The organism is Solihabitans fulvus, from assembly GCF_008386585.1.
GTDB classification, from domain to species: domain Bacteria; phylum Actinomycetota; class Actinomycetes; order Mycobacteriales; family Pseudonocardiaceae; genus Solihabitans; species Solihabitans fulvus.
In genome coordinates this window covers 171,284-228,159 of sequence record NZ_VUOB01000022.1, presented here as the reverse complement: position 1 = coordinate 228,159, position 56,876 = coordinate 171,284, and the positions used below count along the sequence as shown (strand labels likewise).

Sequence of the window (56,876 nt, the reverse complement as noted above, 5' to 3'; positions counted from 1 at the left end):
ATCACGGGGTTCGACGGCATCCACGAGGCCGAGCGCGCCGGGCTGACCACGGTCCGCCAGCCCGTGCTCGAGAAGGGCCGCGCGGCCGGCAAGCTGCTGCTGGACGCGCACGAGCGCACCCGTCCCCGCACCGTCACGCTGGGCACCGAGCTGATCCTCGGCAGCACCGCCGGCCCGCCGCGCGGCGCCGAGGAACGCTGGTTCGGCCCGTAGGCAGTCCGAGGGGCTCCGCCCGACCCTCGGCTCCTAGGTCTCGGCTCTCAGGTCTCAGCTCTCAGTTGAAGCGGAACGCGATCGGCGTGCCGGCCAGCTGTCCGAGCTTCGCGGTGAGCAGGTAGTCGCCCGCCGGCACCCGGTTGTGCTTGTCCCGGCAGCCGGGCGCCGAGGTGAGCCCCGACCAGTCGAGGCCGTAGGCGAACTGCTCGCCGGGATGCAGGATGCGCAGCTCGTCGCCGTCGGTGTTGTAGCAGTCGCTGCTCGACCACAGCCGCGTCGCGCCGTCCGCCGAGCTGACCACCAGCTCGCGCAGGTGCCGCCCGATCTCCCTGGTGCACGCCACCGGTCCCGTGTTGCCGATGACGATCTTGAAACCGGGCCGCTGGCCGACCTGGTACTCGGGATGGTCGGCCTCGGCGGTCACCTTCAGCACCGCGTCGGGGCAGGGCTGCGGCGGGCCGGGCGGCGGGGGCGGGCTCGAAGGCGACTGGCCGGCGGCCGCGTTGGCCGGCGGCGGGACCGAGCTCGACGGCGAAGGCGACGGCGACGGTGTCGAGGTCGGCGAGGCCGAGGCCGCCACGGACAGCTGGTTCGCGACGCCCTGCGGCGAGTAGGACTCGACCTTGCCGATCAAGGCCCCCACCAAGGCGCCGATCAGCCAGGCGAGGCCGACCAGGGCCAGCAGCGAGAGGCCGAACGCCATCGCGCGTCGACGCCAGTACACCGACGGCGGCAGCGAGTCTGAACGCTCGGGCATACGCGGACGGTAGGCCCCGTGTTGCGCCGAGCGGCGTAACCAGGTGTCACCTGATCAGGTCGTGTCCGCACGTGATTTCGGTCAAGCGGCATTGTCTTGCGCGCACTTTCCGGGTTACATCCCCGGAACGGGGACCCAGCACACCGGACCGCCGCATCGCGCGGCTACCACTGGAGAACGAACGCCCGGAGGTGGTCATGACTGCGATCGACATCCTGCTCAAGCGCAACGCCGAACTCGGCGCGCTGATCCACGGAGACCATTCGTCTCCCCGCCCCACCCTGCACGTGGCGATCCTGACCTGCATGGACGCCCGCATCCAGGTGTTCGAGATGTTCGGCCTGGAACACGGCGAGGTGCACGTGCTGCGCAACGCGGGCGGCGTGGTCACCGACGACATGCTCCGGTCGCTCGCGCTGAGCCAGCGCAAGCTCGGCACCCGCGAGGTGCTGGTCGTCCAGCACACCGACTGCGGCCTGTCGATGGTCACCGAGGACGGCTTCAAGGACGAGCTGGAGCGCGACACCGGGCTCCGCCCGACCTGGGCCGTCGAGGCGTTCCGCGATGTCGCCGACAGCGTGCGCGGCTCGGTGAACCGGGTGCGACACAGCCCGTACGTGCCGCACACCGACAGCGTGCGCGGCTTCGTCTACGACGTCTCGAACGGGGACCTGCGCGAGGTCGACTGACCCGCTGGGAGAATGGCGACCACTATGAGCGTGGACGCAGATCTCCTGCTGGACTGGTTCGCCGACACCGCCCGTGACCTGCCGTGGCGCCGACCGGAGTGCACCGCGTGGGGTGTGCTGGTCAGCGAGATCATGTTGCAGCAGACGCCGGTCGCCAGGGTCGAGCCGATCTGGCACGAGTGGCTGGCCAGGTGGCCGCTGCCCTCGGACATGGCGCGCGCCAGCCAGGGCGAGGTGCTGCGCGCCTGGGGCAAGCTCGGCTACCCGAGGCGCGCGCTGCGGCTACACGCCGCGGCAGGCGCGATCGCCGAGCACCACGGCGACGTCGTGCCCGCCGACGTGGACACCCTGCTCGCGCTGCCCGGCATCGGCGCGTACACCGCGCGGGCCGTGGCCGCGTTCGCCTACGGCAGGCGCTGTCCCGTGGTGGACACCAACGTGCGGCGGGTGGTGGCCAGGGCCGTGCACGGTGCCGGCGACGCGGGACCGCCGTCCACCACGAGGGATCTGGCGGACGTCGAGGCGATCCTGCCGGCCGAGCAGTCCGTCGCGGCCAGGTACTCCGCCGCGCTGATGGAGCTGGGCGCGCTGGTCTGCACCGCCCGCTCGCCCCGCTGCGCGGACTGCCCGGTGTTCGCCGACTGCGCGTGGCAGCGCGCGGGCCGACCGGCGTACGCGGGCCCGGCCAAGGCCGTGCAGCGCTTCGCCGGCACCGACCGTCAGGTGCGCGGCCTGCTGCTGGACGTGTTGCGGGACACCAGCGAGCCGGTGTTCAAGGCGAAGCTCGACATCGTCTGGCCCGACGGCGGCCAGCGCGAGCGATGCCTGCACTCGCTGCTGGTGGACGGCCTGGTGGAGCAGACCGGCGACGGCCGGTTCGCGCTGCCCGGCGAGCACTGACCCCTGCCGTCGGCGCAGTTGTCCACAGGCGGCGAGACGTCATCGTACGGTTGTCCACAGGCGGCGATATTTCCTCCGGTGCCCGCCGATGATCACCGATAGGCTCGCCAAGGGCTCGGCCCCCCTTGGGTGGGCGGGGTTTGTTTCCTGGTGGGCGGGTTGTTCCCGGCGGGCGTGGGCCGGGGTGCGGCTTGGCGGGCGGCGTTGGTCCTAGGATCGCGGCGTGGCGCAGGGGCTGGTGGTGTTCTTCGATGAGGCGGCCGACACCGAGGTGCGCGGGCTGTGGCGGCGGCTCGGCGAGGCCGGGGTGCCAGGCCCGCCCGGCGAGTTCGGGCCGCACCTGACGCTCGCGGTGGCCGGCGCGATCCCGGGCGGCGCCAGGAAGGCGCTGCGCGACGATCTCGCCCTGCTGTCGCTGCCCGACCTGTGGCTGCACACCCTGGCCGCCTTCTCCGGCAGCGAGAACGTGCTGATCCTCGCCGCGGTCGTGGACGGCGAACTGCTCGCGGTCCACTCGGCCGTGCACGACGTGTTGGCCGGCAAGGTGAAGAACCCGTCCGCCTACTACCTGCCCGGCTCCTGGGTGCCGCACTGCACGCTGGCAAGCGGAATCGACGACGAGCAGGTCGTCACCGGCTTCCGCACGCTGTACCCGACGCGGCCGATCAAGGCCAAGGCGCGCAGGGTGGCGATCGTGGACACCCGCACCAAGGAGGTCGACGTCCTGCTGGAGCGGTAGCGCTGGACACTAGCGACCCAGCACCTCCGACAGGAACGCCTCGACCGCGCCGCGATAGGTGTCCGGGGCGTCGCGGTGCACGACGTGTCCCGCCCCGGCGACCACCAGGTGCCGGCCGAGGCCGCCGCCCGCCCGCGCGGCCAGTTCGACCAGCTGGCCGGCCGGCATGGCGCTGTGCTCCGGCTCGATCGCCAGCAGCGGGCAGCGGACCCGGTCCACCCCGGCCCAGTAGTCGCGCCCGCCCCACTCCGCCGCGATCTCGTAGAGATCGTCCATGTGGGCCAACAGGTGGTAGCCGTCGGCCCGTTCCCGCACGCACTCGACGAAGTAGTCGCCGAGCGGCTCGAAGAACTCCCGCACGTGCGCCAGCGAGGGAAACGGCACCGGCCACGAGTCGAACCAGCCGCGCCAGTCCTCGACGGTCCTGCCGCGCTGGTCCGGGGCGAAGTCCTCGACCACGACCGCCCGCACCAGCCCGGGATGCGCGGCGGCCAGCTCCCAGGCGTGCAGCCCGCCCATGGAGTGCCCGACGACCACGGCGGGGCCGAGGTCCAGCTCGCGCAGCAAGGCAGCCGCGTCCGCGACGAAGTCCTCGGTGCGCCACGGCCCGCCCCGCCGGGGGTCGAGGCCGTGCCCGCGCGCGTCGAGGCCGACCACCCTGCCGTACTCGCGCAGCCAGCCCGCCACCGGCCACCAGGTGCTCGCCCGGCCCATCAGCCCGTGCAGCAGCAGGATTCCCGGCCCGGAGCCACCGAACTCCACGTACATGACCGCAGGTTACGGCGGCGAATGCGACGATCAACGCTCCGGGGCGACCGCCCGGTCCCGGCGCGTGCGGTAGGAGGAGCAGTCGATGGCCAGACGCAGCGTCCCGCTGTTAATCGCGTTCGCGCTGGTGGCCTCGGCGGCGGTCGGCGGGGCGGCGGCGTCGGGTCTGGCTCAGTCCGGTCAGGCTCAGTCAGGTCTGGCCAAGTCCGGCCGAGCCGAGTCCGGTCAGGCCGGGCGGGCAGGGTCGGACGGCACCAGGTCGGACGCCGTCGGGTCGGACGGCGCGGGCGACAGCTACTACCCGACCGACGGCAACGGCGGCTACGACGTCACCGACTACGACATCGACATCACCTACGACCCCGCCTCGCACCACCTCGACGGCCGCGCGCGCATCGCCGCGCAGGCGACCGCCGAGCTGCGCCGCTTCGACCTCGACCTGTCCGGCCTGACGGTGTCCTCGGTGTCCGTCGGCGGCCGCGCGGCCGCCTTCTCCCGCGCGGGCGACCACGAGCTGGTGATCACCCCGGCGGCGGCGCTGCGCGAGGGCGAGCGGTTCACCGTCGACGTCGCCTACGGCGGCGAGCCGCAGGCCGTCACCAGTGACCAGCTCGGCACGAGCGGCTGGCAGATCTCCGCGTCCGGCGGGGCATACGCGGCCGGCGAGCCGCACTCGGCGACAACCTGGTTCCCCGCCAACGACACCCCGCGCGACAAGGCGCGGTTCCGTTTGACGGTAAGGGTTCCCGACGGCTGGTCGGCGATCGCAAACGGCGTGGCGGACGGCGTCGTCAGCGCGGGCGGCTGGACCACTTTCCTTTGGGTGGAACGGAATCCGATCGCCACCTACCTGACCACCGTGGCGATCGACCGGTGGACGATGGTGCGCTCGCAGCTGCCGGACGGGACTCCGGTGGTGGACGCGTACGCGCCGGGCGCCGAGGACAAGCGGGCGCTGGAGGACCGCCTGCCCGAGATCCTGGCGTTCCTGTCGGAGAAGTTCGGCCCGTACCCGCAGGACGCGGCGGGCGGCATCTTCCTCGCCGAGGACATCGGTTTCTCGCTTGAGACGCAGACCCGGCCGACCTACGCGAGGTGGACGAACCTCGAGACGATCGTGCACGAGAACGCCCACCAGTGGTTCGGCGACTCGGTCTCGGTGCGGAGCTGGGCCGACATCTGCCTGAACGAGTGCTTCGCCTCCTACGCCCAGTGGCTGTGGGAGGAGCGGCAGGGCGTCGACCTCGACGCGAAGTACCGCGCGCAGCTCGACCGGGTGCGCGACAACGCGGCGTTCTGGGCCAGGCCGCTGTACGACATGGGCCAGGGCAACGAGTTCTCGGCCGTGTACGACAAGGGCGCCCTCGCGCTGCACGCGCTGCGGCACCGGATCGGCGAGCAGGCGTTCGCGGCCGTGTTGCGCGGGTGGCCCGCCGCGCACCGCGACGGCAACGCGTCCTGGCCGGACTTCGAGGCGTACGCGCAGCAGGTGGCCGGCCGGCCGCTCGGCGACTTCTTCGCCGCGTGGTTCCGGGGCACCCAGTTCCCCGCTGACTTCCTCTGACCTGTCGGGAACATTCAGGCACGCGTGAAGTCTCGTGGTTGGATCATTTCCCGGATGGTGACCCAATCGCAAACCTCCGGCACCGCCGACGCGAGTCGATACCGGCGCACGCCTCCTGACCTTCAGCTTTCCACCGCCAACGCATGAGTGAATTTGGGCAAGAATGAAGCCGGAAGGTTCAATTTTTCGCTATACAGTAATCGAACTGCACATGTAGATCGAAGGCTGGAAAACCAATAACAACAGCGAGTACCTTCCTCTCGTCGCGGCCGTCGGCCGCACTGGATCCCAGGTCAGAAGGCCTTGGGACACCAAAGAGGGGATCCGTTGTCAACCATGAGTGCCGCAGACAAGGCTGCCTCCAACCGTCCACGGGTCGAGTCGTTAACCGGGCTTCGCTGGTTCGCCGCCTTCGCGGTCTTCCTGTTCCATTCGCCGTACTTCCTGCCGATGCCGGCGCTCAACGGCTATCTCGATCACGGGGCCTGGGTGTCCGGTGTCAACTATTTCGGCTTCGCCGGCGTGACGTTCTTCTTCGTCCTGTCCGGGTTCGTGCTGACCTGGTCGTATTCCCCTTCAGTCGGCCCAGGCCGGTTCTACTGGCGCCGGTTCGCCCGGGTCTGGCCGATGGCCGCCGTCAGCACGCTGCTGTGCTACCCGGTCTTCTTCGCGAACGGCCGATACCCCTGGGAGGGCCTGCGGGACACGCTCACGCTGACCCAGGCGTGGCACCCGTCGACCTTCTACCTGGCCAACGGCGGCACCTGGTCGCTGGCCTGCGAGGCGTTCTTCTACCTGCTCTTCCCGGTGATCATTCGCCCGCTGATGCGCCTGGACCTGAGGATCCTCGGCTGCCTCGGCGTCGTGCTGGTGCTGCTCATCGTGACGATGCCCCCGCCGTTTACCGAGCTCGTGCCACGCGCCGGTTCCCCGCTGTACCGGCTGCCCGAGTTCCTGCTCGGCGTCGTCGCCGGTGTCGCCGTCCGCAGGGGCTGGCGGCCGCCGGTCGGTGCCCGCACCTCGATGGCCGCCATCGGCCTCGCGCTCGCGCTCATGCTGTGGTGGTTCCGCCACCCGACCCTGCTCGGCGGTCCTGCCCCGTTCCCCGTGCTGCGGACCTGGCTCTGGAACCTGGACCTCACACCGTTCCCGGTGTCCAGCCCGATGCACGTGATGGACGAGGTGTTCGCGCCGCTGTTCGCGCTGTGCATCGCGGCCGTGGCCGTCCGCGACCTCGACCAGCGCCCGTCGCTGCTGCGCTCGAAACCGTTGGTGCTGCTCGGCAAGTGGTCGTTCTCGTTCTATCTGACCGAGGGCGTCCTGCTCACCGCCGCCGGCAAGTGGATCGGCGTCCGGCCGGCGCACACGCTGGCCGACCTCCCGTGGTTCATCGCCACCCTGGCGGCCGCCATCGCCGTTGCCGCGGCCTGTTACTACCTGGTCGAGCACCCGGTCGAGCGGTTCCTGCGCGGCCTGGTCGACAGGCGCGTGCGGGCACGGGCGCTGGCGAAAGACGCGGCGGCCGCGGAACTGGCGGCCAGGCAGGTCGAGGACGCACCGCACTAGGGTGGGGTGCATGGCAGTCGTGAAGATCAACGCGATCGAGGTGCCCGAGGGCAGCGGCCCCGAGCTGGAGAAGCGGTTCGCCGCGAGGTTCGAGTCGGTGACCTCCGCCCCCGGTTTCCTCGGCTTCGAGCTGCTGCGCCCGGTGGCCGGGGACAGCCGCTACTTCGTCTACTCGAAGTGGGCGACGGAGGAGGACTTCCAGGCGTGGGCCGCCAAGGGCAGGGAGTCGCACGCGGGCGACCGGCCGAAGCCGGTGGCCACCGGGGCGAGCCTGCTGGAGTTCGAGGTCGTGCTGTCTGCGTAACCGGGCAGGCCGCCGTTCCTACGTCGGCAGTGCCAGCTCGGTGAACACCAGGTAGTGGTCGCTGCCCGGCTGGTCGATGGTCCGGAAGGCCTCGACGGGCGCGCGGCGGTCGACCAGGACGTGGTCGATGGCCACCCTCGGCGGCCAGAGCACGACGCGGGACGGGAACGTCGGCCGGAAGCCCTCGCCGACCTCGGCCGCCGCATCCAGGTAGCCGCCGACGAGCAGGCGCCGCAGGGCGGCGTGGTCGACCGTGGCGTTGAAGTCGCCGGCCAGCACCCGCACCGGGCCGAGCCCGCTGCGCGAGGGCAGCCCGGCCAGGTCCCGCAGCCACGGGTCGGTGCCCGCCTCGTGCACCGGCGCCGCCGCGTGCACGACGACGAACTCGACGAACTGGCCGCCCGGCACGGTAATCTCCGCCGAGGGCTGCTGGAACGTGGACGGCGCGGCCAGCGCGAGTTCCCGCACCGGATACCTGGACGCGAGCCCCGAGCCCTGCGGGCCGCCGTCGGCGTGGAACACCCGATACGGCAGCACATCGGCCAGCCCGGCCGCGTCCAGCGCGGCGACCCCGTCCTGCGTGAGTTCCTGGAGGCTCACCACGTCAACGCGGTAGTCGCGCAGGGTCCGCACGAGGCTCACCGGATCCGCCCTGCCCATGGCGAGGTTCGCCGACAGCACCCGCAGCCGTTGGCCGGTGCTGTTCGGCCTGCCGTTGGGGAATCCGCGCGGCACCACCGCTGAGGCCAGGACCGAGCACAGCACCAGCACGACCGCCCCGATCAGCCAGCGGCGCAGCAGCAGGCAGAGCAGCCCGAGCAGCACCCCGGCGGCGGTGAGGTAGGGGGTGAGGGCGAGCGCGGCGACCATGTACCGGTTGCCGTCCATCCCCATCAGCCGGAACACGGCGGCCGTGCCGAAGGCGACCGCGAGCGCGAGCAGCACGAAGGTCCCGAACCAGCCGCCCCGCACGCGCCTGGGCCAGGCTCCGACCTCGGTGACCCGCTCCTTGAGCATCTCAGTGCTTGTAGTGGCCGGTGGCGCGCGCGAGCAGCTGCTGCGCCTGCTCCTCGTCGGCTCGGTCCAGCCTGCCGATCAGCCGCTCGGCACTGGCGCCGCGCACCGTGGTCACCGTCCGTCCTCGGCGCGAGATCAACACCTGCCGGTCCTGCGTGACGCGCCAGTCGAACGGATCATCGGTGAGTCCCATGCGACCAGTCTGACCGACGACGACCGCGCGAACGCCTGGTTTGTCCACAGCGGGCCGGGCCCGGAGTTCCCCGATCGGCCCAGAGGCAAAATTGACCTCTTGTGGGATTGTTCAACAAACCTCTACTCTCCACCAACCAAGTGCTCCCCGTCACGTCACAGCCTTCCAACGAAGGAGGTCAGGATGCTCGTCCTCCTAGGCGTACTGCTCGTCGTCGTCGGCTTCGCGCTGCGCCTCAACCCGCTGCTGGTCGTCACCGTCGCCGGCATCGCCACCGCCCTGCTCGGCGGCCTGTCGCCGCTGACGATCCTCAACACCTTCGGCACCGGCTTCGCCACCAACCGCACCGTCACGCTGTTCATCCTCACGCTGCCGGTGATCGGCCTCGTCGAGCGGTTCGGCCTCCAGCAGGAGGCCGGCCGCCTGATCGGCAAGCTCCGCGCGCTCACCGTCGGCCGGATGCTCGCCGCGTACCTGCTGGTCAGGCAGCTCACCGCGGCGCTCGGCCTGAAGGACATCGCCGGCCCGGCGCAGACGCTCCGCCCGCTGATCGCGCCGATGGCCCTCGGCGCGGCGGAACGCAAGCACGGCAGGCTCAGCGACGAGGCGGTCGAGCGGGTCAAGGCGTTCTCCGCGAGCGCCGACACGGTCGGCCTCTTCTTCGGCGAGGACGTCTTCCTCGCCGTCGGCTCCGTCCTGCTGATCACCAGCTTCGTGGACAGCACCTACCACCTGAAGCTGGACGCCCTCCAGATCGCCATCTGGGCCATTCCGACCGCGATCTGCGCCTTCGTCATCCACGGCGCGCGGCTGCTCTGGCTGGACCGGCAACTGGCGAGGATGGCCAACCCCACTCCCGCCAAGGAGGTCGTGGCGTGATCACCGCGGACTGGCTCTACTGGCTGTGCGGCGCGATCTTCCTCGGCGCCGCCGTGATCGTCGGACGCGACCGGGAGAACCCCAAGCGGATCGGCAGCGTGGCCTTCTGGGCGCTGCTCGGCCTCTCCTTCTGGTACGGCACCTTCGTGGTCCGCAAGGCCGCGCCGCCGTGGCTGCTCGGCCTCGCGGTCATCGCGATGGCCTGCCTCGCCGGGTTCGGCGCCCTTGGCAAGGGCGGCGGGCTGCGCAGCACCACCGAGAAGCAGCGCGTGGCGCTGGCCGAGCGCTTCGGCGGCCGGGTCTTCGTGCCGGCGCTGATCATCCCGGTGGTCGCGATCCTGTTCGCCACCCTCGTGGTCAAGATCAAAGTGAACGGCCAGCCGCTGCTGCTCAAGGGCAGCGAGACGCTGATCGGCCTCGGCGTTGGCTCCGTGCTCGCCCTGGTCGTCGGGCTGCTTATCCTCCGGCCGACCCCGGCCTCGATCGGCAGCGGCCCGCTCACCCCCGCCGTGCCGCTGCGCGAGGGCACCCGGCTGCTCCAGGCCATCGGCTGGGCCGCCGTGCTGCCGCAGATGCTGGCCACCCTCGGGCTGCTGTTCGACCAGGCCGGCGTCGGCAAGGTGGTGGGCAAGCTCACCAAGGACGTCCTGCCGCAGGGCTCGCTGATCTGGGCCGTCGTGGTCTACTGCCTTGGCATGGCCGTGTTCACCATCGTCATGGGCAACGCCTTCGCGGCGTTCCCGGTGATGACGGCGGCGGTCGGCTGGCCGGTGCTGATCCAGCAGTTCCACGGCAATCCGCCGGTGGTGTTCGCGGTCGGCATGTTGGCCGGCTTCTGCGGCACGCTGTGCACCCCGATGGCGGCGAACTTCAACATCGTCCCCGCCGTCCTGCTGGAGATGAAGAACCAGTACGGGCCGATCAAGGCCCAGCTGCCGACCGCGATCCCGCTGCTCGCCTGCAACGTCGCGATCATGTACTTCTTCGCGTTCTGACCGAAGGCTCGACCGAAGTCCCCACCGAGGGCCGACCGAACACCCGACCGGAGAACAACCGTGCCAACCGTCCTGCTGACCGGCTTCGAGCCCTTCGACGGCGAGAAGGTCAACCCCGCGTGGGAGGCCGTCGCCGCGCTCGCCGCCGAGCGCCCGGCCGGTGTCGAGATCGCCACCGCGCAGCTCCCCTGCGTGTTCGACGGCTCCATCGAGGCGCTGCGCGCGGCGATCGTCGAACACCGCCCCGAGCTCGTGGTGGCGGTCGGGCAGGCGGGCGGACGCGCGGTGGTGACCCCGGAACTGGTCGCGGTGAACGTCCGCGACGCGCGCATCCCGGACAACAGCGGCGCGCAGCCGGTCGACGTGCCGGTGGTCGATGGCGGGCCCGCCGCCTACCTGTCCACGCTGCCGGTGAAGGCGTGCGTTGCGGCCATTCGCGCGGCCGGGGTGCCGGCGGCGCTCTCGCACACGGCCGGCACCTTCGTCTGCAACCACATCTTCTACGGCCTGATGCACCTGCTGGCCACGGAGTTCCCCGGCGTGCGGGGCGGCTTCACGCACGTCCCCTACCTGCCGGAACAGGTGGCCGCGCTCGGGCTGGACCGGCCGAGCATGGCGCTGCGCACGATCACCGACGGCCTGGCCGCCCTGGTCGGCACGGCGCTGGCGACCACCGAGGACCTCGCCGTCACGGGCGGCGCCCTGCACTGAGCGACACCGCGAACGGCGACACCACGAACGGCGACGCCCCCTGGGAGCTGGTTCCCAGGGGGCGTCGCGGTGTCTGACGACGAACTAGCTGGCGTCCGCCTCACCGAGGCTGTCGCCGCCGGCCGCGCTGGCCAGGTTCGCCGGCACGGCGTCCGGCACCCGCAGCGGCTTGGGCTCACCCCGGAAGGTGAACTTGGCCTTGTCGTCCTCGGTCTCGCCGTCCCAGTTCTCGACGTCGACGATGACGATCTGGCCGGCCTGGAGCTCGCCGAACAGGATCTTCTCGGACAGCTGGTCCTCGATCTCGCGCTGGATCGTCCTGCGCAGCGGCCGGGCGCCAAGCACGGGGTCGAAGCCCCGCTTGGCCAGCAGGCTCTTCGCCCGGTCGGTCAGCTCGAGAGCCATGTCCTTGTTCTTGAGCTGCGTCTCCACCCGAGTGCCCATCAAGTCGACCATCTTGATGATCTCGTCCTTGGTGAGCTGGTGGAAGACGATGATGTCGTCGATCCGGTTCAGGAACTCCGGGCGGAAGTGCTTCTTCAGCTCGTCGTTGACGCGCTGCTTCATCCGCTCGTAGTTCGAGCCAGCGTCGGTCCCGCTGGTGAAGCCGAGGCCGACCGCCTTGGAGATGTCGCCGGTGCCCAGGTTGGACGTGAAGATGATGACGGTGTTCTTGAAGTCCACCGTCCGGCCCTGACCGTCGGTCAGGCGGCCGTCCTCCAGCACCTGGAGCAGTGTGTTGTACACCTCCTGGTGCGCCTTCTCGATCTCGTCGAAAAGCACCACGGAGAACGGCTTGCGGCGCACCTTCTCGGTGAGCTGGCCGCCCTCCTCGTAGCCGACGTACCCGGGAGGGGCACCGAACAGCCGCGAGGCGGTGTAGCGGTCGTGGAACTCGCCCATGTCGATCTGGATGAGCGCGTCGTCGTCGCCGAACAGGAAGTTCGCCAGCGCCTTGGACAGCTCGGTCTTACCGACACCGGACGGGCCGGCGAAGATGAACGAGCCGGACGGGCGCTTGGGGTCCTTCAGGCCGGCCCTGGTGCGGCGGATCGCCTTGCTGACCGCCTTGACCGCCTCGACCTGGCCGATGATCCGCTTGTGCAGCTCGTCTTCCATGCGGAGCAGACGGGTGGTCTCCTCCTCGGTGAGCTTGAACACGGGGATGCCGGTCCAGTTCGCCAGCACCTCGGCGATCTGCTCGTCGTCCACCTCGGCGACGACGTCGAGGTCGCCGTCCTTCCACTGCTTCTCCCGCTCGCCCTTCTGGCCGAGCAGCTGCTTCTCCTGGTCCCGCAGCTTCGCGGCGCGCTCGAAGTCCTGCGCGTCGATCGCGGACTCCTTGTCGCGACGCACGTCGGCGATCTTCTCGTCGAACTCGCGCAGGTCCGGCGGCGCGGTCATCCGGCGGATGCGCATCCGCGCGCCCGCCTCGTCGATCAGGTCGATCGCCTTGTCCGGCAGGAACCGGTCGTTGATGTACCTGTCGGCCAGCGTGGCGGCGGCGACCAGCGCGGAGTCGGTGATGGAGACCCGGTGGTGCGCCTCGTACCGGTCGCGCAGCCCCTTGAGGATCTCGATCGTGTGCTCCAGCGACGGCTCGCCGACCTGGATCGGCTGGAACCGGCGCTCCAGCGCGGGGTCCTTCTCGACGTGCTTGCGGTACTCGTCGAGCGTGGTCGCGCCGATGGTCTGGAGCTCGCCTCGGGCCAGCATCGGCTTGAGGATGCTCGCCGCGTCGATCGCGCCCTCGGCGGCGCCCGCGCCGACCAGGGTGTGGATCTCGTCGATGAACAGGATGATGTCGCCCCGGGTGCGGATCTCCTTGAGCACCTTCTTCAGGCGCTCCTCGAAGTCACCGCGGTACCGGGAGCCGGCCACCAGCGAGCCGAGGTCGAGCGTGTAGAGCTGCTTGTCCTTGAGCGTCTCGGGCACCTCGCCCTTGACGACCATCTGGGCAAGGCCCTCGACGACCGCGGTCTTGCCGACGCCGGGCTCGCCGATCAGCACCGGGTTGTTCTTGGTGCGGCGGGACAGCACCTGCATGACCCGCTCGATCTCCTTGGCGCGCCCGATGACCGGGTCGAGCTTGCCCTCCCGCGCGCTGGCGGTGAGGTTGCGCCCGAACTGGTCGAGGACGAGCGAGGAGGACGGGGTGCCCTCGCCCCTGCCGCCGGTCTCGGCCGGCTCCTTGCCCTGGTAACCGGACAGCAGCTGCAACACCTGCTGGCGGACCCGGTTGAGGTCCGCGCCCAGCTTCACGAGGACCTGGGCGGCGACGCCCTCGCCCTCGCGGATCAGGCCGAGCAGGATGTGCTCCGTGCCGATGTAGTTGTGGCCGAGCTGAAGCGCTTCGCGCAGCGACAGCTCAAGCACCTTCTTCGCCCGTGGCGTGAAGGGGATGTGACCGCTGGGCGCCTGCTGTCCCTGGCCGATGATCTCCTCGACCTGTTGACGGACGCCTTCGAGCGCGATCCCCAGGGACTCCAGGGCCTTGGCTGCGACACCCTCACCCTCGTGGATCAACCCCAAGAGGATGTGTTCGGTGCCGATGTAGTTGTGGTTGAGCATCCTGGCCTCTTCTTGGGCCAGGACGACCACCCGCCTCGCGCGGTCGGTGAACCTCTCGAACATTCGCACTCCCTGACTGCTGCGCCGGCGGTCCTCGGACTCGCCCCGGGCGTTCCGTGACGAGCGCGGCACCGTAATACCACTGTAGTCGTCGGCACCGTCGCTCTCAGTTCCCGTTCGCGGCTAGTCGCACTCGGGCTCCCTGACGTCCTGCACAACGCACTGCCTGCCAGGCAGATTCCACGGATCGGACGATGTCCGCTCAGCGCGAACAACCCCGTCCCGGTGAATCTCGCCGTGACCGGCGTCACTCTAGCCAACACGGCAAGGGCGGCCTGGGTAAGGTTAGGCAAGCCTCATACTTCGGAGCGCAGGGAGCCGCCGTGCATCGCCAGGCCGCACCAGGCACCGCCCGATGACCACGGCGGTGCGCCCGACGGCGGCGACGGCCAGGATTCCGGCCGTCGCCGAGTCCGTCACCAGGGCCGACGCGCTGCCGAGCTGGCTGGACCTGCGGTTCGGGCTGCCCGATCCCGCCGAGGGCTGGGTGCGCTGCGCTGAGCTGCTCGACGAGCCGGAGCGGTTCGACGCGTGGCGCAAGATCCTCGGCGAGTGGCTGCTCGAGGAGTACGGCGACGCGCCGGAGCGCACCACGGCCGGCTACGTGATGGGCTGGTACCTGAGCGTGCCGGCGCTGCTGGCCGCGCTGCTGTTCCACACCGAGCGCCGCGTCCCGTCGCTGCGGCCGACCGATCTCGCCTTCCTGCTGCCGACCGAAGGACGCCCGCACCCGGTCGGCGTCGCACTGCTCGCCGACGAGTTCGCGTGCCTGCCGGACGACCCGGCCGGTGACTGTCCGGAGGCGACCGTGGTCGGCTCGGAGGCCGCGCTCGCCGCGCTGCTGCGGGCCCGCTACGCCGCGCACGCCGCCCGGTTCGTCGCCGCCTACGCGCCCGGCGTGCGGCTGGGCAGGCGGATGCTGTGGGCGCAGGCAACCGACTCGCTGGACGGCGCGACCTGGCTGGCCGGCCAGCTGCACGGGGACGAGGGCGCCGGGGTCGCCGACGCGGCGATGCTGCTGCCCGAGCGGCTGGCGCCGTTCACGTCGGCCTCGACGCTGCGGTCCGCCCGCGACGAGGACGGCGGCGCGCGCTGGACCCGGCGCAGGGAGAGCTGCTGCTTCCACTACGCCATCCCCGGCACCACCGCCTGCGTCACCTGCCCCAGGGTGTCTTGAAGAGACCCGTCATGACGTCGGGGCCACCAGGCCCGCCTCATAGGCGGCGATGACGAGCTGCACGCGGTCGCGGGCGTCCAGCTTGGTCAGCAGCCGGGCCACGTGCGTCTTCGCGGTGGCGTGGCCGATGAGCAGGTGCGCGGCGATCTCGCCGTTGGACATGCCGCGCCCGACCAGGGTCAGCACCTCGCGCTCCCGTTCGGTGACGCCGTCGATCCGCCTGCTCCGCCTGGTCGGCGTCGGCCGGCAGGCGAACTCGCCGATCAGGCGGCGCGTGACGCTCGGCGCGATCAGGGCGTCGCCGCCCGCCACCACGCGGATCGCCGCCACCATGTCCGCCACCGCCATGTCCTTCACCAGGAACCCGCTCGCGCCGGCGCGCAGCGACGCGTAGACGTTGGTGTCGTCGTCGAAGGTGGTCAGCATGAGCACCCTCGGCGTCGGGCCGGCCGCGGTGATCGCCCTGGTGGCCTCGATGCCGTCCATGCCCGGCATCCGGATGTCCATCACCACGACGTCGGGCCTGGCGTCCCTGGCCAGCGCGACCGCCTGCGTGCCGGTGCCGGCCTCGCCGACGATCTCGAGGTCGGGGATGTCGGTGATGACCATGCTCAGCCCGGCGCGGACCAGCGGCTGGTCGTCGGCGAGCACGATGCGGATCGTCATGCCGGCAGCCTCGCCTCGACCAGGAAGCCGCCCTCGGCGCGCGACCCCGCGGCGAACCGGCCGCCGAGCAGGGCGACCCGCTCGCGCATCCCGGTGATGCCGTGGCCGGCCCCGACGGACCCACCCGACCGCGCGCCGCCGCCGCGCCCGTCGTCGACGACCTCGATGGCCAGCTCCTCGTCCCGGTACTCGACGGCGACCAGGCAGCGGTCGGCGCCCGAGTGGCGCACCGCGTTGGTGACCGACTCCTGGATGATCCGGAAGGCGGCAAGGTCCACCTCGGGCGACAGCGGGCGCCGCCGCCCCAGCCAGCGCACCTCGACCAGGACGCCAGCCTCCGCCGTCGTCTCGGCCAGCCGGTCGACCGCCTCGAGGCCGACCGTGGGGCCGGCCTCCGCCGAGTCGCCGTCGGCGCGCCGCAGCACGCCGAGCATGCGCCGCAGCCCGGCCAGGGTCTCCCGGCTGGTGGTCTCGATGGTGTGCAGGGCCCGGCGCGCCCCGGCCGGCTGCGAGTCGAGGACCAGGCTCGCCGCGCCCGCCTGGATCGCGATGACGCCGATGCTGTGCGCGATCAGGTCGTGCAGCTCGCGGGCGATCCGCAGCCGCTCCCCGGTCACCGCCTGCTCCCGCAGGGCCTCGCCGTACTCGCGGCGCTGGCGGACCGCGTCGCCGGCCAGCCAGGCGATGACGGTCGCGAACGCGAACGGCGCCCCCCTGACCAGGCCGGGCTGCCACGCGTCGCTGACGAGCTGGAGCGCCGCCAGCTGCGCGAGGACCGTGCCGGCGGCCGCGACGCCGGCCAGCGGGCGGGACCTGGTGGCTGCGAGATAGAGGATCAGCGCGTCCGCGGTCGCCACGAACGGCGGCCAGGGCAGCGGCCGGAGCTGGGCCAGGGTCACGGCGGTCGCCCCGGCCAGCGTCAGGCCGAGGACGGGCAGCGGCCACCTGCGGGCGAAGCCGACCGGCAGCGCCATCGCGGCGGACAGCGCCAGCCACGCCCCGCTCGACGGGTACCGATTGGGATACAGCAGGGCCGCCTGGATGCGGGCCTGCTCGTCGACCACGTCGGCCGGGTTCGGCGCGTCGCGCCGCAGCCGCCAGAGCATCAGCCAGAACGCGACGGCCGCGCCCCAGCTGATCGCGGTCCACGCGGCCGGCGACAGCCGCCGCAGCAGCGGGGGTCGCGGGGCGGCATGATCCACGCGGGGAGCGTAACCAGCGCGATCGCCTCGGGGCGTCCCCCTGCGGGCCTACGCCCCCGGGCTGACCCGCGCCGCCGCCCCAGAGCCGGGGTCAGAGCCGGACGTCAGGAGCGGTGCCGGGAGCCGATCGGCACGACCAGCGGGGTGCCGGCCACCGGGTCGGGCACCACGCGGGCGTCCAGCCCGAACACGTCGAGCAGCAGCTCCTCGGTGAGCACCTCGGCGGGGCTGCCCTCGCGGACGATCCGGCCGTCCCGCATCGCGACCAGCCGGTCCGCGTAGCGGGCGGCCAGGTTCAGATCGTGCAGCACCATCACCACGGTCCTGCCGGCCTCCGCGTGCAGGTGCTGCACCAGGTCGAGCACGTCGATCTGGTGCGCGAGGTCGAGGTAGGTGGTCGGCTCGTCGAGCAGCAGCAGGTCGGTGCCCTGGGCCAGCGCCATCGAGATCCACGCGCGCTGCCGCTGGCCGCCGGACAGCTCGTCGATGGTGCGCTCGGCCAGGTCGGTCATCCTGGTCATCCGCAGCGCCTCGGCGACGGCGGCCTCGTCGTCGGCCGACCACTGCCGGTACCAGGCCTGGTGCGGGTGGCGGCCGCGCGCGACGAGGTCGGCCACGGTCAGCCCCTCGGGGGCCTGCGGGGTCTGCGGCAGCACGCCGACGATCCTGGCCACCTCGCGCGTCGGCATCCGGTCGATGCGCTTGCCGTCCAGCAGCACGCTCCCGCCGCGCGGCTTGAGCAGCCTGCCGAGCGCGCGCAGCAGCGTGGACTTGCCGCAGCCGTTCGGGCCGATCACGGCGGTCACGGTGCCGGGCAGCACGTCGAGGTCGAGGCCGTCGACGACCAGTCGGTCGCCGTACCCGAGCCTGAGCTGGTTCGCCCGCAACCTGGCGGATTCGGCTGCCTGCAAGGACTTCACGCGCGAGCCTCCCGGCGCCTGCGGATGAGCAGATACATCAGGTAGGGCGCGCCGAGCACGGCGGTGACCACCCCGACCGGCAGTTCCACCACGCCGAACGCGGTGCGCGCCACCAGGTCCGCCGTCACGGTGAGGACCGCGCCGAGCAGCGCGGAGGCCACCAGCGGCGGCTGCGCTCCCCCGGTCAGCCGCATCGCGATCTGCGGGGTGGCCAGGGCGACGAACGCGACGGGCCCCGCCGCTGCCGTCGCGACCGCGGCGAGCACCACGGCCATCAGCACCAGCAGGCCGCGCGACCGGTCGACCCGGACGCCGAGGCTCCGCGCCGTGTCGTCGCCGAACTGGAGCGCGCCGAGCACCCGACCGAGGAACAGCGCCAGCGGCACCAGCACGACCAGCGCGAGCGCGACCGGCGTGACGTGCTCCCAACCGCGCCCGTTGAGGCTGCCGGTGATCCACACCATGGCGCGGCCTGCGTCGGTGACGTCCCCGACGGTGAGCAGCCAGTAGGTCAGGTTCGCCATCACCGCGGACACGCCGATGCCGACCAGCACCATCCGGAAGCCGTCGATGCCGCGCCGCCAGGACAGCGCGTAGACGGCGAGGCCGGCGAGCAGCCCGCCGAGCAGGCCGGCGACGGGCAGCCCGACCGAGCCGAGCGGCCCGCTGATGCTGCCGTAGCTGCCGCCGAGCATCAGCACGGTGACCGCGCCCGCCCCGGCGCCCCAGGTGACGCCGAGGATGTCCGGGCTGGCCAACGGGTTGCGCGCGACGGACTGGGTGATCGCGCCGGACAGCCCGAGCGCGGCGCCGACCAGCGCGCCGGTCAGCGATCGCGGCAGCCGCAGGTCGAGCACGATGAACTGCTGCCGCCGCTCCCCGCCGCCGGCCAGCACCCGCAGCACGTCCGCGACGCTGATCGGGAACTCGCCCCTGCCCATGTTCGCGGCCATCACCAGCAGCAGCACGGCGAGCGCGAGCACCGGCACGAGCAGCGCCCTCGGCCGCCACACCGTGGACAGCGGGCCGAGCCGCAGCGCGCGCCGGCCGGGCACGGTGTCTCCGGTCGACTCGGTCGTCGCCGGCGTCCTCGTCGGGTTCACAACCGCACCAGCTTCTTCCTGCGCACCAGGACGACGAAGAAGGGCGCGCCGATCATCGCGAGCATGATGCCGACCTGGAGTTCGCCCTGCCCGGTGACCACGCGCCCGAGCACGTCGGCGACGAGGACCAGCACCGCGCCGAGCAGGCCGGCGTAGGGCAGCAGCCAGCGGTAGTCGGCCCCGGTGATGGCCCTGGCCAGGTGCGGGACGACGAGCCCGACGAAGCCGAGCGGTCCGCAGGCGGCCACCGCGCCGCCGGTGAGCAGCGTGATCGCGAGGACGCCGAGGAGCCGGGTCGCCAGCACGGGCTGGCCGAGCGAGCGGGCCACGTCCTCGCCGAGCGCGAGCGCGTTGAGGCCGGGCGCGTTGACCAGCGCGAGCACGAGCCCGACCAGCAGGAACGGCAGCACCTGGCCGAGGACCGCGGTGTCCCGGCCGGCGATCGCGCCGACCTGCCAGAAGCGGAACGCCTCAAGGCTCTGCTGGTCGAGCAGCACCAGCGCGGAGACCAGGGCGTGCAGCAGGGCGGAGACGGCGGCGCCGGCCAGTGCCAGGGTGACGGGTGTCGGGCCGCCCCGGCCGGCCGAGCCGAGCAGGAACACGGCGACGCTGGCCACCAGCGCGCCAGCGAACGCGAACCAGACGTAGGAGTAGAGGCTGGACACGCCAAGCGTGAAGATCGCGAGGACGACGGCGAACGCGGCGCCGTGGGTCACCCCGAGCAGGCCGGGGTCGGCGAGCGGGTTGCGGGTGTGGCCCTGCATCAGCGCGCCGCCGACGCCGAGCGCGACGCCTGCCGCGATCCCGAGCAGGGTGCGCGGCAGCCGCAGCGAGCGGATGACGATGTCGTTCTCCGTGCCGGAGGGCGCGGCGATGGCGTGCCACACGCCGTCGAGCGGGATCGCCTTGGCGCCGACGGCGATGCTGGCCACGCAGGCCGCGGCGAGCCCGAGCAGCAGCAGCGCGAGCCCGACCAGCCGCCGACGTCGGCGCGCGGCCAACAGCCCAGCGGCGGGCCGCTCCAGCACCGCACTGCGAGTCACACCACACTCCTCGTCGCCGACCTGGTCAGCCTAACGGGTGAAGGTCACCCTATCCTCTGTAAGGCAAGCCTAACCAAACAGAAGGAGCTCTCATGCGCAGCACCCCGCACCCCCGGCGACGAGCAGCCCGCCGAGCCCTGGCCGTGGCGGCCGTCGCCGCGGCCACGCTCGGCCTCGCCGCGTGCGGGCAGTCCGGCTCGGGCAGCGCCCCGGCCCCGACCTCGGCGGGCGGCGCGGCGACCGGCGCGTTCCCGCGCACGATCGAGCACGCCAAGGGCAGCACCACGATCGACAAGGCGCCGCAGCGGGTCGCCGCGCTCGACACCAGCCTCGTCGACGACACGATCGCGCTGGAGACCCCGGTCGTCGCCTTCACCCGCTACCCCGGCTTCGGCGACTCGCTGCCCGACTACCTCGGCGAGGACGGCAAGAAGTACGGCAAGGACGCCAAGCCGGTCGGCGAGCTGGCCAACCCCAAGGTCGAGGAGATCGCCGGCATCGCGCCCGACCTGATCGTCTCCTCCAGCGTCCGGCACGAGGCCATCTACGACCAGCTCCAGAAGGCCGGGCCGACCGTGTTCACCAAGACCGTCGGCGTGACCTGGAAGGAGAACATCCGGCTGCTCGGCAAGGCGCTCGGCAAGGAGGACCTGGCCGAGAAGAAGATCACCGCCTACGAGGCGCGCGCCAAGAAGATCGGCGACGCGATCCGCGCGAAGGCCGGCAAGAACCCGACCGTGTCGCTGGCCAGGTTCGTCGGCGGCGAGCCCAACGTGCGGCTCTACACGGCCAAGTCGTTCCCCGGCATCGTGCTCGACGACACCGGCCTCGCCCGCCCGACCGGCCAGCCGACCTCGGACAAGATCTCGGTAAACCTCAGCCAGGAGCAGATCACCAGCCTGGACGCCGACCGCGTGTTCCTGGCCACCTGGGCCGACGGCAAGGGCGCGTCCCAGCAGGTCAGGGACCAGTTCCAGGCCAACCCGCTGTGGGGCCAGCTCAAGGGTCAGCGCCAGGACGTCAACGACGCGACCTGGATCAGCTCCGGCAGCCTCCAGGGCGCAGGCGCGATGCTGGACGACCTGGCCAAGTCCTTCGGCGTCGACGCCGGGCACTAGCCGCATTCCAGCACGTGAAAAGGGCCGCCGAGCATCACGCTCGGCGGCCCTTTCTCGCTCTGCCGTCTTCCAGCTCAGTCGTCGTCTTCCCCGGCTTTCGCGCCGTGGCGTCGACTCAGCCCTGCTGGTGGTACGCCTCCAGCACCTCGGCCGGGATACGACCGCGGTCGGAGACCTTCATCCCCTGCTTACGGGCCCAGTCGCGAATGGCCTGGTTCTGTTCGCGATCCGCGGAGGCCGGGCGCGCCTTTGCGCCGGCGACGGGACGACCGGCGCCACGCTTACGCCCACCGGCCCGGCGCGCGTTGGCAACGAAGTCGGCGAGCGCGCCACGCAACTTGCCGGCATTGTCGTCGGAAAGGTCGATCTGGTATGCGACGCCGTCCAGGCCGAACTCGACGGTCTCCACAGCCTGAGAACCGTCCAGGTCATCGACCAGGGTCACGGTGACCTTCTGCGCCATGCTAATCCTCCCTGGACCAAATGTGCGGCGGCCACTCCCCGACCCCGACACGGGCAACGAATCTGTGTTCCAGTGCAGGTTAGCGCATATCTCCAGCAATGCACCTCGGCGAGGTCGGAAAGTTACTCATTCCGGTCGAACGAGAGGGAAGAGGATCGTCTCCCGGATACCGAGACCGGTGATAGCCATCAGTAGCCGATCTATACCCATTCCGACCCCACCACTCGGTGGCATTCCGTACTCCAGCGATCGCAGAAAGTCCTCGTCGACCGGCATTGCCTCGTCATCGCCGCCGGCCGCGAGCTTCGCCTGCTCCTCCAACCGCTGCCGCTCCACCACCGGGTCTACCAACTCGGAGTAACCGGTGGCCAGTTCGAAGCCGCGCACGTACAGGTCCCACTTTTCCGCCACACCCAGCTCGCTGCGGTGCGCGCGGGTAAGGGGCGAGGTCTCCAATGGGAAATCGCGGACGAAAGTCGGTGCGTGCAGGTGGTCGCCGATCAGGTGCTCCCACAGTTCCTCCACGAGCTTGCCGTGGCCGTGCTTGGGATCCACCTCGAGGCCGTGCCGGTCGGCCAGCTTGCGCAGGTGCTCGACGGGGGTGTCCGGCGTGACCGCCTCGCCGACCGCCTCCGACAGCGAGCCGTACATGGTCAGCGATGTCCATTCTCCGGACAGGTCGTACTCGGTTCCGTCGGCGAGGGTGACCACCTGCGAACCGGTCACCGCCTGCGCGGCCTCCTGGATGAGTTCGCGGGTGAGGACGGCCATCGAGTCGTAGGTGCCGTAGGCCTCGTAGAACTCGAGCATGGAGAACTCCGGCGAGTGCGACGAGTCGCTGCCCTCGTTGCGGAAGTTCCGGTTGATCTCGAAGACCTTCTCGATCCCGCCGACCACGCATCGCTTCAGGAACAACTCCGGCGCGATGCGCAGGAACAGATCAATGTCCAGCGCGTTGGAGTGCGTCACGAAGGGGCGCGCGGTCGCGCCGCCTTGCAGTGTCTGCAACATCGGGGTCTCGACCTCGATGAATCCGCGCCCGTGGAACGAGTCGCGCAGCGAACGGACCACACTCGCGCGAGTGCGAACGGTCTCCCTGGCCTGCGGGCGCAGGATGAGGTCGACGTAGCGCTGCCGAATACGAGTTTCCTCGGCCAGTTGCTTGTGCGCCACCGGCATCGGCCGAACGGACTTCGACGCCAGCTGCCAGGAGTCCGCCATCACGGACAGTTCACCGCGCCGCGAAGTGATGACCTCTCCGTGCACGAATACGTGGTCGCCGAGGTCGACATCGGTCTTCCACTCGGAAAGGGAGTCCGCGCCGACCGAGTCCAGACTCAGCATCGCCTGAAGTTCGGTGCCATCGCCCTCGCGGAGCGTGGCGAAACACAACTTGCCGGTGTTTCGGATGAACATGACCCGGCCGGTCACGCCAACCAGCACTCCGGTCGCGGTATCCGGGGCGAGGTCGGTGTTCGCCTCGCGAATCTCGCGCAGCGCGTGCGTCCTCGGCACGGCAACGGGATATGGGTCGACGCCGCGTTCGAGCAGTCGCGCCCGCTTCTCGTGGCGCACCCGCATCTGCTCGGGCAGATCGTCGTCGCTGGTCACCGGGGTCGACTTGGGCTCGTCACTCACGACTTGACAGGGTACGGAAACGACCGCCAGTACTTCCAACTGGATACCCGACCGAGGCCGATACCGTGGCCCCATGGGGAACTCCACTGATCAGCCAGTCCACGACGCCGCCCTGCACGCGCGTCGAGCCAGCTCGTTCGGCGCGGCCGCGGCCGCCTACGCCGAGCACCGCCCGGACTATCCGGCGGACGGCATCCGCTGGGCGCTGGAACCGCTCGGCGGCAAGGAGAAGCCGAAGGTCCTCGACCTCGGGGCCGGCACCGGGAAGCTCACCGAGGGCCTGTTGTCCCTTGGTTTCGAGGTGACCGCCGTCGAGCCGGACGAGGCGATGCTCGCCGAACTGGCCGGCCGGTACCCGGCGGCGACAGCGCTGACCGGCACGGCGGAGTCGATCCCGCTGCCGGACGGCGCGGTGGACGCGGTCGTGGTCGGGCAGGCGTTCCACTGGTTCGACCAGCAGCGCGCGCTGCCGGAGATCGCGCGCGTGCTGCGGCCGGGCGGGGTACTCGCCGCGCTGTGGAACACCGACGACCTCAGCGTCGACTGGGTGGCCGAGCTCCAGCGGGTGAGCAGGTCGGACGTGTCGGCCCCGATGCCGCCCCAGCGGGAGGAGGCGCCCATGCCGACGCACCCGCTGTTCGGGGACTTCGAGAGCACCGAGGTCTCGCACGTGCAGCGCCGGACCGCCGAGTCGCTCACCGCCACCATCGGCACGCAGTCGCACACGCTGGTGATCTCGCCGCAGGAGCGGGCCGAGCTGCTCGGCCGGATCGCGGACTACCTGCGCGGCCGACCGGAGACCGCCGCGGGCGAGTTCGACCTGCCGATCGTGACGCTGGTGATCCGGTCCGTCCTTCGGTGACCGACTCGACGAGTGTGCACTTCCACGGCCCTGCCGCGGGCTCAGCGAGTGTTGCGCTCGAAGACCAGGCGGAGGCCGAGCAGCGTCAGGTCGGGCACGTGGTGCTCGATCGTCGCTGACTCGGCCACCACCAGCGGCGCGAGACCGCCGGTGGCGATCACCGTGACCGGGCCGGAGTCGGTCTGCTTCAGCTCGGCGACGATCCGCCGCACCAAGCCGTCCACCTGGCCGGCGAAGCCGTAGACGATGCCGGACTGAAGGCACTCGACGGTGTTCTTGCCGATCACCGAGCGCGGCCGCACCAGCTCGACCTTGCGCAGCTGGGCCGCGCGGGCTGCCAGCGCGTCGACCGAGATCTCGATGCCCGGCGCGAACACCCCGCCGAGGAACTCGCCCTTCGCCGAGATGACGTCGATGTTGGTCGAGGTGCCGAAGTCGACCACCACGCACGTCGTGCTGTGCAGGTGGTGCGCGGCGAGCGTGTTCACCACGCGGTCGCCGCCGACCTCCTTCGGGTTGTCCACCAGCAGCGGCACGCCGGTCCGCACGCCCGGCTCGACCAGCACCCTTGGCACCGAGGAGTAGTAGCGCCCCAGCATCACCCGCAGCTCGCGCAGCACGGCCGGCACGGTCGACAGGGTCGAGATCCCGGTGACCTTGTCCGCGTGCTCGCCGAGCAGCCCGCGCATGGTCAGCGCCAGCTCGTCGGCGGTCATCCTGGCGTCCGTCCGCATCCGCCAGTCCCGCACCAGCCTCGCGTCATCCCCGATGCCGTCGTAGAGGCCGAGCACGATGTTGGTGTTGCCGACGTCGATGGCGAGCAGCACTGCGGCGTCCCCGTCCCCGTGTGGTCGTGAGGGTGTGCTTGCGCAGACCCGCATTCCACCGCGCGGGGCCTGCGGGACACACCCTAAGGGCTCCTGGTTTCCGAGCCGGCGTAGCTGGTGCGGCGTCCGGCCTAGTTCTCGGGCTGGATCAACGCGTCGAGGCGGGCCGCGTCGACGGTCTCCGCCTGCGGGGCCGGGGGTTCCTGGGTGACCGACCCGTTCACCAGCCCGGAGCCCTCCGGCGCGTGCGCCGGGTCGTGCCCCTGCTCGACGATCTGGTTCTTGCCGTCCACGAACACGACCTTCGGCCGGAAGCCGCGGGCCTCCGCGTCGTCCATGGTGGCGTAGGAGATCAGGATGACCAGGTCGCCCGGCGCCACCAGGTGCGCGGCGGCGCCGTTGATGCCGATCACGCCGGTGCCGCGCTCGCCGACGAGCACGTAGGTCTCCAGGCGCGCGCCGTTGGTGACGTCGACGATCGCGACCTGCTCGCCGGGCAGCAGGTCGGCGGCGTCCATCAGGTCCTCGTCGATGGTGACCGAGCCGACGTAGTGCAGGTCGGCCTGAGTGACCGTGGCGCGGTGGATCTTGGACTTGAACATGGTGCGAAACATCGTCGGTATCCCTCTCAACGACTCGCGTCGGTGTCCTGGTCCGGGCTGCCGAGCAGCACCGGGGCGTTGTCGATCAGTCGCGTCGCGCCGACGCGGGCGGCGATCAGCAGCCGCGCGTCGCCCTCGGCAGGCGCCGGTCCCAGGTCGGTCGCGCGCAGCTCCAGGTAGTCGAGTTCGACCTCGGGGCTCGCGGCCAGCACGGCACGGGCCGCGCCGAGCACCGCGTCAGCGCCGCCCGCGCTGACGTGCGCGCCGGCCGCGAGGGCGGCCGACAGGGCCAGCGCCGAGGTGCGCTGCGGGCCGGTCAGGTAGACGTTGCGCGAGGACAGCGCGAGGCCGTCGTCCTCGCGGACCGTCGGCACGCCGACCACCGACAGGTCGAAGTCGAGGTCGCGCGCCATCCGGCGGATGAGCACGAGCTGCTGGTAGTCCTTCTCGCCGAACAGCGCGAAGTCCGGGCCGACGATGTTGAACAGCTTGGCGACCACGGTCAGCACGCCGCCGAAATGGCCCGGTCGCACCGCGCCCTCCAGCTCGTCGCCGAGCGGACCGGCGTTCAGCGTGACCGCGGCCCCGTCGCGGTACAGGTCGGCGACCTGCGGCGCGAACACCAGCTCGGCCCGTTCCTCCTCGCACGCGGCCAGGTCGGCGGCGAACGAGCGCGGGTAGCGGTCGAAGTCCTCGTTCGGCCCGAACTGCAACGGGTTCACGAAGATCGACACGACCACGATCGTGTTGGGCAGCCTGCGCGCGTGCTGGATCAGCTCGCGGTGGCCGTCGTGCAGCGCGCCCATCGTCGGCACGAGGGCGATCCGGCGACCGGCCGCGCGCAGCGTCCTGGTCACCCTGGCGAGCCTCGCGGGGTCGCTGTGCACGGTGGCCTGGCCCGGCGCGTAGTCAGACCTGGTCAGCGGCGCGGTACGGGATGCGGTCATGAGGGATTGTCCTCGTCGTTGAGGGCTGAGTCGTTGATGGCCGACCTGGTCAACGGCGCGGTTCGAGATGCGGTCATGAGGGGTTGTCCTCGTCGTTGAGGGCTGAGTCGTTGATGGCCGAGACGATCTCCGCCTCGACGGCCGACGGGAGCAGTCCGGCCGCCGCGGCGCGTTCGGCCGTGCGGGCGGCGAGGACCCGGTACGCGGGCAGGGCCTGCGGGGCGCTGCCGCGCAGCACGTCGAGGTGGGTGCGCACGGTGCCGACGTCGCCGCGCGCCACCGGCCCGGTCAGCGCGCGGTCGCCGTGCCGCAGCGCGTTGTCCAGCGCGGCCGACAGCAGCGGCCCGAGCAGCCGCTCCGCCGACTCGACACCGGCGCCGCGCAGCAGGTCGGCGCACTCGGTGACCAGCGTGACCAGGTGGTTCGCGCCGTGCGCGATGGCGGCGTGATAGAGCGGCCGCGCGGCCTCGGGGACGCGGACCGGCTCGGCCTCCATCTCCATCACGAGCGCCTCGCCGACGTTCCACGCGGCCTCGTCGCCGTCGGCGGCGGTGACCCCGACGCAGCAGGCGATGATCCGTTGCAGATCCTCGGGGCGACCGCCGAAGGTCATCACGGGGTGCAGGGCAAGGGGCAGCGCGCCGATCTCCGCGACCGGGTCGAGCACCCGGACGCCGTGCGAGCCGCTGGTGTGCACCACGATCTGGCCCGCCCGCAGCGATCCCGTCGCCACCAGGCCCCTGACCAGGCCGGCGAGCGCGTCGTCCGGCACCGCGAGCAGCACGAGGTCGGCCATGGCGGCGACCTCCGGCGGGGCGAGGATCGGCACGTCGGGCAGCAGCTCCTCGGCGCGCGCCACCGACTGCCGCGACACGGCGGAGGCCGCGACGACCACGTGGCCGGCCCGCGCCAGGGCGGCGCCGAGCACCGAACCGACCCGACCGGCCGAGACGACCCCGACCGCGAGCCTCGCCGGGCGACTCACGGCGTCACCGAACACGGCGCTGGCGCGGTCGTGCACATGCGCATGACTCCTTCTGACGTTCCAGTCCCGCTCCTCACGCGGGTACCAGACGGCGGCGCGAGACTAGCCGGCACGCAGCGGCGATTCGGCGGTCGGGTGACGAGCTTCACCAGTGGCGAACGCTACTGGAGATGGCGCGAGCCGCCCTGGTCGGAACGATTGTCGCGCTTCCCACCGACACCGCGAGTCGGGGCGGCCTGATGCGCCCCGCCACGGCCGTGCACGGCCGCCGAGCGGGCCGCCAGCAGCGCCCCGAGCAGCTGCTCGTGCCGCTGTTCGAGGTCAGCCGCGGTGCCGCCCTCGGCTATCCGGTGCCGCAGGAACGCCAGTTCCGTCGCGGCGACCTGGTAGGCGGCGACCGCGCGGGCGGCGTGCTCGCCGGACTTCCTGCGCACCGCGCGCCGCCAGTCCCTGCGGCCCGGCAGGCTGGACAGCAGCGGCACCTCGCTGAACGCGATCCACCGATGGTCGGCCATCGCCGGCAGTTGCCCGGCCACGACCCGCTGTTCGCGGCGGCGTTGCCACACCACCAGCAGCACCATGCCGGCGAAGACCGGCACCATCACCAGGAAGTAGAGGTTGATGAACGTGGACCCGCTGCCGAGCGTGGTGGAGACGTTCCACAGCGAGTGCAGCGCGACCGCGCCGAGGTAGCCGAGCAGCGGCGCGAGCACCGCGATCTTGCGGTTGCCGGTCCTGGCCGCGATGCCGACGCCGATGCCGGTCATCGACGTGAACATCGGGTGGGCGAACGGGCCGAGCACGCCGCGCAGCAGGAACAGCGCGACGACGCCGCTGCTCATCCCGCCGAGCCCGCTGGCGGAGAACACCCTGGCGAAGTAGTAGATGTTCTCGGTGAACGCGAAGCCCGCCGCGGTGAAGCCCGCGTAGACGATGCCGTCGACCATGCCGTCGAACTCCTGCCGCCGCCACAGCAGCAACCCGACCAGGAACGCGCCCTTGGCGGCCTCCTCGATCAGCGGCGCGGAGAAGACGGCGGCCACGACGTTGCCGTTGCCGCTGCTGATCAGGTCGCCGATGACCTCGGCCGTGCTGTTGAACAGCAGCGAGCTCAGCGCCGCGCCCGAGCCGCCCCAGACGAAGGCGAGCAGCAGCAGCTTGGCCGGTTCCGGCTCCCAGCGGTCCACCCACAGGTAGGCGCCGATGACCGGGCCGACGGGCACGAGCGCGGCGACCGCGCCGACCAGCACCGGCACCGCGCCGATCTTCGTGGTGCCGAGGCCGAGCAGCACCAGCGCGCACAGCCCCAGCGCGATTAGGCCGAACAGCGGGGCGAGCACGGTCCACCGGCGCGGGGTTCGCTTGCGGTGGTGCGGCGGCGTCGGTCGTGTGGCGGCGTCGGTCACGGCTGAGCACTCTAGGTGAGCTTGGGCCGGAAGATCGGTTGTGCGCGATGACGATGGGCGACGACCGTCACACTCCGGCGGGCGAATCCGGCGCGGCGACCGCATCTGGACGCGACGCCCGCCGCGGCGCGGCGGTCACACTGGGGGCGTGCGGGACTGGCGGGAGGCATGGCAGGCGGCGCTGTACGGGCCGGGCGGGTTCTTCGCGCGCGGCGAGCAGCCCTCGGCGCACTTCCGCACGGCGCCGGTGATCGGCCGGGAGCTGGCGGAGGCGCTGGTCGAGCTGCTCGGGCGAGTCGACACCGCGCTGGATCACCCTGCGGCGCTGGACTTCGTCGACGTCGGGGCGGGCGGCGGCGAGCTGGCCCAGGCGGTTCGCGAGTCGGCCGGCGGCGACCTCGGCAGGCGGCTGCGGGTCACCGCCGTCGAGCTGGCCCCCGCGCGGCCGACCGAGGGCGTGCGCTGGCGGCGCGACCTGCCGGAGCGCGTCGTCGGCCTGCTGGTCGGGCACGAGTGGCTGGACGCCGTGCCGTGCCGCGTCGCCACCGTCCACAACGGACTGTTGCTTCCGGTTCTCGTTGACACGCAAGGAAACGAGGCACCGTCCGGCTCGCTCACCGAGGCGGAGGGCGACTGGCTGGCCCGGTGGTGGCCGCTGGCCGGGGAGGGCGCGCGGGCCGAGGTCGGCAGCACGAGGGACGCGGTGTGGGCGACGGCCGTCGCCGGGGTCGCGGCGGGCGCGGCGCTGGCCGTGGACTACGGCCACCTCGCCGCCGACCGCGCGGCAGGCCGGTTCCCCGACGGCACGCTCACCGGGTACCTGGCCGGCCGGCAGGTCGCCCCGCTGCCGGACGGCAGCCGGGACCTCACCGCGCACGTCGCCCTCGACGCGTGCGCCGAGGCGGTCGGGACCGGCGCGGACACCGTGCTCGTGGCGCAGCACGCGGCGCTCGCCGCGCTGGGGATGTCCGGCGGGTCGCCGGCCGCCGCGTTGGCCGCCACCGATCCGCTCGCGTGGCTCGCCGCGTCCGCGCGGGCCGGCCGGATCGCCGAACTGCGCGCCCGCGACGGACTCGGTCGCTTCGGCTGGCTGCTGCACGCCACGGGCGGAGTGCGCGCCACCGATCTCCTGCCGTCCCTACCCGCCTGGCAACCCTGACCCGCCCCGGCGAACCGCCGCACCTCCCCGATCCGCGTGGCGTGCGAGCATGGGGCCGTGCAGCAGCGGATCACCGTCGGAGTCGGAGCGGGCGCGCGCCATCTCGGCGTGGACCGGGTGATCGACCTCGGCCCACTGCACCCGTCCGCGCACGGCGCCTACCGGCTTCGCCTGACCCTCGACGGCCCCGAGGACGCGCCGCTGGTCAGCACCGCCGAACCGCTCGTCGGGCACCTGCACCGGGGCGCGGAGAAGCTCTTCGAGGTGCGCGACTACCGCCAGGTGCTGACCCTGGCCAACCGGCACGACTGGCTCGCCGCGTTCTGCAACGAACTCGCCGTCGCGATGGCCGTCGAGCGGATGACCGGCATGGACGTGCCGGCGAGAGCGCTCTGGCTGCGCGCACTGCTGTGCGAGCTCAACCGCCTGCTGGCGCACCTGGTGTTCGTCGCCCCGCTCACCAGGGCGCTCACCGGCGAACCGACCGAGGGCACCCAGGCCGCGCTGCGCGGCAGGGAGGCCGTGCAGGCCGTGCTCGAGGAGGCGGCGGGCGGGCGGATCCACTTCATGGCCAACCGGATCGGCGGGCTCCGCGAGGACGTGCCGGCCGGCTGGACCGGACGCGTCGCCGACGCGCTTCGCCGGGTCACCACCGACCTGACCGCCATTCTTGAGTCCACTGTGGACGATGAGACGTTCCGCGCGCGGCACGCCGGGATCGGTGTGCTGGCACGGGATGCGGCCCTCGCGCTCGGCGTCACCGGACCGATCGGCCGGGCCAGCGGTGTCGACCTCGACCTGCGCAGGGACGACCCGCTGCCGCCCTACCGCGAGCTGGACGTCCGGCCCGTGACGCGCTCCGACGGCGACGCGCTCGCCCGCGTGTGCTGCCTGGTCGACGAGATCGCGCACGCCGCGGAACTCGCCGACCGGTGCCTCGACCGAATCCCCGGCGGACCGGTGAACCTGCGGCTCCCCAAGGCGATCAAGGCCCCCGAGGGCTCAGTCTACAGCTGGCTGGAGGCGCCGCTCGGCGTGTCGGGCGTGCACCTGGCGTCCCGAGGCGAGAAGACGCCGTGGCGGCTCAAGCTCCGCACGCCGTCGTTCAACAACGTGCAGGCACTGTCGGCGCTGCTGCCCGGCACCCCGGTCGCGGCGCTGCCGGTCGTGCTCGGCTCGTTCGCCGTCGTCGTCGGCGACATCGACAAGTAGCACGTTGCCTCTTGGGGAAGCGTCCGTCGCCCCGCGACCCGTTGCGCACCCACTCCGGCGCTGATTGCCTGGGACGTGTGCGCGTTCTCCTGACAGGTCTGCCCATCCAGTCCCATCTGCTCCCGGCGTTGGTGCCCGTCGCGAAGGCGTTGCAGCGTCGCGGGCATGACGTCGCGCTCGCCACGGGGACGGCGGTCAGAGCGCAGCTCGAAGGCCACGGCATCGAGGTCCTCGCGATCGAGGGAGTGCCCGCGCCGGAGGAGGTGTCCGGCGCCGACCAGCTGGAGGACAGCGGGACGGACTTCTCGGTCGAGAAGCTGCGGCGGTGGCGCCCCGAGCTGACCGGGCCGCTGGTCGTGCCCGTGTTCTCCGAACGCATGACGGCGGCGTTCGCGGCCAACCTCATCGACGTGGCCAGGGCGTGGCGCCCGGAGGTGATCGTCCGCGAGACCAACGAATACGGCGGATATCTCGCCGCCGAGGTGCTCGGCCTGCCGCTGGCGATGGTGGACATCGCGCCGCTGATCACCCGGCTCGTCCCGGATCTCACGGATCGGCTGAACCGCCTGCGCGGGAAGCTCGGGCTGGCCGAGGTGGACTCGTTCACCCACGCCAACGGCAGGCTCACGGCCGGTCTGCTGCCAGCGGCGTGGTATCCCGAGGACCTGCGCACGCCGGGACTCCGGCACTACCGCGCAGCCGATGCCGTGGACAGCAGGCCGTTGGACCCCGCGATCGCGCGGCTGCCGGCCGACCTGCCACTCGTCCTCGCGAGCTACGGCACGAGCACACACTGGCTGCTTGGCGCCGAATCCACGCTGATGCACCTCACGGTGGAGGCGTTGGGCTCGCTGCCCGTCCAGGCCGTCGTCGCGCTCGGCCCGGGGGACGCGGTGGCGCGGTGGAACGGCCCGCGCCCGAACAACGTGCACCTGACGTCGTTCGTGCAGCAGCGCCTGCTCATCGGCGCGTGCGACGTCTTCCTGACGCACGGTGGTTTCGGCGGCATCGGCGACTCGCTGTCGGCGGGCACACCGATGACGGCGCTGCCGTTGTTCGCCGACCAACCCGACAACACCGCCCGCGTCCAGGAACTCGGGCTCGGCGTCCGGACCGACCCGGCCGGACTCACCCCGGACACACTCGCGGCGGACGTCCAGCGGGTGTTGACCGAACCCGCGTACCGCCTGGCCGCACGCGGCTTCCAGCGTCAGATCCTTGGCCTGCCCTCGTTGGAGGCCTTCGCCGCCGACCTGGAGACCCTCGACGCCTAGGCGCGAGCGCTAGTCGTCCTTGCGGCGACGCCGACGCGGCGAGTCGCCGCCGCCGAACGCGGCAAGCAGCTCGTTCACCGACTTACCCGCCGCGTGCGCACCGGCCGCGGGGTCCGGTTCGGGCTCGGGCTTCGGCCCGGGGTCGGTTACCGGCAGCTGGCTGCGCCGGGTCGGCTTGTCGATCACTTCCAGGCTCGGGTCCCAGCCGCCGAAGGCCTCCCACGCCGGCCGGTCCTCGGCCCGGCGACGGCCGCCCGGCTCGGCGCTCGGGGGCGCCTGCGGCTCGTGCGCCGGCTGGTCGCGCCGGATCATCTCGGTGCGGGGCTCCAGCCGCGCGGCGGCGGGCGGGCGCTGCGGTTCGGCGCGCTGGGGCTCCGGCCTGGCCTGCTCCCGGCGCGGCGGCTCCACCCTCGACGGCTCGGCCCTCGGCGGTTCGGCGCGCTGCGGCTCCGGCCTGGCCTGCTCGGGACGCAGCAGCTCGGTGCGCGGCTGTTCGGGACGCGGCGGTTCGGGACGCGGCGGTTCGGGACGCCGCGGATCCGACTCGGGGCGACGCCCACGGCCGGTCAGCTCGGTCCGGTCCACCTGACGCTCGGGTTCGCGCCGTGCGGCGGCCGGGGCCGCGCGGCCCGGCTGCTCGGCCTGCCGCGCTGCCTCCCTCGGCTGCGCGCGCTCCGGCTCCAGCCTGGACGCCACGGCCGGCACCCCGGCGGACTCGGCCTGCTTGGGCGCCTCGCGCCGCACCACAGTCGGCGGCTGGTGCCGAACCTGCGCCCGCGCGGGCTCCCTGCGCTGCTCCTGCCGGCCCTGGTCGCCGCGCGCCGGCTCGCGGCGCTGCGGTTCCGGCCTGCTCGGTTCCGGCCTGGCGGGCTCCCGCCGCTGCGGCTCGGCCCGCTGGGGCTCCTTGCGCGCGGCGGACTCGGCGTGCGGCACGCGCTCCATCAGCTCGGTGCGGTCCTCCTGCGGCTGCGCGGGCTTCTTCTCCTGCGCCGCCGTCGCCTTGCCCGGCACGCTGCCCGCCGACGCCTTGACCGGGCCCGCGGTGATGCCGCGCAGCCGTTCCTCGCCCCTGGTGATGATCCGATCGTCGCCGACCGTCATCAGCCGGGACTGGTCGGACAGCGACCGCATCCTGGTCGACTCCGCGCGCAGCGCGACCCGCTCGACCAGCACCTCGCCGCCGAGCAGCGCCTCGAGGTTCTCCCGCAGCGCGCGCAGCTCGCCGCGCAGCGCGTCCAGGTCCTCCCTGGACTCGTCCTCGACCTTGCGGCGCGTCTCCGCCTCGACCTCCAGCTCGTACTCGCGGCGGGCGGCGACCTCGCGCTCCAGCTCCAGCTCGTACACGGACTGGAGGTCGGCGACCTCGTCCTCGCTGTCGGCGACCTGCCGCCGATACTTCGCCGCGAGGAAGGCGCCAACCAGGGCAGCCCACAGGGCGGCGACGATGCCCAGCCGCAGCCACCGCGCGTTGTCACTGAGCACCAGCACCGCCGCGGCCACGAGGGCGAGGGCAAGCACCGCTACCAACAGCAGACGTCCGGAGCCACGACCGCCACCACGCTGCTCGTCGGTCGACGCGCTTCGGCCGGTCATGGCCCCTACGGTACCTGGCAGTTATCCGACCGAGATCTGCGCGGGAATGATCGCGTGATCAATAACGTTTGGGGCTCTCGTCATCATCCGGGCGATCTGGGGTTTTACAGCAGTGTTCGAGCCACAGCGCGGCACCGATCAGCAGCGCCGCGCCGGCCCCGCCGATGATCGCGCTCACCGTGTCGTTCGACGCGGCGGGCAGGGCGGCCCGTTCCGGCAGCACGTACGCCAGCACCCCGGCCCACGCGCCGAGCATGATCGCGCCGACCAGTGAGGACGCCTTCGCCAGCAGGACCGCCCGCGCCGCGGTGAGCGGCTGCACCGGCCTGCTGCCCGGCTTGCGCAGGATCCGCGCCCGCAGCGCGAACCCGAGCAGCAGTTCGGCGAGCGCGATCACCACCAGGGTCACCCCGGCGAGCCGGGGCAGGGCCGGCAGCGACCCGTAGGCCAGCCGCAGCAACAGGTGCACCAGGACACCGGTGACGAGCCCTGGCACGAGCAGGTCCCTCGGTCTGGTGAACTCCATCACAGCCACCCACCCTGCCAGCTCACGGCGTCAGCGTCAGGTCGTCGCGGCGGCGCACGCCCTCGGCGCTGACGCCCCGCAGCAGCTCGGCGACCGGGCCGTGGCCCGGCAGCACGGCGTCGGGCGCCACGTCGAGCCACGGGATCAGCACGGTGGCCCGCTCGTGCGCGCCGGGATGCGGCAGCAGCAGCTCAGGGTCGGTCGACCGGACGTCGTCCACGGTGACCACGTCGACGTCGAGGGTGCGCGGTCCCCAGCGCAGCTCCCGGACCCGCTCCGCGTCCCGCTCCAGCTGCTGCCCGCGCCGCAGCCAGCCCCACTCGTCGACGTCGGCGGACTCCACGATCAGCACGGCGTTGAGGAAGTCGTCTTGGTCGAGCACGCCCCACGGCGCGGTCTCGTAGACCGGCGAGGCCGCGACCAGCACGTCCGCGAAGCCCGCGACGGCGAGCCGCAGATAACCCAGCCGGTCGCCGAGGTTGGACCCGATGGACAGCACCGCTCTAGTCATCACTCGCCCCCGACAGGCAGGCCCCGCGCGTCACGCCGGGATCACTCCGCCGCCTCGGCCGCCTCGGCGCGAACGCCGGATGGTCACCGCGACGTCCGCGAAGGTCAGCGGGATCGGCGCGGACGGCTTGTGGATGGTGACCTCGACGGCGTGCGCCCGCTCGTCGGTCATCACCTCGTCGGCGACCCGGCCGGCGACCGTCTCGATCAGGTCGACGGGTTCGCCGCCGATGATCGCGGCGGCCCGCTCGGCGAGTTCGCCGTAGTGCAGCGTCTCCTTGAGATCGTCCGTGGCGGCGGCGCGGTCCAGGTCGATCCAGACCGTGATGTCCACCAGGAAGTCCTGGCCGTCGCGCTTCTCGTGCTCGAACACGCCGTGGTGGCCGCGCACGCGCAGCCCGGTCAGGGTGATCCGGTCAGTCATGGAGATCCGTCTCCGCTCTGGTCGGTCCGGCTGCGGTCGGTCGAGCTCGGGTCGGTCGAGCTGGGATCGGTCGGGCCTGGGTCATTCCGTGAGCCCGCCGCGGGTCCACGCGGTCGCGACGGCCACGGCGTCGAGGGTGCGGTCGACGTCGTGCACGCGTACTCCCCAGGCCCCGGCCGCCGCGGCCAGCGCGGAGATCGCCGCGGTGGCGTCCTCCCGGCCGTCCGGCGGGCGAGGGGTGCCGTCCGGCGCCGCGAGCAGGCGGCCGAGAAAACGCTTGCGGGAGGCCCCGACCAGCACCGGGAAGCCGAGCGCGAGCAGCCGGTCGAGGCCGTGCAGCAGCGCCCAGTCGTGTTCGGCGCGCTTGGCGAAGCCCAGCCCGGGATCGAGCACCAGCGCGTCCTCGCGGACCCCGGCGGCGAGCGCCGCGTCCACCCGCGCGCCCAGCTCGGCCAGCACGTCCTCGACCACGTCGTCGTACTCGGCCAGGTCGTTCATGTTCTTGCTGTGCCCGCGCCAGTGCATCAGCACCCACGGGACGCCGGCGTCGGCGACGACCTTGGCCATCAGCGGGTCGGCCAGCCCGCCGGACACGTCGTTGACGAGCGTGGCGCCCGCCTCCAGCGCGGCGGCGGCGACCTCGGCCCGCATGGTGTCCACGCTGACCGGCACGCCCTGCGCGGTGAGCGACCGGATCACCGGGGCGACCCTGGCGGCCTCGACGGCCGGCGCGACCCGGTCGGCGCCCGGCCGGGTGGACTCGCCGCCGACGTCGATCAGGTCGGCCCCGCGCCGGTGCAGGGCGACGCCGTGCGCGACGGCGTCGTCGTGGCCGAGGTAGCGCCCGCCGTCCGAGAACGAGTCGGGTGTGACGTTCAGCACACCCATCACGACGCAGCGGCCGGGTTTGAACAGGCCCACTCCTAGCGCCCCTTGATCAGCTCGATCGCCTCGGCCCGCGAGGACGCCGAGGTGCGGAACATGCCGCGCACCGCCGAGGTGGTGGTGCGCGCGCCTGGCTTGCGGACGCCGCGCATCGCCATGCACAGATGCTCGGCCTCGATGACCACGATCACCCCGCGCGGGTCGAGCCGCCGCACCAGGGCGTCGGCCACCTGCGAGGTCAGCCGCTCCTGCACCTGCGGACGCTTGGCGTAGAGGTCGACCAGCCTGGCCAGCTTGGACAGCCCGGTCACCCTGCCGTGGCTGTTCGGGATGTACCCCACATGGGCGACCCCGTGGAACGGCACCAGGTGGTGTTCACAGTTGCTGTACATCGGGATGTCGGTGACCAGGACGAGTTCCTCGTGGCTCTCGTCGAAGGTCTTGGCCAGCACGGTGTCGGGATCGGTGTATAGCCCGGCGAACATCTCCCGGTACGCCCTGGCCACCCTGGCCGGGGTGTCCCGAAGGCCCTGCCGCTCCGGGTCCTCACCGCAGGCCAGCAGCAGTTCGCGGACCGCCCGCTCCGCCCTGGCCTGGTCGAACACCGGCCGGGACGGCGCGTCGTCGTCCTCGTGCGTCGGGACGACCGCGTCAACGGACTTGGTCACGTGCTACCTCCGAGATGACCGACCCCCGTGTCCTCGCGCCAGGCACGAGGACACGGGGGCGTGTCGCTTCTGTCATTCAGCCCAACCGTCATCGGTCAGGCGTTGTTCCGGCCGCCGTCCGGATCCGTGCCGAACGGGCGCCTCGCCGGGTCGGACTCGACGGCGGGACCGCCGTTCTCCTGCGGCTGCGGGACCTGCTGCTGCTGGTCCCACGACGGCGTCCAGGGCTGTGGCTGACCGGCCGGAGCCGTCGCGGGCGTCCACCCGGGCGGCGCGCCGTAGTTCGGCGGACCGGACGGGTTGGCCGGCTGGCCACCCTGCGGCGGGTACGTCGGCTGGTACGGACCGGGCTGGCCGTACGGGCCGCCCGGCTGCTGCGGCGGGGTGCCGTAGGGGCCGGCGCCGTTGGGGACCGGCGCGTCCTGGGCCGGCCTCGGCGGCCCGCCCGGCGTGTCGGTGCCCACCGGGACCGTGCCGACCGGGGTCGGCGGCTGATCCTGCACCGGCGGCCACGGCTCGCCGCGCTCCTTGGCAAGCTCGCCGGGGGTCTTGATCGGCGGCTTGTCGGAGGGAGTGCGGCCACCGAAGTCGTTGAACTCGGTGATCCTCGGCCGCTTCTCGACGCGCGCGAAGATCCGTTCGAGGTCCGTGCGGTGGAGCGTCTCCTTGTCGATCAGCTCCAGCGTCAGGTCGTCGAGCACATCGCGGTAGGTGTTGAGCACCTGCCAGGCCTCGGTGTGGGCGGCCTCGATGAGCTTGCGGACCTCCTCGTCGATCTCGTGCGCGACCTCGAGCGAGTAGTCCGGCTGCCGGCCGGCCGAGCGGCCGAGGAACGGCTCGCCCTGCTCCTGGCCGTACTTGACCGCGCCGAGCTTGGCGCTCATGCCGTACTCGGTCACCATCGCGCGGGCGATCTTGGTGGCCTGCTCGATGTCGTTGGACGCGCCCGTGGTCGGCTCGTGGAAGACCAGCTCCTCCGCGGAGCGGCCGCCAAGGGCGAAGACCAGCCTGGCGATCATCTCCGAGCGGGTCATCAGGTCCTTGTCGTCCTCGGGGACGGACAGGGTGTGCCCACCGGTGCGACCGCGCGCCAGGATCGTCACCTTGTACACCGGGTCGATGTCCGGCATCGCCCACGCGGCCAGGGCGTGCCCGGCCTCGTGGTAGGCGGTGATCTTCTTCTCCTTCTCGGAGATGATCCTGCTCTTGCGGGCCGGGCCGCCGATGACGCGGTCGACCGACTCCTCCAGCGCGGCGGAGGTGATCTGGGTGCCGTTGTGCCTTGCCGTGAGCAGCGCGGCCTCGTTGATGACGTTGGCCAGGTCGGCGCCGGAGAAGCCCGGCGTGCGCTTGGCCAGACCGTCGAGGTCGGCGTCGGGGGCCAGCGGCTTGCCCTTGGAGTGCACCCGCAGGATCTGCCGGCGGCCGCGCATGTCGGGCGGGGACACCGGGATCTGCCGGTCGAAGCGGCCGGGACGCAGCAGGGCCGGGTCGAGGATGTCCGGCCGGTTGGTCGCCGCGATCAGGATGATCCCGCCGCGCGAGTCGAAGCCGTCCATCTCGACGAGCAGCTGGTTGAGGGTCTGCTCGCGCTCGTCGTGACCGCCGCCGAGCCCGGCGCCTCGGTGCCGGCCGACCGCGTCGATCTCGTCGACGAAGATGATGCACGGCGCGTTCTGCTTGGCCTGCTCGAACAGGTCGCGGACGCGGGACGCGCCGACGCCGACGAACATCTCGACGAAGTCCGAGCCGGAGATCGAGTAGAACGGCACGCCGGCCTCGCCGGCGACCGCGCGGGCCAGCAGCGTCTTGCCGGTTCCAGGCGGGCCGTAGAGCAGCACGCCCTTGGGGATCTTCGCACCGAGAGCCTGGTAGCGGCCCGGGTTCTGGAGGAAGTCCTTGATCTCGTGCAGTTCCTCGACGGCCTCGTCCGCGCCGGCGACGTCGCCGAAGGTCGTCTTGGGCATGTCCTTGGACAGCTGTTTGGCCTTGGACTTGCCGAAGTTGAGCACGCGATTTCCGCCGCCCTGGGCGTTGTTCATCATCCACATCAGGACGAGGAGCAACAGGCCGAGCGGCACGACGAAGATCAACATCTGGGTCAGCCAGGAGTCCTGGGTGACCTTCGTGTTGAAGTTGACCTTCTTGTCCTCGAGCTGCTTGAAGACGGTGTCCGCCGACAGGGCCGGGAACTGCGTGATCATCCGGTCACTGCCGTCGACGGCGTTGTTGAGGGTCAGCCGGAGCCGTTGCTCTTTGTCCTCGAACGTGGCTTCCTTGACGTTGCCCTTGTCGACCTGTTCGAGCGCCTTCTGGGTACTCACGGGGGCATAGCCCCTGGAGTCGTCGAAGAGCACGCTGAAGGCGTAATAGAGCAGCAACACCGCAACGATCCAGATGAGCGGGTTGCGAAGCAGGCGCTTGCGGTCCATTCACTTACGGCCGTCGGGCGGCCTCGACCCTCCCTGACTTGCACGTCGGGTGGTGGCTACCCACCGCCCGGACGGACGGGCACACCGGTCCGACCAGCGTACCGCCCGGATCGGCAACCCATTGCCTCCGCGCGACAGCCAAACGGACCTGCTGCCTGCCCTGAGCAACCAACGGGCGGGAACACCGCTGTGTTCCCAGCGTGACCGCAGCCACGTGGAACGTGCCCTTTTTGTCACTCCATGTCCGCCGAGTCCGCCGAAACACCTGCTCAGCGGGCCGTATTCGGAGGATACGGCGTTCGAGGGAACCCGTCCGCCCCGCGCGCCGGGCGCGTCGGCGGTCGGCGCGGGCCCGGCAGTCCCCCGGCGCGCCGGACTCGCCCTCGGCCGTCCCAGCAGGTGGTCCATCGCGCCGCCGAGTTCGCCGGCCGAGAAATGTCCGCAATGCGGCGAGCATGCCGCCATTCGAGTGACGCCCGACACGGGAACCTAGCGCCCGAGCCTGCCGGTGTTCATCCTCACCGACTACGCGGCGTACCGAAATTCCATCCGATTGGGCAAATGTCTAACCGAAGGTAGTCACAGCATGCCAACTGGCCACCGGCCCGAGCGACCACGCCGGCTCAGGCGCGTCCTGCTGCCGATCGGCGCGCTCGTCGGCGTCGTCGCGGCGGTCGCGGTGACGATCGTGGCGCTGAAGGCGACCAGCGGCCGGACCTGCACCGGCCTGCTGAGCCTCCAGGTGGTCGTCGCGCCGTCCACCGAGGGCGTGGTGCGGCAGGCCGCCGACACCTTCAAGGCGAGCCAGCCGATCGTGGACGGCAAGTGCGTGCAGGTCCAGGTGAACGCGCGCAGCTCGGCCGACGTCGCGCGGGAGCTGCCGACCACGCAGATCAACCCGCCAGCCCTGTGGCTGTCGGACTCCTCGCTGTGGCCGCAGCAGGTGGTCGCCGACGCCGTGCCTGGCAGCCCGACCCTGGACATCCGGCCCTCGCTCGCGACCAGCCCGCTCGTGGTGGCGGCCTCCGCCCCGAGCGCTGGCAAGCTCGGCTGGCCGGTCTCCCAGGTCAGCTGGCAGCGGATCATCGACGGCAGCGTGCCCGCCGTGCTCAGCGACCCGACCACCACCACCGAGGGGCTGCTCACCCTCACGCTGATGCGCGGCCTGCTCGGCAACCCGGACGGCACGCCGAAAGCGGAGCTCGTCGACGCCCTGCTGCGGATCGGGCGCAGCACCCTGACCACCGTGCAGGACGGCTTCGGCAAGGTCAGCCAGGGCCCCGACACCGCGCCGGTGTTCACCGCCACCGAACAGTCGGTGCTGGCCACCAACCGGCAGGCCGGCAAGCGCGAGGCCGTCGCCGTCTATCCGCAGGAGGGCACCGTCTCGCTCGACCACCCGCTCGTGCGGGTGACCAGGGCGACCGAGCCGCCGGGCACCGGCGAGGCCGCGAACGCCTTCGAGCAGGTGCTGCGCTCCTCGGATACCGCGAAGCGCTTCGCCGACGCGGGCTTCCGCGACACCAAGGGCGCCGCGCCGACGAGCTGGCGGGACGCCGACGGCGTGCGCGGCGACCTGCCTCGGACGCTGCCAGCCCCCAACGCCAAACAGGTCAGCGAGCTGCTGAAGACCTGGACGGTGCTCAACCTGGACGCGCGGATGCTCACCGTCCTCGACGTGTCCGCCCCGACGAAGCAGAAGGCGCCGACCGGCCAGAGCAAGGTGGAACTGGAGCGGGACGCGGCGCTCAGGGCGCTCGGCATGCTGCCCGACACCACCCAGATCGGGCTGTGGGCGTTCTCCACCCAGCAGACGCCGACGACCGACTGGACCGAACTGGTCGGCCTCGGGCCGCTCGGCGAGCAGGTCGGCGCCGGGCCGAGGCGCGCCGCGCTCCAGTCCGGGCTGACCAGGCTGCCGAGCCTGGTCAAGGGCGGGTCGGCGCTGTTCGACACGACGCTGGCCGCGGTGCAGTCGGTGCGCAGGGCCTACGACCCGGTGAAGGTCAACTCGGTCGTGCTGATCACCAACGGGCGCAACGACAACCCGCAGGGCATCGACCTGCCGACGCTGCTCGACCGGCTGCGCGCGCAGGTCGACAAGGCGCGCCCGCTGCCCGTCATCACCATCGGCATCGGCCCCGACGCCGACATGGACGCGCTACGCCAGATCGCCTCGATCACCGGCGGCAAGGCCTACCAGGCGCAGGAGCCTGGCGACATCCAGAACGTGCTGCTGGACGCCATGAGCCAGCGCAGCTGCCGCCCCAACTGCTGACCGCACCTCGTGGGCGGGCACCCCGCAGGCGCCCGCCCATGAGGGTGCTAGGCGTAGACCTTCGGGTCGAGCGTGCCGATGTAGGGCAGGTCGCGGTAGCGCTCGGCGTAGTCGAGGCCGTACCCGACGACGAACTCGTTGGGAATGTCGAAGCCCACGTACTTCACCGGGATCTCGACCTTCACCGCGTCGGGCTTGCGCAGCAGCGCGCACACCTCCAGCGAGGCAGGCTTGCGCGAGGCCAGGTTCTTCAGCAGCCAGGACAGCGTCAGGCCCGAGTCGATGATGTCCTCGACGATGAGCACGTCCCGGCCGGCGATGTCGCGGTCGAGGTCCTTGAGGATCCGCACCACGCCGGAGGACGAGGTCGCCGAGCCGTAGGAGCTGACCGCCATGAACTCCAGCTGGGTGGGCACGGGCAGCGCCCTGGCCAGGTCGGTCATGAACATCACCGCGCCCTTGAGCACGCCGATCAGCAGCAGGTCCGAGCCACCGTCGGCCGGGTAGTCCGCCGCGACCTTGTTCGCCAACTCCGTGACCTTGTCGCTGATCTCCTGCTCGGTGACGAGCACGGAAGCGATGTCGCCCTCATACACGGGCAGACTTCCCCTCTGGTTGAAGTTTGGCGTGACTGTCCAGTGCCGACAGCGTCGGCACTGGACAGTCATGACTCCGTTGGGTCAACGCAAAGCCTGCCATGCGCGCGCCGGGCGACCAAGCCGCCTGGCAGCCAAACGCCACCCTGACCCCGCCATTCGCCGACGAGCGCGTCCACCGATCGGAGCTGCGCGTCGGTGAGCTGCCGCACACCGAGCCCGCGCAGCCAGCCGCGCAGCGCCCGCCGACGCAGCGCGGCCGGCGCCCCGGCCAGCACGGCCACGTCGAGGGTGTCGCCGCGCGTGGCCTCGGCGAACAGGTCGTCGGCGAGCGCGTCCAGCGCGTCGCAGTCCTCCCGCAGCTGCGCGGCGGTGCGGGCCAGCGCGTCCGCGACGCCGTGGTTGAGCACGTCCTCCAGCAGCGGCAACGCCTCGGTGCGCAGCCGCACCCTGGTGAAGGTGGGGTCCGCGTTGTGCGGATCCGACCACGGCACGAGGCCGAGGGCTGCGCACGCGGCCTCGGTCGTCGCCCGCGACACGCCGAGCAGCGGCCGGGCCAGCGGCGGGTCCAGCGGGCGCATCCCTGCGATCGAACGGGGCCCGGAGCCCCGGCCGAGGCCCAGCAGCACGGTCTCCGCCTGGTCGTCCCTGGTGTGCCCGAGCAGGACCAGCGCGTCCGGCGTCGGCAGGGCCGAGCGCAGGGCCGCGTACCTGGCCCGGCGCGCGGCCGCCTCCGGTCCGCCCGGCCCGGTCACCTCGACGGGCAGCACCCGCACGCGATGCAGCCCGAGCCCGGCGAGCTGCTCGGCGGCCCGCCGCGCGACCTCGGCGGAGCCCGCCTGGAGTCCGTGGTCCACCACAAGGCCGTGCAGCCGGAGCCCCGCCGAGGCGGCCACGTGCTGCGCGCCCGCGGCCAGGGCGAGCGAGTCGGCGCCGCCGGACACGGCGACCGCCAGGTCCCCGCCGTCGAGATGGCCCTCGGCCCGCGCGGCGGTCAGCAGCCTGCGCACGGCGGTGCGGACCGCCGCCACCGACGCGTCGAGGGCGGGGCGATCGGTCACGGGTGGACGCGGCGCAGCCAGGCGTCCGGGTCGCTGATCTCCGCGCGGGTCGGCAGCGTCTCGGGGGCATCCCAGACGGCGTTGAACCCGGACATGCCGACGGCGCCGACGACGTGCCCGGTGAACGCCGAGCCCTCCGCGTACTGGCGGACCTTGGCCTCGACGCCGAGCACGGTGCGCAGCACGCGGTCGAGCAGCCCGCCGCCCTTGCGGCGCGCGGTGAACCGGTTCCTGATGGTGGCCACCGACGGGACGACGGCGGGACCGACCGCGTCCATCACGTGGTCCGCGTGGCCCTCCAGCAGCGTGGACAGCGCGACCAGCCGGTCAAGCAGCACGCGCTGTTCCGGCGACTGCAACAGCTCGACGAGCGCGACGGGCCCGGACCCCTCGGAGTCGCGCACCCGCTGCCGCGCGGCCCGCAGCACCTCGGGCAGCCTGCTGACCGAACCGCTCGCGCCGGCGTCCATTGTGGACAGCAGCTCGGCGACCTGGCCGGCGAAGTAGTCCCGCAGCCACGGCACCGCGGTGAACTGGAGGCGGTGCGTGCACTCATGCAGGCACACCCACAGGCAGAAGTCCTCGGCCGGCACGTCCATCACGCGCTGCGCGCCGACGACGTTGGGCGCCACCAACAACAGCCGTCCCGTGCCGGCGTCGCCGAACGGGTCGTACTGGCCGAGCACCCGCGAACTCAGGAAGGCCAGCACCACGCCGGCCTGCACCCCGGCCGTGCCGGCGAGCACGCCGCCGAGCGGGCCAGAGGCGGGTCGGGGCAGCGCGCCGTCGGTGAGCGCGGCGAGGCCGTGCACGGCGGCGCGCACCCAGCCCTGCCGGTCGACGACCTCGCCGGGGTGCAGCGGCAGGCCGGCACCCAGCCCGGTCAGGTCGCGGACGTGGCCCTCGGCGATGACGGTGAGGTCCCGCAGCCTGCGGACCGCGAGATCCGCCTCAGCGCGCGGCACCACCGGACCCGGCCGAACCAACCTCGCCGCGGTGGACGCGGCCAGCTCCCAGTCGACGGGCGCCTGCCCCTCCACCGTCCGTGCTGCCGTCGCGGCGTTCACCCCACCGACGCTACCCGAGGTTTGCCGGAAATCGCGGGCAGGACGTGCGCCCGTGACCGGAACGGAGCGACCTACCGGGCCAGGGCGGTGTCGATCACCTCTCGGCTGTCCACCAGCAGCGCCTGCGCCGCGGTGCGGCCCGTCGCGGCCAGGTAGGCGTCGACGAGCCGGTTGCCGACGGCGTAGCCGGCGCCGGTCGGCAGGCCAACCGGGGTCGCGCCGAACCGGGCCGCGGTCGCGTCGCCGTGCACCCACGCCGCGAAGTTCTGCATGCCGGTCACGCCAAGGCCGGAGACGACCTTCTCGAACACCGCGTCGTCGTGCAGGTGCGGCACGCCGATGCGGGTGTGTCCCAGCTCGTCGCCGTACAGCTGCCGGGCGAACGCGTCGGCCAGCCCCTCGGACACCACCTGCTCGCCAACCGTGACCGTCGCCGGGTTCCACACGACCGCGCCGGGGCCGTAGCGGAGGTTGTGGTTCAGCTCGTGGACGGCCGACGCCTCCAGCCGGGCCAGGTTCTCCTGGTAGGGCCAGAAGTTCAGGAACAGGTACCCGGACACGCTGCCGTTCGCCGTCATGCCGAGCGTCGGGCCCATGAAGTGCGCGTCGCCGGGGTCGCCGAGGACGATGAGCACGGTGATATCCGGCGCGGTGATGCTGGGCGTCGCCGCGAGCTGCACGGCCAGCGCGTCGTCGAGCGCGCGCCCGATCCGGCCCCAGGCGTCGGCCGCGCGCAACGCCTCCAGCGCGTCGAGGCACCGCTCCTCGTCGCGGTCGAGCGGGAAGCCAGAGCCCATCCGGTGCATCGCGACGAGGTCGACCTCGCCGGGGAAGTACCGGTACATGCCCGCGGCGGGTGTCAGCATGGCCGTCAGGAGCGCGGGCCGGTCGGCGCGCGGCGCGCGCAGGATCTCCAGCATGGCCGGGTAGGTGTCCAGGACCGTGATCGTCATGGCAACGGACGCTAAACCTTCCAGCGGCGGCAGACTCAAGCCCGTTTTGCGAGCTAGTGACAGCCGCAGTTGCGCAGCGCGGCGGCCAGCGTGTCCAGATACGGCCGCGCCGCGCCGAGGTCGGGCTCCTGCGCCACGTTCGACATGAACGCGAACACCAGCAGCCTGCCCTCGTTGTCCACCACCAGGCCCGCCAACGAGTTGACGTTGCTGAGCGTGCCGGTCTTGGCGCGCAGCCAGCCCCTGCCGACGGCGGTCTGCCCGCTGACGTAGCGCCCGGACAGGGTGCCGCTGCCGCCGGCGACCGGCAGCCCGGCCAGCAGGGGCCGCAGCTTCGCAGTCTTCTCGTCGCCGGCCGTGTCCGGCTTGGCCGCCGCCGTGACGATGTCCGCGAACAGCTTGGCCGGCACCTTGTCGCCGAGGGACAGTCCGCTGCCGTCGTTGAGCACCACGCCGGACAGGTCGAAGCCGTTCTTGGTCAACACGTCCCGAACGGCCTTGGCCGCGCCGGTGAAGGACTGGTCCGCGCCGTTCACCCTGGCGACCTCGCGGGCCATCGCCTCGGCGAGCACGTTGTCGGAGATCTGGAGCAGGTTGGCGACGAGCTGTTCGACCGGTGCCGAGCGGACCTCGCCGAGCACCTTGGTGCCCTGCGGCGCGGCGCCCTTGACTGCCGGGGCGGACACGCCGAGCCCTCGCGCGAACGCGTCGGCCGCGGTCTGCGCCGCGTTGGCGACGCGCGGCTTGTCCTCGGTCGGGTCGACCCGGCCGCCGTCGATCATCAGGGGTTCGAGGTGGGTGATCGAGCCGCCCGCGATGTCGGTCGCGTCCCAGCCGTTGGCGAAGTCGGGGCCCGGGTAGCGGCTGATGTCGTAGACGACCTTGCTGATCGTCCCGCCTGCGCTCTGTTTGACCTGGTTGACGAGGTCGGCCAGCTTGGCCGAGCCCGGGTACCTGTTCTCCTTGCCGGCCGGCGTCGAGTCCAGCGTCGGGTCGCCGCCGCCGATGAGCACGACCGTGCCCGGCTCCGTCCCGGCCACAACCTTGGTGCTGAGCTGGTCGGCGTGGTTCAGGCTGAGCAGCGCGGCGGCGGCCGTGAGCAGCTTGGCGCTGGAGGCGGGCGTGAGCAGGGCGGTGTCGCCCTTCTTCCACAGCGTGGTGCCCGTCGCCGGGTCGACCACCGCGCCGCCGAGGGTGCCCAACTGCGCCGCCGCGGCGAGCGGGTCGAGCACGGCGGCCAGCGCCTGCGGGGTCGGCGCGGGCGACCCGGCGCCCACCGGGCGCAGCGCCGGCACGACGGCGGTCGGCGAGGGCGGCGGCTGGATGGCCGCCGCCTTCGTGCCGAACAGCCCAAGTTTGTCGCCCCCGACGACCACACCGACGCCGAGGGCGATCACCAGGATCAGGGCTCCGGCGATGATCAGCATCTTGCGGCGGCCACGACCACCCTTCCGGGTGACCTCGGGCGCGTCGTTCTCGTGCTCGGCGGGCTCCGGCTCGACCGGCAGCGACGGCGGCGGCTCGCTCGACGGCGGCTCGATCCGGCGGGGCTCGGCGCGCAGCGGTTCGGGGCGTTGCTGCTCGGCACGCAGCGGTTCGGGGCGCTGGCCGCCCTGTCCGTACGTGTCCTGTCCCACAGTTTCCCGCGGCGGCTGGGGCCGTTCCTGGGGCGGCAGCGGCCGGGCGAACTGTGTCGTCGGCGACTCCACCGCAGGCCGCTGTTGGCGTGCCGGGTCGGGCTGTTGCTGGGGGCGCTGGACGGGCCGGGTCGGCGGGTCGACGGGCGCCTGTTGGGCCGCGTCGCGGGGCCGGGAGGCGCCCGGTCCGCCCTGCTGACCGGGCGGCCCCTGCGGCGGCCGAGGACCCTGGTTCAGGCGCTGGACCTGCACCGTTGGCGGATCCACGTAGCCGGATCCGGACTGCCGGACCTCCTCGACAGCAGGCTCGTCGAAGTCGTCGTCGACGGTGGGCCATTCGAAGTCCGCGGGAGCCTGCTGGCGCGGGTCCGCAGGCTCTCCTGGCTGACCTGGAGTGGGCCGTCCGGGTCCGGGCACGCAGTCCTCCCGAGGGGCAGGCCGTGTCGCTGACACGAGCAAGGTCACACCGTCGGACCGCTGCTTCGATGCGGACCGATCGGACGTCTTGGTCCACACTAGTGGCGTAACGAAGGATGGCACTGCGGCCGCTCGTGACCGGCCGCACCTGAGGCAACACGAGCGAGGAACGCGTGGAGTTCGACGTCACCATCGAGATCCCCAAGGGTGTGCGCAACAAGTACGAGATGGACCACAAGACGGGGCGCATCCGGCTGGACCGCACCCTGTTCACGGCCACTCAGTACCCGGCGGACTACGGGTTCGTCGACAACACCCTGGGCGAAGACGGCGACCCGCTGGACGCCCTCGTGCTGCTCCAGGAACCGACTTTCCCCGGCTGCCTGATCCGGTCGAGGACGATCGGCATGTTCCGGATGACCGACGAAAAGGGCGGCGACGACAAGCTGCTCTGCGTGCCGGCGGACGACCCCAGGTCGGAGCACCTGCGCGACATCCACCACCTCAACGAGTTCTACCGGCTGGAGATCCAGCACTTCTTCGAGGTGTACAAGGACCTTGAGCCGGGCAAGAGCGTCGAGGGCGCCAGCTGGGTCGGACGCGTCGAGGCCGAGGCCGAGGTCGTCCGCTCCTACCAGCGGTTGAAGGACGCCGAGGCGAACGGCGAGCACTGAGCTTCGCGGTCGGATCCGGTCGGGCGTGTCCCGGCCGGACTGACCCGACAGACGCGACGGAGGCCCCGCACCGGGTTGGTGCGGGGCCTCCGTCGTACGGGCGTCAGGTGCCTAGTGCGCCGGCACGATCACCGGGGCCTCGGCGGCTTCCTCGGCCTGGAGCTGAAGACCGGACTTGGTCGACAGCGGCTTCTCCTTGAGGAACCAGACCAGCACGAAGGCCGCCAGCGTCACGAACCCGCCGACCACGAACACCGTGTCGATCGAGCTGGAGAAGCCGTCCCAGAACGGCCTGGCCAGCGTCGGGTTGGCGCCGTTGAGGAACGAGGTGTCGTTCAGGTCGCCGCCGCCCTTCTGCATCGCGGCGAACTTCTCCGCGAAGACGTGGTTGGCCGGGTCCTGCAACGCGAGCTGGAAGTCCTTGGTCGGGGCCACCTTCGCGACCCCGTCCTTGATCTTGTCGCCGACCGTGCTGAACAGGATCGACAGGAAGACCGCGGCACCGGCGGTGCCACCGATCTGCCGGAAGAACGTCGACGAGGAGGTCGCCACGCCGATGTCTCTCGGCTCGACACCGTTCTGGATCGCCAGCACCAGGGTCTGCATGCACAGGCCCATGCCGGCGCCGAACAGGCCCATGATCAGCATGGTGTGCCACAGCGGGGTGTCGGTGCCGATCTGCCCGAACAGGAACAGGCCGGTGGCCATCGCCGCAACGCCGATGATCGGGAAGATCTTGTACCTGCCGGTCTTCGAGGTCAGCGCGCCGCTGGTGCCCGAGGCCACGATGATGCCGCCCATCAGCGGCAGCAGCATCAGGCCCGACGCGGTCGGCGTGGCGCCCTTGACGATCTGGAGGTACAGCGGCAGGGCGACCATGCCGCCGAACATGCCGACACCCACGACGAAGCTGATCGCGTTGCTGACGCTGAACACCGAGTTGCGGAACAGCCGCATCGGCAGCAGCGCCTCGTCCTTCATCCTGAACTCGACGAAGACGAAGGCGATCAACCCCAGCACGCCGATCACGTACATGGCGATCGAGCGGCCGGCGTCCCAGCCCCACTCGCGACCCTGCTCGGCGACGATCAGCAGCGGCACCAGGCCGACGATGAGCATCGCGGCGCCCCAGTAGTCGACGCGGTGGTTGACCCGCTTGTGCGGGATGTTGAGCACCTTGGTGACCACCAGCAGCGCGACGAGCGCGATCGGCACGTTCACCAGGAACACCCAGCGCCAGCCGGTGATGCCCGCGAAGCTGTCGAGCCCGGCGAAGAAGCCGCCGACGACCGGGCCGGCCACGCTGGAGATGCCGAACACCGCCATGAAATAGCCCTGGTACTTGCTGCGGTCCCTCGGCGGGATGACGTCGGCCATGATCGCGAACGCCAGCGACATCAGACCACCGGCGCCAAGGCCCTGTAGCCCGCGGAACGCGGCCAGCTCGTACATCGAGCCCGAGATGCCCGACAGCAGCGAACCCGCCAGGAAGAACGTGATGGCGGTCAGGTACATCGGCTTGCGGCCGTAGATGTCGGACAGCTTGCCGTACAGCGGCGTCGAGATCGTCGAGGTGATCAGGTACGCCGTGGTCGCCCACGCCTGAAGCGTCTGGCCGTGCAGCTGGTCGGCGATGGTCTTCATCGCCGAGCCGACGATCATCTGGTCGAGCGCCGCGAGGAACATGCCGAGCAGCAGTCCGGACAGAATGGTCAGGATCTGACGATGCGTCAGACCAAGGGCCCCACCAGACGGGGGCGCGGTGTCCGACCGCGCAACCGTTTCTGACATTACTTCTCCCCTCCGGAGTGCGACCCCAGTCCGCACTCGGTGATGAACTTCTGGAGCGAACGCTCGTAGGCGTCCGCAAAGCGCTCGTAGGCCGCCGCGAAGGTCCCCAGGTCCTCGGGCGACCAGTCGCCGAACATCCGCGCGAGTGCCGCGTTTCGCCGTTCCCTGCTGCTGTCGAGGAACGCGCAACCCGCCTCCGTGGCGGCGAGCACGCTGGCCCTGCCGTCCTCGGGGTCCGCGCGGCGTTCGACCAACCCGTCCTTGACGAGCTGGGCCACCTGGCGACTGACCGTGGACGGGTCGGAGTAGACCGCCTCGGCGAGCGCGCTCGACCTGCTCGGCCCGTTCGCCGCCAGCGTCGCGAGCAGCACGTAGGCCGCCTTGTCGATGCCGGCCTTGCTCAGGTGGGCGGCGACGGACGCCTGGAGCCTGCTGACCCGGATCATCGTCATGGCGATCCCGTTGACCACCGCGAGGTCCGCGTCCCCGGTGGGCTCCGGGGCACTCTCCATGCTCGCCATGACTGCTCCGACCGCTCCGTTGCTTGTGGCATCCAAGTAGTTGTTCGATGCAAGCATGAACTTAGCCAAGGTCTCTTAGCAACTGAAATACCGTGTGACCCCGCTCGCAGCACGGACAGTCCCCGGGCGACTACCAACCGCGCATGCCGGACGCAGGGCGCACGACACCCACACTGCTTTTAACGGACGAACGCGGCGTTGGGGCGAATCTATCGCCCCAACGCCGCGTTGGCTCCCGAATTTGACCGACGGTGCTACTCGCGCATGCCGATCGCGTCGGCCGGGCGGCTGCGCAGGGCCAGCCGCGTCGGCAGGATCGTGCCGATCATCCCCAGCAGCGCGGTGAACCCGATGATGGCCAGGTAGGTCGCCGGCGGCACGGTCGGCCACGGCGAACCGCTCATGGCGTAGCTGAACGGCACCAGGGTCGCGGCCGCGACGGCCGTGCCGAGCACCACCGACGTCACCACCACCAGCAACCCCTCCCACCGCGACATCCGCAGCACCTGCCGCCTGGTCGCGCCGATCAGCCGCAGCAGGGCGAACTCGCGGACCCGCGCGGACGTCGCCATCACCAGCGTGTTGACCACCGCGATGCCGGTGTAGGCGACGATCAGCCCGGCCAGGATCAGGTTCACCCACACCGCGATCCGCTGCTGGTCGGCGTGCTGGGCGTGCACGGTCGCCTGGTCGACGACCGTCAGCCCCGGATACCGCTGCGCCAGCGCGGCGAGCCCGGCGGCGGTGTTCGCACCAGGAGCGTTGCGCACCAACACCTCCGTGGCCAGCCCGGTCGTGGTGTGGCCAGCGACCAGCACGCGATCCATCACCACGTCGCCGAAGCCGAGGTTGCGGCCGTAGGTGGCGATCGCCTTCACCTCGACCGGCGTGCCGTCGCCCAGCCTGATCTTGACGGTGTCGCCGAGCTTGACGCCCATCGAGCCCGCCAGCTGGTCCGACATCGCGATCTCGTTGCCGTGCAACCGTTTCAGGTCGCCGGTGAGCACCTTCAGGTCCACCGTCTCGGCCAGCTCGGCCGGGTCGACCGCCTGTGCCTCGACGGCTCGCACCTGCACCTCGCCCATCATCGTGTACTCGGCGACGACCTTGGTGCGCGCCACCGAGGTGGTCGCGGCGACCCCGGGGACCCGGTGCGCGTCCCGCGCCGCCTCCTCCGGCAGGCCACCGGTCGAGGACACCAGCACGGCGTCGGCCCTGCTGCCGGCCACCGCGTCGGCCTCGCCAGCCGCGAGCATGGTGGTCTGCGCGAAGATCGCGGTGCCGGCGAAGCCGATGGCCAGCACCAGCGGGGTGATCGCCGAGGCGAGCCGCCGCGAGTTGTTCAGGGCGTTGGCCCTGGCCAGGTAGCCGGACACGCCTGCGGACCTGGCGATCACGCCACCGAGCACCGTCGCGGCGCGGCGGCTGATCAGCGGGCCGAGCAGGGCGACCGCCGTGATCGCGAACACCACGACCCCGCTGACGGCGGCGGCTGCCGCGTCGCCCTTGATCACCAGCGGCAGCAACATCATCGTGAGGCTGGAGAACAGGAACACCAGCCCGGTGATCAGCCGACCCCTGCCGATGCCCGGCCGTTCGAGAGCGGCCTCGCCCAGCGCCTCGGTCGGCTTGGTCCGCGCCGCGCGCGCACCGGCGGCGAAGGTCGCGCCGACCGCCGTGAGCACGCCGGCCACCAGCGCGGCGGCGAACGGCAGCGGTCCGACGTGCATCGGCATGGTGTCCGGCACGATGCCCCGCTGCGCGAACTGCCCGAACATCCAGTGCGCCAGCGCCACACCCGGCAGGCAGCCAAGCACGGACGCGACGGCGCCGATGGCCAGCGCCTCCCCCGCGATCATCTTCCGCACCTGGCGCGGCGTCGTGCCGATCGCCCGCAGCAGCGCCACCTCGCGGGACCGCTGCTGGATGGACAGCCCGAACGTGCTCGCCACCACCAGGATCGCCACCATCAGCGCGATCCCGCCGAACGACGTGGACAGCGTGATCAGCATCATCTCGGCCTCGCCGGCGGCGAGGAACTCGGCAGCGCCCCGGTCGGCGCCGGCCAACGCGACCGCGCCACTGTCCTTGACCACGGCGGCGACCCGGTCGCGCAGCTCGTCGACGTCCGCGCCGTTCGCCGCGAGCACGCCGATCGCGGCCGCCCTGCCGGGCTGGCCGGCCAACTTGCCGGCCTGGTCACCGGTGAAGAACATCGCGGACTGCTTGGCGAGCCCGACCCCGACCGGCTCGGCGATGCCGGCCACCTGGAAGGACTTCGGCTCGCCGCCGACCAGGACGGACACCTGGCCGCCGACCTGCACACCAGCCCGCCCGGCCAGGTCGGCGTCGAGCACGACCTCGGCGTCCCCGCTCGGCTCGTGGCCCTCGCGAAGCCGGAACGGGGTCAGCGCGGCGGAGTCCCAGCCGTGCCCGAGCGACGGCGTGCCGCCCGGCCCGAGCAGCGGCTGCCCGTCGCGCACGGCGGTGGCCGGGAACGACACGTCCGCGATGGTGCGCGCGACACCGGGCAGCTGGCGGATCTTCGCGGCCAGCCCGGCGTCCACGCCGACCCGCTCCGGCAGGCCGACCGGCATCGGGTCGGGGGTGTGGTCGTCGGGGGCGCGGGTGACCACCGGCCGGTAGGACTGCTGGCCGGCGACGATGACGGCCGTCCCGGCGTAGCGCTCGGTCGGGGTGCCGCCCCTGAGCCCGGACTCCAGCATGATTCCGCAGGCGGTGACCAGCGTCGAGGCGAACAGCAGGGCGACGAACGCGCCGACGAAACCACCCTTGCGGGCGCGCAGTGTGCGCAAGGCGAGGCTCAGCACGACGCGGCCTCCGCCCAGGCGCCGAGGTGGGTCATCCGGTCCGCGACCTGCTCGGCCGTCGGCCGGATCAGGTCGCCGACCACGCGGCCGTCGGCCAGGAACAGGACCTTGTCGGCGTAGGACGCGGCGACCGGGTCGTGCGTCACCATCACCACGGTCTGCCCGGTGCCGGTGACCACCTCGCGGAGCAGCCTGAGCACGTCCCGGCCCGTGCTGGTGTCCAGCGCGCCGGTCGGCTCGTCGCCGAACACCACGGCCGGCTTGGTGACCAGCGCCCTGGCGATCGCGACGCGCTGCTGCTGGCCGCCGGAGAGCTCGGACGGCCGGTGGGCCAGCCGGTTGGTCAGGCCGACCCGGTCGGTCACCTCGCGCACCCAGGCCCGGTCGGGCCTTCGGCCGGCCAGCCGCAGCGGCAGCGTGATGTTCTCCGCGACCGTCAGCGAGGGCAGCAGGTTGAACGCCTGGAACACGAAGCCGATGCGGTCCCTGCGCAGCTCGGTGAGCGCCGTCTCGCGCAGCCCGGACAGGTCGACCCCGCCGAGCCGGACCGACCCGCCGGTTGGCTGGTCGAGGCCGGCCGCGCAGTGCAGGAACGTGCTCTTGCCCGAGCCCGACGGGCCCATCACGGCGGTGAAGGTGCCGCGCGGGAAGCCGACCGTCACCGAGTCGAGGGCGGCGACGGCGTTGTCGCCCTTGCCGTAGACCTTCGAGACCCGGTCGAGCAGGACCGCGAAACCGCCGTCACCATCGCCGTCAACAACACGCTTCCGCACTGCGATCTCCTTGCCTGGCAACGAATTCCTGTATGGAACTCACGCTAGGCACGGAGCCGTCCAATGACGACGGTGCTAGCCCGCCTCTTGCCCGTCGGCTGCCCCACCAGCGTTGGGGGAGTTAGGTCCACCAACGGGTTCACAGGGCAGCGTGACGGTGACCAGGGTCGGGCCGCCCTGCGGACTGACGATCGTCAGGACGCCGTCGAACGCGGCCAGCCTGCGGCGCAGCCCGGCCAGCCCGGTCCCGTTGTCCGCGTCGGCCCCGCCGTGCCCGTCGTCGCCGATCTCCATGCGCAGCACGCCGTTCGCGTGCCGCACGTGCACCCAGCCGCGGCTCGCGCCGCTGTGCTTGGCCACGTTCGTCAGCGTCTCGGCCACCACGAAGTAGGCGGCCGACTCCACCGGCGCGGGTAGCCGTTGCGGCAGGTCCAGCTCGGTGCTGACGGGCAGCGGGTTGGCCAGCGCCAGCGCCTGGACCCCGCCGACCAGCCCCCGGTCGGCCAGCACGGGCGGGTGGATGCCGCGCACCAGGTCGCGCAGCTCGGACAGCGCCAGCGTGGTGGAGCCCCGCGCCTCGGACACCAGCTCGCGGGCGAGGTTCGGATCGCTCTTGAGCAGCTCCTCGACCATGCCGAGGTTCATGCCGAGCGCGACCAGCCTCGCCTGGGCGCCGTCGTGCAGGTCGCGTTCGATCCTGCGCAGCTCGGCGGCCTGCGCGTCGACGGTCTCCGCGCGGGAGGTGGCCAGCTGCTCGACCCGCTCCACCAGCTTGGCGTTCGGGTTCGGCGCGAGCAGCGCGCGGTCCATTCTGGCCTGCACCCGCAGGAACTTCGGGCTGAGCCACCAGGCGAGCACGGCGCTCACCAGCCCGACCGGCACCACCGCGACGGCGCGGGTCCAGCTGTCGATCGGCACGAACACCTCGATGCGCGCGAACCGCCAGATCGCCGGGGCCAACAGGCAGACGACGGCCTCCATCCACAGGGCGAGCGGGATCATGCTGAGCGGGACGCCGACCACCGCGTGCAGCGCGAGCCAGCCGAGTTCACGCTGGTTGGCCGGGTCGGTCGCGGACTGCCGGAGCCTGCCGAGCACGGTGGTGGCCGTCACCGCCAGGTAGGGCTCGGGGATGTCGACGTCGAGCGCCTGCTCGGCCAGCCTGCGGTGCACGTTGGCCACCACGTGGATCGCCTTGAGCACCGCGAACAGCAACGGCAGGCCGACCCCGCCGATCAGGCTCAGCAGTATGGCGGCCAGCAACACCGGCAGCAACACCATCGCGGCCATCGACGTGACCGTCGACACCCACAGGCGACCCAGCTGCGTGAGCACCCCGACGCGGGGATGGCCCGCCTTGTCCGTCATCCGTCCATTGTGACCTGTCGCGATGACGAACACCGGGGAGCTAGCACCACCATTGGTGCTGGCGGAACCCGCCAGGCCGCCCCTCTCCCTGAGGGGCGGCCCACCGAGCGGGTCAGGCCCAGCCGGGCATCGGGTAGCCGGCCAGCAGCTCGGCCACCTCGGCGGCGATCCGCTCGATGGCGGCCTCGTCACCCTCGCCAGCCGCGCGCACGGCGCCGTCGATCCACTCGGCGAGCACGGGCATCTGCTCGACGCCGAGGCCACGGGTGGTGATCGCGGGCGTGCCGAGCCGGATGCCCGACGGGTCGAACGGCTTGCGCGGGTCGAAGGGCACGGTGTTGTAGTTGAGCTCGATGCCGGCCCGGTCCAGCGCCTTGGCCGCCGGCTTGCCCGCGATGCCCTTGCTGGTCAGGTCGACCAGGATCAGGTGGTTGTCGGTGCCGCCGGAGACCAGGTCGAAGCCGCGCTCCAGCAACGCCTGCGCCAGCGCGTTGGCGTTGGCCACCACGGCGTGCGCGTAGTCGCGGAAGGACGGTTCGGCCGCCTCGCGCAGCGCCACCGCGATGGCCGCGGTGGTGTGGTTGTGCGGGCCGCCCTGGAGGCCGGGGAACACGGCCTTGTCCAACGCCTTCGCGTGCTCGGCGTCGGACATCAGCATCGCGCCGCGCGGGCCGCGCAGCGTCTTGTGCGTCGTGGTGGAGATGACCTGGGCGTGCCCGACCGGCGACGGGTGCGCGCCGCCGGCGATCAGCCCGGCGATGTGCGCGATGTCGGCCGCCAGCACCGCGCCGACCTCGGCCGCGATCTCGGCGAACGCGGGGAAGTCGATGGTGCGCGGGATGGCGGTGCCGCCGCAGAAGATCAGCTTGGGCCGTTCCCGCAGGGCCAGCTCGCGGACTTCGTCCAGGTCGACGCGGCCGGTGTCCTTGCGCACGCCGTACTGCACGCTGCGGAACCACTTCCCGGTCGCGGACACGCTCCAGCCGTGCGTGAGGTGGCCGCCCATCGGCAGCGCCATGCCCATGACGGTGTCGCCGGGGTCGAGGAAGGCGAGGTAGATCGCGAGGTTGGCCGGCGAGCCGGAGTAGGGCTGCACGTTGGCGTGGTCGACGCCGAACAGCGCCTTGGCTCGGTCGACGGCGAGCGTCTCGATCGGGTCGATCAGCTGCTGGCCCTCGTAGTAGCGGCGGTCGGCGTAGCCCTCGGAGTACTTGTTGGTGAGCACGGTGCCGGTGGCCTCGAGCACGGCCGTCGAGACGTAGTTCTCGGACGGGATCAGGCGGATCTTCTCGTGCTGGCGCCTGGCCTCCGCCTCGACGAGGTCGGCGATCTCGGGGT

53 protein-coding genes (2 of these 53 running past the window's edge) are annotated in these 56,876 nt (G+C 72.0%); 18 read left to right on the top strand and 35 right to left on the bottom strand.

Annotated features, from left to right (window positions below; genetic code table 11):
- Positions 1–213 carry the end of a LacI family DNA-binding transcriptional regulator gene (locus tag F0L68_RS13800; protein ID WP_149849922.1) on the top strand. The gene continues 888 nt to the left of window position 1, outside the view, so only the last 213 of its 1,101 coding nucleotides appear in the window; its start codon lies off the left edge, out of view; it ends in the stop codon at positions 211–213.
- A 61-nt stretch (positions 214–274) separates the two neighbouring features.
- Here the strand turns inward: F0L68_RS13800 and F0L68_RS13795 are convergent, their stop codons facing one another.
- Positions 275–973, bottom strand: coding sequence for a hypothetical protein (locus tag F0L68_RS13795; protein WP_149849921.1), 699 nt, complete (start codon positions 971–973; stop codon positions 275–277).
- A 197-nt stretch (positions 974–1,170) separates the two neighbouring features.
- Between F0L68_RS13795 and F0L68_RS13790 the strand changes: the two genes are divergently transcribed.
- The 3 genes from F0L68_RS13790 (at position 1,171) to F0L68_RS13780 (ending at position 3,301) form a co-directional block, all read left to right on the top strand.
- Positions 1,171–1,662: a beta-class carbonic anhydrase gene (locus tag F0L68_RS13790; protein ID WP_149849920.1), complete on the top strand. Its 492-nt coding sequence runs from the start codon at positions 1,171–1,173 to the stop codon at positions 1,660–1,662.
- A 24-nt stretch (positions 1,663–1,686) separates the two neighbouring features.
- Complete coding sequence (locus F0L68_RS13785) at positions 1,687–2,562, top strand: iron-sulfur binding domain-containing protein (protein ID WP_149849919.1); 876 nt, start codon at positions 1,687–1,689, stop codon at positions 2,560–2,562.
- A 223-nt stretch (positions 2,563–2,785) separates the two neighbouring features.
- On the top strand, positions 2,786–3,301 hold the full coding sequence (locus F0L68_RS13780) for a 2'-5' RNA ligase family protein (protein ID WP_149849918.1): 516 nt from the start codon (positions 2,786–2,788) through the stop codon (positions 3,299–3,301).
- Positions 3,302–3,310: 9 nt separating this feature from the next.
- On the opposite strand, the gene F0L68_RS13775 is transcribed toward F0L68_RS13780, so the two are convergent.
- Positions 3,311–4,069: an alpha/beta fold hydrolase gene (locus F0L68_RS13775; RefSeq protein WP_149849917.1), complete on the bottom strand. Its 759-nt coding sequence runs from the start codon at positions 4,067–4,069 to the stop codon at positions 3,311–3,313.
- An 85-nt stretch (positions 4,070–4,154) separates the two neighbouring features.
- Between F0L68_RS13775 and F0L68_RS13770 the strand changes: the two genes are divergently transcribed.
- From F0L68_RS13770 to F0L68_RS13760, 3 genes are all read left to right on the top strand, one after another.
- Positions 4,155–5,633: a M1 family metallopeptidase gene (locus F0L68_RS13770; protein WP_223198765.1), complete on the top strand. Its 1,479-nt coding sequence runs from the start codon at positions 4,155–4,157 to the stop codon at positions 5,631–5,633.
- 336 nt (positions 5,634–5,969) lie between these two features.
- Positions 5,970–7,199 carry an acyltransferase family protein gene (locus F0L68_RS13765; protein WP_149849916.1) on the top strand — a complete coding sequence of 410 codons (1,230 nt, stop codon included), beginning with the start codon at positions 5,970–5,972 and terminating at the stop codon, positions 7,197–7,199.
- Between the two features lie 10 nt (positions 7,200–7,209).
- Positions 7,210–7,503, top strand: coding sequence for an antibiotic biosynthesis monooxygenase family protein (locus F0L68_RS13760; protein WP_149849915.1), 294 nt, complete (start codon positions 7,210–7,212; stop codon positions 7,501–7,503).
- 18 nt (positions 7,504–7,521) lie between these two features.
- Here the strand turns inward: F0L68_RS13760 and F0L68_RS13755 are convergent, their stop codons facing one another.
- Both F0L68_RS13755 and F0L68_RS13750 read right to left on the bottom strand, forming a co-directional pair.
- A complete protein-coding gene (locus F0L68_RS13755) occupies positions 7,522–8,520 on the bottom strand; it encodes an endonuclease/exonuclease/phosphatase family protein (protein WP_149849914.1) in 999 nt (332 codons plus the stop codon).
- A 1-nt stretch (position 8,521) separates the two neighbouring features.
- Entirely contained in the window at positions 8,522–8,713 is a 192-nt protein-coding gene (locus F0L68_RS13750) for a hypothetical protein (protein WP_149849913.1), read from the bottom strand.
- A 183-nt stretch (positions 8,714–8,896) separates the two neighbouring features.
- On the opposite strand from F0L68_RS13750, the gene F0L68_RS13745 reads away from it, so the two are divergent.
- Genes F0L68_RS13745 through pcp form a run of 3 tightly spaced genes read left to right on the top strand, consistent with a single transcriptional unit; the run spans position 8,897 to position 11,298 of the window.
- Entirely contained in the window at positions 8,897–9,592 is a 696-nt protein-coding gene (locus F0L68_RS13745; protein ID WP_149849912.1) for a DUF969 domain-containing protein, read from the top strand.
- Positions 9,589–10,587 (top strand): DUF979 domain-containing protein, encoded by a 999-nt coding sequence (locus F0L68_RS13740; protein ID WP_149849911.1) that lies wholly within the window; start codon positions 9,589–9,591, stop codon positions 10,585–10,587. The genes F0L68_RS13745 and F0L68_RS13740 overlap by 4 nt, the downstream gene beginning before the upstream one ends.
- Before the next feature lie 60 nt (positions 10,588–10,647).
- The gene (pcp, locus tag F0L68_RS13735) at positions 10,648–11,298 is read left to right on the top strand and encodes a pyroglutamyl-peptidase I (protein WP_149849910.1); all 651 of its coding nucleotides are present in this window, start codon (positions 10,648–10,650) and stop codon (positions 11,296–11,298) included.
- 84 nt (positions 11,299–11,382) lie between these two features.
- Here the strand turns inward: pcp and F0L68_RS13730 are convergent, their stop codons facing one another.
- On the bottom strand, positions 11,383–13,932 hold the full coding sequence (locus F0L68_RS13730) for an ATP-dependent Clp protease ATP-binding subunit (RefSeq protein WP_149849909.1): 2,550 nt from the start codon (positions 13,930–13,932) through the stop codon (positions 11,383–11,385).
- Positions 13,933–14,284: 352 nt separating this feature from the next.
- Between F0L68_RS13730 and F0L68_RS13725 the strand changes: the two genes are divergently transcribed.
- On the top strand, positions 14,285–15,106 hold the full coding sequence (locus tag F0L68_RS13725; protein ID WP_149849908.1) for a (2Fe-2S)-binding protein: 822 nt from the start codon (positions 14,285–14,287) through the stop codon (positions 15,104–15,106).
- Positions 15,107–15,115: 9 nt separating this feature from the next.
- On the opposite strand, the gene F0L68_RS13720 is transcribed toward F0L68_RS13725, so the two are convergent.
- From F0L68_RS13720 to F0L68_RS13700, 5 genes are all read right to left on the bottom strand, one after another.
- The gene (locus F0L68_RS13720; RefSeq protein WP_149849907.1) at positions 15,116–15,772 is read right to left on the bottom strand and encodes a response regulator; all 657 of its coding nucleotides are present in this window, start codon (positions 15,770–15,772) and stop codon (positions 15,116–15,118) included.
- Positions 15,769–16,974: a sensor histidine kinase gene (locus F0L68_RS13715; RefSeq protein ID WP_223198764.1), complete on the bottom strand. Its 1,206-nt coding sequence runs from the start codon at positions 16,972–16,974 to the stop codon at positions 15,769–15,771. Before F0L68_RS13715 ends, F0L68_RS13720 begins: the two co-directional genes overlap by 4 nt.
- A gap of 104 nt (positions 16,975–17,078) precedes the next feature.
- A complete protein-coding gene (locus F0L68_RS13710; RefSeq protein WP_149849906.1) occupies positions 17,079–17,894 on the bottom strand; it encodes an ABC transporter ATP-binding protein in 816 nt (271 codons plus the stop codon).
- Positions 17,891–18,997: a FecCD family ABC transporter permease gene (locus tag F0L68_RS13705; RefSeq protein ID WP_149849905.1), complete on the bottom strand. Its 1,107-nt coding sequence runs from the start codon at positions 18,995–18,997 to the stop codon at positions 17,891–17,893. Before F0L68_RS13705 ends, F0L68_RS13710 begins: the two co-directional genes overlap by 4 nt.
- Entirely contained in the window at positions 18,994–20,040 is a 1,047-nt protein-coding gene (locus F0L68_RS13700; RefSeq protein WP_223198763.1) for a FecCD family ABC transporter permease, read from the bottom strand. The genes F0L68_RS13705 and F0L68_RS13700 overlap by 4 nt, the downstream gene beginning before the upstream one ends.
- A 92-nt stretch (positions 20,041–20,132) precedes the next feature.
- On the opposite strand from F0L68_RS13700, the gene F0L68_RS13695 reads away from it, so the two are divergent.
- The gene (locus F0L68_RS13695; protein ID WP_149849904.1) at positions 20,133–21,158 is read left to right on the top strand and encodes an ABC transporter substrate-binding protein; all 1,026 of its coding nucleotides are present in this window, start codon (positions 20,133–20,135) and stop codon (positions 21,156–21,158) included.
- A 115-nt stretch (positions 21,159–21,273) separates the two neighbouring features.
- Here the strand turns inward: F0L68_RS13695 and F0L68_RS13690 are convergent, their stop codons facing one another.
- Together F0L68_RS13690 and lysS are read right to left on the bottom strand one after the other, a co-directional pair.
- On the bottom strand, positions 21,274–21,621 hold the full coding sequence (locus F0L68_RS13690; RefSeq protein WP_149849903.1) for a histone-like nucleoid-structuring protein Lsr2: 348 nt from the start codon (positions 21,619–21,621) through the stop codon (positions 21,274–21,276).
- 126 nt (positions 21,622–21,747) lie between these two features.
- The gene (gene lysS / locus F0L68_RS13685) at positions 21,748–23,202 is read right to left on the bottom strand and encodes a lysine--tRNA ligase (RefSeq protein ID WP_438672282.1); all 1,455 of its coding nucleotides are present in this window, start codon (positions 23,200–23,202) and stop codon (positions 21,748–21,750) included.
- A 130-nt stretch (positions 23,203–23,332) separates the two neighbouring features.
- Here lysS and F0L68_RS13680 point away from each other — a divergent pair, with 130 nt between their 5' ends.
- The gene (locus tag F0L68_RS13680) at positions 23,333–24,121 is read left to right on the top strand and encodes a class I SAM-dependent methyltransferase (protein WP_149849901.1); all 789 of its coding nucleotides are present in this window, start codon (positions 23,333–23,335) and stop codon (positions 24,119–24,121) included.
- A 41-nt stretch (positions 24,122–24,162) separates the two neighbouring features.
- Here the strand turns inward: F0L68_RS13680 and F0L68_RS13675 are convergent, their stop codons facing one another.
- The 5 genes from F0L68_RS13675 to F0L68_RS13655 all read right to left on the bottom strand — a co-directional run bounded on the left by F0L68_RS13675 (position 24,163) and on the right by F0L68_RS13655 (position 28,822).
- Positions 24,163–24,948, bottom strand: a complete 786-nt coding sequence (locus tag F0L68_RS13675) for a type III pantothenate kinase (RefSeq protein ID WP_149849900.1) — start codon at positions 24,946–24,948, stop codon at positions 24,163–24,165.
- Positions 24,949–25,079: 131 nt separating this feature from the next.
- Entirely contained in the window at positions 25,080–25,562 is a 483-nt protein-coding gene (gene panD, locus F0L68_RS13670; RefSeq protein ID WP_149849899.1) for an aspartate 1-decarboxylase, read from the bottom strand.
- Positions 25,563–25,576: 14 nt separating this feature from the next.
- The gene (gene panC / locus F0L68_RS13665) at positions 25,577–26,497 is read right to left on the bottom strand and encodes a pantoate--beta-alanine ligase (RefSeq protein ID WP_149849898.1); all 921 of its coding nucleotides are present in this window, start codon (positions 26,495–26,497) and stop codon (positions 25,577–25,579) included.
- 73 nt (positions 26,498–26,570) lie between these two features.
- Positions 26,571–27,482, bottom strand: coding sequence for a Rossmann-like and DUF2520 domain-containing protein (locus F0L68_RS13660; RefSeq protein WP_149850055.1), 912 nt, complete (start codon positions 27,480–27,482; stop codon positions 26,571–26,573).
- Between the two features lie 161 nt (positions 27,483–27,643).
- Positions 27,644–28,822: a PrsW family intramembrane metalloprotease gene (locus tag F0L68_RS13655; RefSeq protein WP_223198783.1), complete on the bottom strand. Its 1,179-nt coding sequence runs from the start codon at positions 28,820–28,822 to the stop codon at positions 27,644–27,646.
- Between the two features lie 214 nt (positions 28,823–29,036).
- On the opposite strand from F0L68_RS13655, the gene F0L68_RS13650 reads away from it, so the two are divergent.
- The 3 genes from F0L68_RS13650 (at position 29,037) to F0L68_RS13640 (ending at position 32,533) form a co-directional block, all read left to right on the top strand.
- Positions 29,037–30,047, top strand: a complete 1,011-nt coding sequence (locus F0L68_RS13650) for an SAM-dependent methyltransferase (RefSeq protein ID WP_149849896.1) — start codon at positions 29,037–29,039, stop codon at positions 30,045–30,047.
- Between the two features lie 57 nt (positions 30,048–30,104).
- A complete protein-coding gene (locus F0L68_RS13645) occupies positions 30,105–31,259 on the top strand; it encodes an NADH-quinone oxidoreductase subunit D (protein WP_223198762.1) in 1,155 nt (384 codons plus the stop codon).
- Positions 31,260–31,336: 77 nt separating this feature from the next.
- A complete protein-coding gene (locus F0L68_RS13640; protein WP_149849895.1) occupies positions 31,337–32,533 on the top strand; it encodes a glycosyltransferase in 1,197 nt (398 codons plus the stop codon).
- A gap of 9 nt (positions 32,534–32,542) precedes the next feature.
- Here F0L68_RS13640 and F0L68_RS13635 read toward each other — a convergent pair whose 3' ends face one another.
- The 7 genes from F0L68_RS13635 to ftsH all read right to left on the bottom strand — a co-directional run bounded on the left by F0L68_RS13635 (position 32,543) and on the right by ftsH (position 39,571).
- Positions 32,543–34,126: a DUF6779 domain-containing protein gene (locus F0L68_RS13635; RefSeq protein ID WP_149849894.1), complete on the bottom strand. Its 1,584-nt coding sequence runs from the start codon at positions 34,124–34,126 to the stop codon at positions 32,543–32,545.
- Positions 34,127–34,184: 58 nt separating this feature from the next.
- Positions 34,185–34,652 carry a DUF3180 domain-containing protein gene (locus tag F0L68_RS13630; protein ID WP_149849893.1) on the bottom strand — a complete coding sequence of 156 codons (468 nt, stop codon included), beginning with the start codon at positions 34,650–34,652 and terminating at the stop codon, positions 34,185–34,187.
- A 22-nt stretch (positions 34,653–34,674) separates the two neighbouring features.
- Entirely contained in the window at positions 34,675–35,163 is a 489-nt protein-coding gene (folK, locus tag F0L68_RS13625; RefSeq protein WP_149849892.1) for a 2-amino-4-hydroxy-6-hydroxymethyldihydropteridine diphosphokinase, read from the bottom strand.
- 30 nt (positions 35,164–35,193) lie between these two features.
- On the bottom strand, positions 35,194–35,586 hold the full coding sequence (folB, locus tag F0L68_RS13620) for a dihydroneopterin aldolase (RefSeq protein ID WP_149849891.1): 393 nt from the start codon (positions 35,584–35,586) through the stop codon (positions 35,194–35,196).
- Between the two features lie 81 nt (positions 35,587–35,667).
- Complete coding sequence (folP, locus tag F0L68_RS13615; RefSeq protein ID WP_188316572.1) at positions 35,668–36,474, bottom strand: dihydropteroate synthase; 807 nt, start codon at positions 36,472–36,474, stop codon at positions 35,668–35,670.
- A gap of 35 nt (positions 36,475–36,509) precedes the next feature.
- Positions 36,510–37,139 (bottom strand): GTP cyclohydrolase I FolE, encoded by a 630-nt coding sequence (folE, locus tag F0L68_RS13610; RefSeq protein ID WP_149849890.1) that lies wholly within the window; start codon positions 37,137–37,139, stop codon positions 36,510–36,512.
- A 95-nt stretch (positions 37,140–37,234) separates the two neighbouring features.
- Complete coding sequence (gene ftsH, locus F0L68_RS13605; RefSeq protein ID WP_149849889.1) at positions 37,235–39,571, bottom strand: ATP-dependent zinc metalloprotease FtsH; 2,337 nt, start codon at positions 39,569–39,571, stop codon at positions 37,235–37,237.
- 586 nt (positions 39,572–40,157) lie between these two features.
- Between ftsH and F0L68_RS13600 the strand changes: the two genes are divergently transcribed.
- Positions 40,158–41,849 (top strand): substrate-binding and VWA domain-containing protein, encoded by a 1,692-nt coding sequence (locus F0L68_RS13600; protein ID WP_149849888.1) that lies wholly within the window; start codon positions 40,158–40,160, stop codon positions 41,847–41,849.
- A 47-nt stretch (positions 41,850–41,896) separates the two neighbouring features.
- On the opposite strand, the gene hpt is transcribed toward F0L68_RS13600, so the two are convergent.
- The 5 genes from hpt to dacB form a co-directional block, all read right to left on the bottom strand.
- The gene (gene hpt, locus F0L68_RS13595) at positions 41,897–42,445 is read right to left on the bottom strand and encodes a hypoxanthine phosphoribosyltransferase (protein WP_149849887.1); all 549 of its coding nucleotides are present in this window, start codon (positions 42,443–42,445) and stop codon (positions 41,897–41,899) included.
- 68 nt (positions 42,446–42,513) lie between these two features.
- A complete protein-coding gene (gene tilS, locus F0L68_RS13590; RefSeq protein WP_223198761.1) occupies positions 42,514–43,506 on the bottom strand; it encodes a tRNA lysidine(34) synthetase TilS in 993 nt (330 codons plus the stop codon).
- Positions 43,503–44,573: a zinc-dependent metalloprotease gene (locus F0L68_RS13585; RefSeq protein ID WP_223198760.1), complete on the bottom strand. Its 1,071-nt coding sequence runs from the start codon at positions 44,571–44,573 to the stop codon at positions 43,503–43,505. Before F0L68_RS13585 ends, tilS begins: the two co-directional genes overlap by 4 nt.
- A 71-nt stretch (positions 44,574–44,644) precedes the next feature.
- Positions 44,645–45,526: a DUF2268 domain-containing putative Zn-dependent protease gene (locus tag F0L68_RS13580; protein ID WP_149849885.1), complete on the bottom strand. Its 882-nt coding sequence runs from the start codon at positions 45,524–45,526 to the stop codon at positions 44,645–44,647.
- 53 nt (positions 45,527–45,579) lie between these two features.
- Positions 45,580–47,580 carry a D-alanyl-D-alanine carboxypeptidase/D-alanyl-D-alanine endopeptidase gene (gene dacB / locus F0L68_RS13575; protein ID WP_149849884.1) on the bottom strand — a complete coding sequence of 667 codons (2,001 nt, stop codon included), beginning with the start codon at positions 47,578–47,580 and terminating at the stop codon, positions 45,580–45,582.
- 173 nt (positions 47,581–47,753) lie between these two features.
- Here dacB and F0L68_RS13570 point away from each other — a divergent pair, with 173 nt between their 5' ends.
- The gene (locus F0L68_RS13570) at positions 47,754–48,254 is read left to right on the top strand and encodes an inorganic diphosphatase (RefSeq protein ID WP_149849883.1); all 501 of its coding nucleotides are present in this window, start codon (positions 47,754–47,756) and stop codon (positions 48,252–48,254) included.
- A gap of 111 nt (positions 48,255–48,365) precedes the next feature.
- Here the strand turns inward: F0L68_RS13570 and F0L68_RS13565 are convergent, their stop codons facing one another.
- The 6 genes from F0L68_RS13565 to glyA form a co-directional block, all read right to left on the bottom strand.
- Positions 48,366–50,045 carry an MDR family MFS transporter gene (locus tag F0L68_RS13565; RefSeq protein ID WP_149849882.1) on the bottom strand — a complete coding sequence of 560 codons (1,680 nt, stop codon included), beginning with the start codon at positions 50,043–50,045 and terminating at the stop codon, positions 48,366–48,368.
- Positions 50,045–50,566, bottom strand: coding sequence for a MarR family winged helix-turn-helix transcriptional regulator (locus F0L68_RS13560; RefSeq protein WP_223198759.1), 522 nt, complete (start codon positions 50,564–50,566; stop codon positions 50,045–50,047). The genes F0L68_RS13565 and F0L68_RS13560 overlap by 1 nt, the downstream gene beginning before the upstream one ends.
- A gap of 254 nt (positions 50,567–50,820) precedes the next feature.
- Positions 50,821–53,397: an FtsX-like permease family protein gene (locus tag F0L68_RS13555; RefSeq protein WP_149849881.1), complete on the bottom strand. Its 2,577-nt coding sequence runs from the start codon at positions 53,395–53,397 to the stop codon at positions 50,821–50,823.
- Positions 53,391–54,170, bottom strand: coding sequence for an ABC transporter ATP-binding protein (locus tag F0L68_RS13550; RefSeq protein WP_149849880.1), 780 nt, complete (start codon positions 54,168–54,170; stop codon positions 53,391–53,393). The genes F0L68_RS13555 and F0L68_RS13550 overlap by 7 nt, the downstream gene beginning before the upstream one ends.
- A gap of 75 nt (positions 54,171–54,245) precedes the next feature.
- Positions 54,246–55,538, bottom strand: a complete 1,293-nt coding sequence (locus tag F0L68_RS13545; protein WP_149849879.1) for a sensor histidine kinase — start codon at positions 55,536–55,538, stop codon at positions 54,246–54,248.
- A gap of 112 nt (positions 55,539–55,650) precedes the next feature.
- Positions 55,651–56,876: the 3' portion of a serine hydroxymethyltransferase gene (gene glyA / locus F0L68_RS13540; RefSeq protein ID WP_149849878.1), read on the bottom strand. The gene runs 37 nt beyond the window's last position; the window shows 1,226 of its 1,263 coding nt (coding positions 38–1,263); its start codon lies off the right edge, out of view; it ends in the stop codon at positions 55,651–55,653.

Coding starts and splice junctions, on each gene's coding strand:
- F0L68_RS13630 (WP_149849893.1), bottom strand. CDS start 34,652: ATGGAGTTCACCAGACCGAGGGACCTGCTCGTGCCAGGGCTCGTCACC.
- F0L68_RS13775 (WP_149849917.1), bottom strand. CDS start 4,069: ATGTACGTGGAGTTCGGTGGCTCCGGGCCGGGAATCCTGCTGCTGCAC.
- lysS (WP_438672282.1), bottom strand. CDS start 23,202: ATGCGGGTGCGCCACGAGAAGCGGGCGCGACTGCTCGAACGCGGCGTC.
- F0L68_RS13680 (WP_149849901.1), top strand. CDS start 23,333: ATGGGGAACTCCACTGATCAGCCAGTCCACGACGCCGCCCTGCACGCG.
- F0L68_RS13600 (WP_149849888.1), top strand. CDS start 40,158: ATGCCAACTGGCCACCGGCCCGAGCGACCACGCCGGCTCAGGCGCGTC.
- folP (WP_188316572.1), bottom strand. CDS start 36,474: ATGGGTGTGCTGAACGTCACACCCGACTCGTTCTCGGACGGCGGGCGC.
- F0L68_RS13795 (WP_149849921.1), bottom strand. CDS start 973: ATGCCCGAGCGTTCAGACTCGCTGCCGCCGTCGGTGTACTGGCGTCGA.
- F0L68_RS13730 (WP_149849909.1), bottom strand. CDS start 13,932: ATGTTCGAGAGGTTCACCGACCGCGCGAGGCGGGTGGTCGTCCTGGCC.
- F0L68_RS13690 (WP_149849903.1), bottom strand. CDS start 21,621: ATGGCGCAGAAGGTCACCGTGACCCTGGTCGATGACCTGGACGGTTCT.
- F0L68_RS13785 (WP_149849919.1), top strand. CDS start 1,687: ATGAGCGTGGACGCAGATCTCCTGCTGGACTGGTTCGCCGACACCGCC.
- F0L68_RS13790 (WP_149849920.1), top strand. CDS start 1,171: ATGACTGCGATCGACATCCTGCTCAAGCGCAACGCCGAACTCGGCGCG.
- panD (WP_149849899.1), bottom strand. CDS start 25,562: ATGTTTCGCACCATGTTCAAGTCCAAGATCCACCGCGCCACGGTCACT.
- F0L68_RS13755 (WP_149849914.1), bottom strand. CDS start 8,520: ATGCTCAAGGAGCGGGTCACCGAGGTCGGAGCCTGGCCCAGGCGCGTG.
- F0L68_RS13765 (WP_149849916.1), top strand. CDS start 5,970: ATGAGTGCCGCAGACAAGGCTGCCTCCAACCGTCCACGGGTCGAGTCG.
- F0L68_RS13545 (WP_149849879.1), bottom strand. CDS start 55,538: ATGACGGACAAGGCGGGCCATCCCCGCGTCGGGGTGCTCACGCAGCTG.
- F0L68_RS13580 (WP_149849885.1), bottom strand. CDS start 45,526: ATGACGATCACGGTCCTGGACACCTACCCGGCCATGCTGGAGATCCTG.
- folB (WP_149849891.1), bottom strand. CDS start 35,586: ATGACTGACCGGATCACCCTGACCGGGCTGCGCGTGCGCGGCCACCAC.
- folK (WP_149849892.1), bottom strand. CDS start 35,163: ATGACTAGAGCGGTGCTGTCCATCGGGTCCAACCTCGGCGACCGGCTG.
- panC (WP_149849898.1), bottom strand. CDS start 26,497: ATGACCGCATCCCGTACCGCGCCGCTGACCAGGTCTGACTACGCGCCG.
- F0L68_RS13725 (WP_149849908.1), top strand. CDS start 14,285: ATGACCACGGCGGTGCGCCCGACGGCGGCGACGGCCAGGATTCCGGCC.
- F0L68_RS13720 (WP_149849907.1), bottom strand. CDS start 15,772: ATGACGATCCGCATCGTGCTCGCCGACGACCAGCCGCTGGTCCGCGCC.
- ftsH (WP_149849889.1), bottom strand. CDS start 39,571: ATGGACCGCAAGCGCCTGCTTCGCAACCCGCTCATCTGGATCGTTGCG.
- F0L68_RS13565 (WP_149849882.1), bottom strand. CDS start 50,045: ATGTCAGAAACGGTTGCGCGGTCGGACACCGCGCCCCCGTCTGGTGGG.
- F0L68_RS13750 (WP_149849913.1), bottom strand. CDS start 8,713: ATGGGACTCACCGATGATCCGTTCGACTGGCGCGTCACGCAGGACCGG.
- F0L68_RS13770 (WP_223198765.1), top strand. CDS start 4,155: ATGGCCAGACGCAGCGTCCCGCTGTTAATCGCGTTCGCGCTGGTGGCC.
- F0L68_RS13760 (WP_149849915.1), top strand. CDS start 7,210: ATGGCAGTCGTGAAGATCAACGCGATCGAGGTGCCCGAGGGCAGCGGC.
- F0L68_RS13560 (WP_223198759.1), bottom strand. CDS start 50,566: ATGGCGAGCATGGAGAGTGCCCCGGAGCCCACCGGGGACGCGGACCTC.
- F0L68_RS13745 (WP_149849912.1), top strand. CDS start 8,897: ATGCTCGTCCTCCTAGGCGTACTGCTCGTCGTCGTCGGCTTCGCGCTG.
- F0L68_RS13695 (WP_149849904.1), top strand. CDS start 20,133: ATGCGCAGCACCCCGCACCCCCGGCGACGAGCAGCCCGCCGAGCCCTG.
- F0L68_RS13635 (WP_149849894.1), bottom strand. CDS start 34,126: ATGACCGGCCGAAGCGCGTCGACCGACGAGCAGCGTGGTGGCGGTCGT.